At 39.1% G+C, this 41,887-nt stretch carries 37 protein-coding genes, 1 pseudogene and 1 other annotated feature; of the genes and pseudogenes, 20 read left to right on the top strand and 18 right to left on the bottom strand.

Going from position 1 to position 41,887, the window contains the following annotated elements:
- The 7 genes and pseudogenes from OOA_RS05185 to osmB all read left to right on the top strand — a co-directional run.
- Positions 1–448, top strand: a pseudogene (locus OOA_RS05185) (electron transport complex subunit RsxC); the annotation flags it as partial.
- 13 nt (positions 449–461) lie between these two features.
- Positions 462–1,547 (top strand): electron transport complex subunit RsxD, encoded by a 1,086-nt coding sequence (rsxD, locus tag OOA_RS05180; protein WP_008911078.1) that lies wholly within the window; start codon positions 462–464, stop codon positions 1,545–1,547.
- Positions 1,548–1,556: 9 nt separating this feature from the next.
- The gene (rsxG, locus tag OOA_RS05175; RefSeq protein ID WP_008911077.1) at positions 1,557–2,186 is read left to right on the top strand and encodes an electron transport complex subunit RsxG; all 630 of its coding nucleotides are present in this window, start codon (positions 1,557–1,559) and stop codon (positions 2,184–2,186) included.
- Between the two features lie 2 nt (positions 2,187–2,188).
- On the top strand, positions 2,189–2,905 hold the full coding sequence (locus tag OOA_RS05170; RefSeq protein ID WP_008911076.1) for an electron transport complex subunit E: 717 nt from the start codon (positions 2,189–2,191) through the stop codon (positions 2,903–2,905).
- A gap of 15 nt (positions 2,906–2,920) precedes the next feature.
- Entirely contained in the window at positions 2,921–3,562 is a 642-nt protein-coding gene (nth, locus tag OOA_RS05165) for an endonuclease III (protein WP_008911075.1), read from the top strand.
- A gap of 108 nt (positions 3,563–3,670) precedes the next feature.
- Entirely contained in the window at positions 3,671–5,614 is a 1,944-nt protein-coding gene (locus OOA_RS05160; protein WP_008911074.1) for an exoribonuclease II, read from the top strand.
- A 186-nt stretch (positions 5,615–5,800) separates the two neighbouring features.
- Positions 5,801–6,019: an osmotically-inducible lipoprotein OsmB gene (gene osmB / locus OOA_RS05155; RefSeq protein WP_008911073.1), complete on the top strand. Its 219-nt coding sequence runs from the start codon at positions 5,801–5,803 to the stop codon at positions 6,017–6,019.
- A 57-nt stretch (positions 6,020–6,076) separates the two neighbouring features.
- Here the strand turns inward: osmB and yciH are convergent, their stop codons facing one another.
- The 5 genes from yciH to pgpB form a co-directional block, all read right to left on the bottom strand.
- Positions 6,077–6,403, bottom strand: coding sequence for a stress response translation initiation inhibitor YciH (gene yciH, locus OOA_RS05150; RefSeq protein WP_008911072.1), 327 nt, complete (start codon positions 6,401–6,403; stop codon positions 6,077–6,079).
- On the bottom strand, positions 6,400–7,137 hold the full coding sequence (gene pyrF, locus OOA_RS05145) for an orotidine-5'-phosphate decarboxylase (protein WP_008911071.1): 738 nt from the start codon (positions 7,135–7,137) through the stop codon (positions 6,400–6,402). The genes yciH and pyrF overlap by 4 nt, the downstream gene beginning before the upstream one ends.
- 52 nt (positions 7,138–7,189) lie before the next feature.
- Positions 7,190–8,359, bottom strand: a complete 1,170-nt coding sequence (gene lapB / locus OOA_RS05140; RefSeq protein ID WP_008911070.1) for a lipopolysaccharide assembly protein LapB — start codon at positions 8,357–8,359, stop codon at positions 7,190–7,192.
- 6 nt (positions 8,360–8,365) lie between these two features.
- The gene (locus OOA_RS05135) at positions 8,366–8,683 is read right to left on the bottom strand and encodes a LapA family protein (protein ID WP_008911069.1); all 318 of its coding nucleotides are present in this window, start codon (positions 8,681–8,683) and stop codon (positions 8,366–8,368) included.
- Positions 8,684–8,821: 138 nt separating this feature from the next.
- Positions 8,822–9,544, bottom strand: a complete 723-nt coding sequence (gene pgpB, locus OOA_RS05130) for a phosphatidylglycerophosphatase B (RefSeq protein WP_008911068.1) — start codon at positions 9,542–9,544, stop codon at positions 8,822–8,824.
- 208 nt (positions 9,545–9,752) lie between these two features.
- Between pgpB and ribA the strand changes: the two genes are divergently transcribed.
- Together ribA and hemB are read left to right on the top strand one after the other, a co-directional pair.
- Positions 9,753–10,349, top strand: a complete 597-nt coding sequence (gene ribA / locus OOA_RS05125; protein WP_008911067.1) for a GTP cyclohydrolase II — start codon at positions 9,753–9,755, stop codon at positions 10,347–10,349.
- A gap of 192 nt (positions 10,350–10,541) precedes the next feature.
- Positions 10,542–11,528, top strand: a complete 987-nt coding sequence (gene hemB / locus OOA_RS05120; RefSeq protein WP_008911066.1) for a porphobilinogen synthase — start codon at positions 10,542–10,544, stop codon at positions 11,526–11,528.
- A 61-nt stretch (positions 11,529–11,589) separates the two neighbouring features.
- Here hemB and OOA_RS05115 read toward each other — a convergent pair whose 3' ends face one another.
- The 3 genes from OOA_RS05115 to cysB all read right to left on the bottom strand — a co-directional run bounded on the left by OOA_RS05115 (position 11,590) and on the right by cysB (position 16,596).
- Positions 11,590–12,045 carry a hypothetical protein gene (locus tag OOA_RS05115; protein ID WP_008911065.1) on the bottom strand — a complete coding sequence of 152 codons (456 nt, stop codon included), beginning with the start codon at positions 12,043–12,045 and terminating at the stop codon, positions 11,590–11,592.
- Positions 12,046–12,537: 492 nt separating this feature from the next.
- A complete protein-coding gene (acnA, locus tag OOA_RS05110; protein ID WP_008911064.1) occupies positions 12,538–15,210 on the bottom strand; it encodes an aconitate hydratase AcnA in 2,673 nt (890 codons plus the stop codon).
- Positions 15,211–15,621: 411 nt separating this feature from the next.
- Entirely contained in the window at positions 15,622–16,596 is a 975-nt protein-coding gene (cysB, locus tag OOA_RS05105) for an HTH-type transcriptional regulator CysB (protein ID WP_008911063.1), read from the bottom strand.
- Positions 16,597–17,052: 456 nt separating this feature from the next.
- On the opposite strand from cysB, the gene OOA_RS05100 reads away from it, so the two are divergent.
- Complete coding sequence (locus OOA_RS05100; protein WP_008911062.1) at positions 17,053–19,086, top strand: M13 family metallopeptidase; 2,034 nt, start codon at positions 17,053–17,055, stop codon at positions 19,084–19,086.
- A gap of 285 nt (positions 19,087–19,371) precedes the next feature.
- Here OOA_RS05100 and sodC read toward each other — a convergent pair whose 3' ends face one another.
- The 3 genes from sodC to topA form a co-directional block, all read right to left on the bottom strand.
- The gene (gene sodC, locus OOA_RS05095) at positions 19,372–19,896 is read right to left on the bottom strand and encodes a superoxide dismutase family protein (RefSeq protein ID WP_008911061.1); all 525 of its coding nucleotides are present in this window, start codon (positions 19,894–19,896) and stop codon (positions 19,372–19,374) included.
- 241 nt (positions 19,897–20,137) lie between these two features.
- A complete protein-coding gene (locus OOA_RS05090) occupies positions 20,138–21,814 on the bottom strand; it encodes a carboxylesterase family protein (protein WP_008911060.1) in 1,677 nt (558 codons plus the stop codon).
- Between the two features lie 584 nt (positions 21,815–22,398).
- Positions 22,399–24,993, bottom strand: coding sequence for a type I DNA topoisomerase (topA, locus tag OOA_RS05085; RefSeq protein ID WP_008911059.1), 2,595 nt, complete (start codon positions 24,991–24,993; stop codon positions 22,399–22,401).
- A gap of 288 nt (positions 24,994–25,281) precedes the next feature.
- On the opposite strand from topA, the gene OOA_RS05080 reads away from it, so the two are divergent.
- Positions 25,282–25,530 carry a DUF2498 family protein gene (locus OOA_RS05080; protein WP_008911058.1) on the top strand — a complete coding sequence of 83 codons (249 nt, stop codon included), beginning with the start codon at positions 25,282–25,284 and terminating at the stop codon, positions 25,528–25,530.
- A 91-nt stretch (positions 25,531–25,621) separates the two neighbouring features.
- On the opposite strand, the gene sohB is transcribed toward OOA_RS05080, so the two are convergent.
- A complete protein-coding gene (gene sohB, locus OOA_RS05075) occupies positions 25,622–26,668 on the bottom strand; it encodes a protease SohB (protein WP_008911057.1) in 1,047 nt (348 codons plus the stop codon).
- A 179-nt stretch (positions 26,669–26,847) separates the two neighbouring features.
- On the opposite strand from sohB, the gene OOA_RS05070 reads away from it, so the two are divergent.
- Together OOA_RS05070 and cobO are read left to right on the top strand one after the other, a co-directional pair.
- Positions 26,848–27,612, top strand: a complete 765-nt coding sequence (locus OOA_RS05070; protein ID WP_008911056.1) for a YciK family oxidoreductase — start codon at positions 26,848–26,850, stop codon at positions 27,610–27,612.
- Positions 27,613–27,617: 5 nt separating this feature from the next.
- Complete coding sequence (cobO, locus tag OOA_RS05065; RefSeq protein WP_008911055.1) at positions 27,618–28,208, top strand: cob(I)yrinic acid a,c-diamide adenosyltransferase; 591 nt, start codon at positions 27,618–27,620, stop codon at positions 28,206–28,208.
- A gap of 66 nt (positions 28,209–28,274) precedes the next feature.
- Here cobO and OOA_RS05060 read toward each other — a convergent pair whose 3' ends face one another.
- The 5 genes from OOA_RS05060 to rnm all read right to left on the bottom strand — a co-directional run bounded on the left by OOA_RS05060 (position 28,275) and on the right by rnm (position 33,120).
- On the bottom strand, positions 28,275–28,574 hold the full coding sequence (locus OOA_RS05060; protein WP_040690813.1) for a hypothetical protein: 300 nt from the start codon (positions 28,572–28,574) through the stop codon (positions 28,275–28,277).
- 74 nt (positions 28,575–28,648) lie between these two features.
- Positions 28,649–29,740: a hypothetical protein gene (locus OOA_RS05055; protein WP_008911053.1), complete on the bottom strand. Its 1,092-nt coding sequence runs from the start codon at positions 29,738–29,740 to the stop codon at positions 28,649–28,651.
- A gap of 675 nt (positions 29,741–30,415) precedes the next feature.
- Positions 30,416–31,333 carry a 23S rRNA pseudouridine(2605) synthase RluB gene (rluB, locus tag OOA_RS05050; protein ID WP_008911052.1) on the bottom strand — a complete coding sequence of 306 codons (918 nt, stop codon included), beginning with the start codon at positions 31,331–31,333 and terminating at the stop codon, positions 30,416–30,418.
- Positions 31,334–31,473: 140 nt separating this feature from the next.
- Positions 31,474–32,094, bottom strand: coding sequence for an L-threonylcarbamoyladenylate synthase (locus OOA_RS05045; RefSeq protein WP_008911051.1), 621 nt, complete (start codon positions 32,092–32,094; stop codon positions 31,474–31,476).
- A gap of 153 nt (positions 32,095–32,247) precedes the next feature.
- Positions 32,248–33,120: an RNase RNM gene (rnm, locus tag OOA_RS05040; RefSeq protein WP_008911050.1), complete on the bottom strand. Its 873-nt coding sequence runs from the start codon at positions 33,118–33,120 to the stop codon at positions 32,248–32,250.
- A 166-nt stretch (positions 33,121–33,286) separates the two neighbouring features.
- Positions 33,287–33,386 (top strand) — a sequence feature (Trp leader region).
- A 27-nt stretch (positions 33,387–33,413) separates the two neighbouring features.
- On the opposite strand from rnm, the gene OOA_RS05035 reads away from it, so the two are divergent.
- The 7 genes from OOA_RS05035 (at position 33,414) to OOA_RS05005 (ending at position 40,721) form a co-directional block, all read left to right on the top strand.
- Positions 33,414–34,988, top strand: coding sequence for an anthranilate synthase component 1 (locus OOA_RS05035; RefSeq protein ID WP_008911049.1), 1,575 nt, complete (start codon positions 33,414–33,416; stop codon positions 34,986–34,988).
- On the top strand, positions 34,988–35,596 hold the full coding sequence (locus OOA_RS20250) for a glutamine amidotransferase-related protein (RefSeq protein WP_008911048.1): 609 nt from the start codon (positions 34,988–34,990) through the stop codon (positions 35,594–35,596). The genes OOA_RS05035 and OOA_RS20250 overlap by 1 nt, the downstream gene beginning before the upstream one ends.
- A gap of 21 nt (positions 35,597–35,617) precedes the next feature.
- The gene (trpD, locus tag OOA_RS20245; protein WP_008911047.1) at positions 35,618–36,619 is read left to right on the top strand and encodes an anthranilate phosphoribosyltransferase; all 1,002 of its coding nucleotides are present in this window, start codon (positions 35,618–35,620) and stop codon (positions 36,617–36,619) included.
- A 1-nt stretch (position 36,620) separates the two neighbouring features.
- Positions 36,621–37,982 carry a bifunctional indole-3-glycerol-phosphate synthase TrpC/phosphoribosylanthranilate isomerase TrpF gene (gene trpCF, locus OOA_RS05020; RefSeq protein ID WP_008911046.1) on the top strand — a complete coding sequence of 454 codons (1,362 nt, stop codon included), beginning with the start codon at positions 36,621–36,623 and terminating at the stop codon, positions 37,980–37,982.
- A gap of 189 nt (positions 37,983–38,171) precedes the next feature.
- Positions 38,172–39,362 (top strand): tryptophan synthase subunit beta, encoded by a 1,191-nt coding sequence (gene trpB, locus OOA_RS05015; RefSeq protein ID WP_008911045.1) that lies wholly within the window; start codon positions 38,172–38,174, stop codon positions 39,360–39,362.
- Positions 39,362–40,168, top strand: a complete 807-nt coding sequence (trpA, locus tag OOA_RS05010; protein WP_008911044.1) for a tryptophan synthase subunit alpha — start codon at positions 39,362–39,364, stop codon at positions 40,166–40,168. The genes trpB and trpA overlap by 1 nt, the downstream gene beginning before the upstream one ends.
- A gap of 238 nt (positions 40,169–40,406) precedes the next feature.
- Entirely contained in the window at positions 40,407–40,721 is a 315-nt protein-coding gene (locus OOA_RS05005) for a BON domain-containing protein (protein ID WP_008911043.1), read from the top strand.
- A gap of 472 nt (positions 40,722–41,193) precedes the next feature.
- On the opposite strand, the gene ompW is transcribed toward OOA_RS05005, so the two are convergent.
- On the bottom strand, positions 41,194–41,832 hold the full coding sequence (gene ompW, locus OOA_RS05000; protein ID WP_008911042.1) for an outer membrane protein OmpW: 639 nt from the start codon (positions 41,830–41,832) through the stop codon (positions 41,194–41,196).
- Positions 41,833–41,887 lie beyond the last annotated feature (55 nt).

Genomic DNA, 41,887 nt, shown 5'->3' with positions numbered 1-41,887 from the left:
TATTGCAAGAGCTAAAGCCAAAAAAGCCGCTCAGCAAGTCGAGGCAACCACCGAAGCTAATGCACCTGTGGTGTCTGCTGAACCGGAAGATGTTGATCCGCGTAAAGCAGCCGTAGCGGCAGCTATTGCTCGCGCTAAAGCTAAAAAAGCAACTCAGCAAACTAACGTAACCGCTGAAGCTGATGCTCCTGAGATGATCGCATCAGAAGACGTTGACCCGCGTAAAGTAGCCGTAGCGGCAGCTATTGCTCGCGCTAAAGCGAAGAAAATTGCACAGGAAAAAGAACAGCTGTCTGCTCAGCTCAATGAAGAAGAAGCTTTTTCACCTGCGGCAGAACTTCCTATTGAAGAAGAGACTGATCCTCGCAAAATAGCAGTTGCGGCGGCGATAGCTCGCGTTAAAGCGAAACAGACTCAGAAACAAAATGAACAAACAACGACAGAGTAAGTGATTAAATACCATGAAATTTAGGCCTATTGATCCGAATAATCGCCGTTTAAAAATTGCAAGCGCGCCTTTTACACATAATAAACAAAGCACGAGTATTGTGATGTTTTGGGTTTTACTTGCTGCAATACCGGGTATTGCAGTCCAAATTCACTTTTTTGGTATTGGTACTCTCTATCAAATTATCTTAGCCATGCTGACCGCTCTGATAACTGAAGGGATTGCTATTCGCTTAAGAAAACAACCAGTTCTTAATGTATTAAAAGATAATTCAGCTATTGTTACTGCCTTACTTTTAGGTGTTAGTCTTCCTCCATTAGCCCCATGGTGGATGATAGTTTTAGGTACTGCTTTTGCTATTATCATCGCTAAACAATGCTATGGCGGCCTCGGCCAAAATCCATTTAATCCTGCAATGATTGGCTACGTTGTATTACTTATCTCATTCCCTGTGCAGATGACCAGTTGGTTACCACCACAAGAGCTTCAATCGCTAGATATTACCGCCTTAGATAGCCTCTCGGTAATCTTTACCGGCCATACACCTACAGGCAATACTCTTGATGCTCTGCGAATGGGGGTGGATGGAATGAGTCAAGCGACGCCTTTGGATAGTTTCAAAACAGGCTTGTTAACTCACTCTATTTCCGATGTTCTGCAACAACCTATATTACAAGGTTCACTTGCAGGGATTGGCTGGCAATGGGTAAATATTGCTTACCTTATAGGCGGATTAATCATGCTTAATCGCCGCATTATCAGTTGGCAAATCCCTGTTTCATTCCTTGCGACATTAGCATTCTGTGCAACACTCAGTTGGCTTATTGATGATGGACGGTATTCTCCGCCTCTAGTACAGCTGTTATCTGGTGCAACAATGTTAGGAGCGTTCTTTATCTTGACTGACCCAGTCACTGCATCAACGACGCCAAAAGGTCGGCTCATTTATGGCGTAATGGTTGGGTTGTTAGTATGGCTAATTCGTGTCTATGGCGGCTACCCTGATGCAGTCGCTTTCGCAGTGATACTGACCAATATCGCAGTACCACTAATTGACCATTATACGCAGCCTCGTGCATACGGGCATGGACACAAATAAGGAGCCTTTATGCTAAACACAATGCGTCGTCATGGTACTATTCTGGCTCTTTTTGCAGCTGGTACTACGGCATTAAGTGCTGCTGTGTATACATTAACTAAAGATACAATCGCTCAACAAGCAGCTATAGTTCAAAAACAATTATTGGATCAAGTAGTTCCTACCAGTTTGTATGATAATGAGTTTGGACAAGAGTGTTATCTCGTTGGTTCTGAAGCTGCACTTGGCAATAAAAAGCCTCATCGCTTATACATTGCTCGTAAAAATGGTGAACCTGTAGCAGCGGCTATTGAATCAACCGCAACTGATGGCTATTCCGGCGCAATACATCTATTAGTTGGTGCAGACTTTAAAGGCACCGTACTTGGTGTTAGGGTAACGGAACATCACGAAACACCGGGTCTCGGCGATAAAATAGAAACCCGTATTTCGGACTGGATCACGCGGCTGAGTGGCAAAAAAATAGAATCTGAAAATGACCCCAAATGGGCAGTCAAAAAAGATGGCGGTGAATTTGACCAATTTACAGGAGCCACAATAACGCCAAGAGCTGTGGTCAATGCAACAAAACGCACAGTGATTTTCATGCAACAAATACCAGAAAATCTATCAAACTACCCTATTTGCGGAGCTGAGTAATTATGAGCGAATCTAAAGAACTTTTTGCGCAGGGTTTATGGAAAAATAACTCAGCGTTGGTGCAACTTTTAGGGCTTTGCCCATTGCTTGCTGTATCATCAACGGCAACAAACGCACTAGGACTTGGTCTAGCGACAACGTTAGTTCTTGTTTGTACCAATGTTGCTGTTTCCGCATTTCGTCGTTGGGTGCCAGCTGAAATCCGTATTCCAATCTATGTAATGATCATCGCCTCTGTTGTTAGTGCTGTTCAAATGTTGATTAATGCTTATGCTTTTGGGTTGTATCAATCTTTAGGTATCTTTATCCCCCTAATCGTGACTAACTGTATTGTCATAGGCCGCGCCGAGGCCTATGCTGCGAAAAATACTGTACCGCTTTCAGCCATTGATGGACTTGCGATGGGCCTTGGTGCAACAGCTGCTCTCTTTGTACTTGGTGCGATGCGAGAAATTTTAGGCAATGGAACCTTGTTTGATGGTGCTGATCTGTTATTAGGCTCATGGGCGAAAGTATTAAGAATTGAAGTACTACATCTTGACTCACCATTTTTACTCGCTATGCTTCCACCGGGTGCTTTTATCGGCCTTGCTTTAATGCTTGCGGGTAAATATTTAATTGATGAAAAAATGAAAAAACGTGCCGCCCTAAAATCAGGTCAAGAACCTGCTCGTGAATACCAAAAAGAACAAGGGTGCGGCAGCCATATTTCTAGATAAGATTAATTGTGAGCTATGAATAAATCGAAACGCATTGAGATACTGACTCGTCTGCGTGATAACAACCCAAATCCAACGACTGAGTTACAATTTAACTCTCCTTTTGAATTGCTGATAGCCGTATTGCTATCAGCGCAAGCAACAGATGTTAGTGTTAATAAAGCCACTGCTAAGCTTTATCCTGTCGCAAATACTCCCGAAGCCATGTTGGCTTTAGGTGTCGATGGAATTAAAAGCTATATTAAAACTATCGGCCTATTTAACACTAAAGCTGAAAGTGTGTTTAAAACATGTAAAATTTTAATTGAAAAACATAACAGCCAAGTACCTGAGAATAGAGAAGCCTTAGAAGCCTTGCCTGGTGTAGGTCGTAAGACGGCGAATGTTGTACTGAATACTGCTTTTGGCTGGCCAACCATTGCCGTTGATACTCATATATTTAGAGTTTGTAATCGCACCAATTTTGCACCGGGTAAAAATGTCGTTGAAGTCGAAGATAAACTTATTAAGGTTGTCCCTGCTGAATTTAAAGTAGATTGCCATCATTGGCTTATTTTGCATGGACGATATACCTGCATAGCTCGTAAGCCACGCTGTGGCTCTTGTATTATTGAAGACTTATGCGAGTTCAAAGAAAAAGTATATCCAGAGAATTAACATAACACTGCTCCCAGATATTGTTCACAACGCAATTTTTTTCTTGCCCTAAGACTTTGTCTTACGTAACAATAGGAGCCAAACTCAACCTTCATAAAAACGGTAAGTATGTTTCAAGACAACCCATTGCTCGCGCAACTCAAACAGCAGCTACATTCCCAAACGCCTCGCGTTGAAGGTCTAGTTAAAGGTACCGAAAAAGGTTTCGGTTTTCTCGAAGTAGATGGTCAGAAAAGCTACTTTATTCCACCGCCACAAATGAAAAAAGTGATGCATGGTGATAGAGTTATTGCTGCCGTCCATACTGATAAAGACCGTGAATTCGCTGAGCCAGAAGAACTTGTAGAACCATTTCTCAGCCGTTTTGTCGGTAGAATTCAGAAAAAAGACAATGATAACCGTCTGTTTGTTATTCCAGACCATCCTCTCTTAAAAGATGCTATTTCTTGTCGCCCAATCAAAGAAGTGATTCACGAATTTGCTCAGGGTGATTGGGTAGTCGCAGAAATGCGCCGCCATCCATTAAAAGGTGATAAAGGGTTTTATGCTGATATTACTGAATATATCACTGATGGCGAAGACCACTTTGCACCTTGGTGGGTGACGTTACGCCGTCACCAACTCGATCGCGCAGAGCCCCAAATGGTTGACAATGAACGTGATGATGAAGGGATTGAGCGTATTGACCTCACTAACCTTCATTTTGTCACTATCGATAGTGCAAGTACTCAAGATATGGATGATGCACTGTATGTCGAAAAAACAACAGAAGGCAATTTAAAGCTTTATATTGCGATAGCAGATCCAACTAGCTACATCAAAGAAGATAGTGATTTAGATAAACTGGCATTAGCTCGTTCTTATACCAATTACTTGCCAGGCTTTAATATCCCAATGTTACCACGCGAGCTTTCAGACAATCTCTGCTCTTTACGTCCTAATGAGCGTCGCCCTGCTCTTATTTGCTCTACTACTATTTTAGACGATGGCACAATTGCTGATGATATTCAGTTTTTCAGTGGATGGGTCGAGTCTAAATCAAAATTAGTTTATGACGAAGTCTCTGATTGGTTAGAGCAATCAGGTGATTGGCAACCAGTAAATGATCTCGACAAGCAACAAATTGAATTACTTAAAGAGATGGCTGATAAACGCAATCAATGGCGTCAACACAATGCTCTCGTCTTTAAAGATCGTCCTGACTATCGTTTCATGTTGGATGATAAAGGCAATGTACTTGATATTATTGTAGAAAGTCGTCGTACAGCAAATCGTATTGTTGAAGAAGCGATGATTACGGCTAACTTATGTGCAGCAATTCAATTAAAAAATACATTAGGTTTTGGTGTATTTAATGTCCATATGGGCTTTGAACCATTACAAATTGAACAAGTTGTGCAAACGTTGAAAGATCATGGTATCGAAACCACTACGGACTCATTGTTATCATTAGAAGGTTTCCGTCAACTACGTCGTCAATTAGATTCACAACCTACTCAATTCTTAGATAGCCGCATTCGCCGATTCCAAACATTTGCTGAAGTCAAAGGTGAGCCGGGTCCACACTTCGGGTTAGGTTTTGACGCTTATGCAACTTGGACATCACCAATTCGTAAGTATACTGACATCGTTAACCACCGACTCTTGAAGTCTGTGATTGCAGGAAAACCCGCTACAGAGAAGCCAAGTGAAGAGCTTTCAATTAAATTAGCTGAACGACGTCGCGCAAATAGAATGGCCGAACGTGATGTTGGTGATTGGTTATATGCTCGTTTCTTGAAACCTTCTGAAGGAACAAATCAAATTTTCCCTGCTGAGATTATTGATATTACTCGGGGCGGTATTCGCGTCAGACTAACGGGCAATGGTGCAGTTGCATTTATTCCAGCGCCATTCCTGCATAGTGTTCGTGATGAAGTTCAATGCAGCCAAGAAACAGGCTGCGTACTAATAAAAGGCGAACCAGCCTACCAACTTAATGATATTATCGATGTTAACATTGCAGAAGTACGCATGGAAACTCGCAATATTATCGCTCGCCCCGCCGCGTAATCGTTTTTAGTGCTACACTTAATAGGCTACTGATAAATATCGGTGGCCTATTTTCTCTCATAGATCCTATTACTTTTCCTCCAATATATTTATGTTTTCCATATATATCATTTCCTGATTATTCTGATTTGTATAATTGCTTATTGTGATAATTTGGTATCGTTCTTTGAACTAGGAGTAACTAAGATGAACACAACAAGTAAACGTATTATGACGTTCGTTTTGACGGCTTTTGTCGCTGTCAGCCTTAGTGCATGTTCGAATATGTCAAAGCGAGATAAGAATACTGCTGTAGGTGCTGGTGTTGGTGCTGTAGGTGGCGCTATTCTTACTGGTGGTGGCGCACTTGGAACCGTTGGTGGTGCCGCGGTCGGTGGCATTATCGGTAATCAGGTAGGTAAATAAATTTATGGATAAGGGGATGGTAATTCCCTTATCCTGCTTCTGCTTCTGCTTTATAAACTAGCCACCAGCCAGTTTCACTTGATAGCCTTTTGCTTCAAGTAGAAGCTTAATTACATCTCGCTTATCTCCTTGAATTTCGATATCCCCATCTTTTACTGAACCACCGCAACCACATTTTTTCTTTAGTTCTGCGGCAAGTTTAGCCAATGTATCATCTTCTAGATCAAGCCCCGTCACGACACAAACCCCCTTACCTTTGCGCCCGGATGTTTCGCGACGAATTCTGACGATCCCATCGCCTTTAGTCCGCTGGATTTTAGGTTTTTCTTCTTCTATGCGGCCAATATCTGTACTGTAAACTAAACGATTATTTGAATCACTCATACCAGATCCTTGATAGACTGATTAATTTGCTGCAATGATAGCGTTGGGTTTTCATTACGTGTGATAGGACGGCCAATAACCATATAATCAACACCTACATTTAAAGCCTCTTGTGGTGTCATAATTCGACGCTGATCACCAACCTCACTACCAATTGGACGGATACCTGGAGTCACTAACTTGAAATCCACTCCACATAATGATTTTAACCTTGCAGCTTCGTGCGCTGAACAAACAACACCATCTAAGCCACACTGTTTAGTTAACAGTGCTAAACGCTCGGCATGTTCTGCTGGCGTTGCATTAATTCCTACACCAATAAGATCTGATTCATCCATACTGGTTAAAACAGTTACCGCAGTTAATAATGGAGCCTCGTTCCCATAAGGTTCAAGTGCTTTGCGTGCAGCCTCCATCATACGACTACCACCACAAGCATGAACGTTAACCATCCAAATACCCATCTCAGCAGCAGCAGCCACCGCTCTAGCAACTGTATTTGGAATATCATGGAATTTCAAATCCAGAAACACATCAAATCCACGCTCGTGAAGCGATTTAACAAATTGAGGACCATTGAAGGTAAACATCTCTTTACCGACTTTCAAACGACAATCACGCGGATCGATAAGGTCAACAAAGGCCAATGCAGCATTTGCATCATCATAGTCGAGCGCAACAATGACTGGCGAGTGAGTTGATACGCGAGCGCGGTTCTCAGTTGAAGAAATCATTTAGTAGTAGCCTTAATCGAGGTTGGTAAATTTCATTAATAACGTGACGCTGTCACTGACCATCAAGCCCTCTGATAGGTTTGATTGTGTCCCATGAACGGCAGGATGGACAATGCCAATATAAAGAGCGTGAAGTAAATCCGCATTTATGGCAACGATAATCAGGTTTAGTTCTAATTTGTTCACCTACCATTTTACGAAGTAAAATTAAGCTTTCTTTTGCTCGACCTTCTTCCGCTTCTTGTAGGTGATAATCCATTAAACGATAAAATAACCGCATCGTTGGATGACGTTGAATTTGGTCATTAATATAATTAGCAGCAGCTTCATGACTTTGTTTTTCGACAATAATATCTGCTAAGTATAACTCAGCTGCTGCGCCTGTATTTCCAGAAACACACTTACGCAGATATTCTTCCCAAGCACCAATATCATCAACATATTGATAACTATCATGAAGTAATGGCAATGTTTCGGAAACAAGCTCGCGATCTTGATCATAAACCTGTTTAAGCACATTAATCGCTTTGTCATAATGTTCTTGTTCGATGAAAATTCGCCCTTTCATAATCGAAACACGCGCACAGTTTTTATCTGCTTGCTCGGCTTTATTCAATAAATTTAAAGCGCCATCTAAATCATCACTACCAAGATGTTGAATCGCTAATTCACAATAAAAGTGAGCAATATTCTCACGAAGTTCTTCATTGCCTAATTTAACTAATTTACCAGCAGTATCTATCGCCTTAGTCCATTCGCTCGTGAGTTGAAAAATAGTAAGCAATGATTGTAATGCACTAAGTTTGAAATCAACTTCATCAGTCAGTTGTTGAAACATATTTTCGGCGCGATCATAAACACCTGCGGCCATATAATCTCGACCGAGTTGTTGGGTTGCTAATAGCCGTTGCTCAAATGAGAGAGAAGCACTTTCCACCAGCGATTGGTGAATACGAATGGCTCGTTCAACTTCACCTCGAGACCGAAATAAATTACCTAATGTTAAATGTGCTTCAAAAGCTGAGCTATCCTCTTTCAACATATCCAAAAAGAGGTCAACAGCTTTATCTTGTTGATTAGATAAAAGGAAGTTAACACCTGTCACATAATCTCGTGACAGGCGATTAGCATGTTGCTGCTTATCTTGTTGAGCACTTCTACGCCCCATGTACCAACCGTATGCAGCAGCGATAGGTAACAATAGAAACAGCAACTCAAACATACAGGTTTATTCCTTGCTCTTCGCTGTCACGAGTTCTGAAGATTCAGGGATAGTTTTATCACTGGCACTTAGTTGCGACTCAAGGCGTTTTATTTTACGACGTGCATTTTTCAAGCTGATCATTGCGCGCAGGTAAAAAACCCCTGCAACAAGCCACCCCAGCACAAAACCAACACCAAACAAAGAAGCTAAAAGTGAAGAAACTGAGAAATCCCCTTGCGCAATCAGGTAGTTAAATGTAATAACCTGATTATTGCTTGAGCCTAGCGTAATTGAAATGATAAAAATAACGACAGCTAGTAATAAAATCAGAAAATATTTCACATTCTTTCCCGTTATTAGTTCTTATGAAAACAAATTATCTACCTGATAAGGTAGCATTTCTGGGGCATTCAGACAAAGTAATTTATCTTATAGGCCTGCTTAGTTAAGTCTACTAAAGATCCTCACTTCTTGTTCTAGTTACGCTTGCTTCGTAATGCGAACCTTATTTTGCAATAACCTACAGGCAGCAATTGCTAAAATCGCACTTATTGTAATCGAAACGATCACATCTACAGGCCAATGCATTCCTAATAATATTCGGCTAAACACGATACACTCTGACCAAATGACCATAATCACCACTAGTGCATATTGTCGTCGTTGCCAAAACAGGCCTATCAATAACAATGCCCATCCAGCAGCAAATAAAACATGACCGGAGGGGAAGGAATAACCCGTTTCCGCCTGCCAATGTTTTCTCTGCCAAGGAGGAATTTGGTCGCTGTGTTTAACCGTATTTTTAATTAATTCAACACGTTCTTTTCTGTTCAAATCATAAAAATCTAAATTAGCTATACCATATTCTTTTTCAAGCCACACAACATAAGGACGAGGTTCTTTGACACTATTTTTAATAATTCCCTTTAATCCTTGCCCCACAAGAATACAACAAATAATAATGACAACCCATTTGACAATTATTTTTGTTTCAGGACGACAAACATAAAGAGTTATCCCTAGTAAGATAACTGAAGTGATGATGCTATAAGGTAATCCAGCGGTTTCTGTTAGCCAAAATAGCCATTTAATTGACTGAACATCTTGAGAGGGGCTCCAATTCCAACCAGTAGTAAGCAGAATTACTGGCGGTAGCATTAATAAAATGGCACAAGATAAGATGACGTAAATTGTTTTATTCATTTTATGCTATCCATGTCAGTTAGGGGATTCAGGTGAATAAAATTAAGTTCACAATAGATTAACTCTGTTATATTAATAAGATCACTAGCCGTGTACAAACAAATATCAACCTCCATATGCAAGACGTCATTTAGCATCGATAAATGATTCTTTATGTCAATTAATGTTACTAATTAAGCAAGAGTTATCTCATCTAATGAAAGAAAATATGCAGCTAAAACGCGTTGCCGAAGCTAAATTACCAACCCCTTTCGGCGAATTCTTAATGGTAGGGTTTGAAGAAATTGCAACAGGTCGTGACCATGTTGCACTCATTTTTGGCGATATTTCAGGAACAGAGCCTGTACTTAGTCGAATTCATTCAGAATGTTTAACTGGGGATGCTTTATTCAGTTTACGCTGTGATTGTGGCTTCCAATTAGAAGCTGCCCTTTCTCAGATTAGCAAGCAAGGCCGTGGTGTTCTTCTTTATCATCGTCAAGAAGGCCGTAATATTGGCTTACTTAATAAAATTCGCGCTTATGCTTTGCAAGATCAGGGGTTAGACACCGTTGAGGCCAACCTTAAGTTAGGCTTTAAGGCGGATGAACGTGATTTTACACTGTGTTCTGACATGTATAAGTTATTAGGTATCAATGAAGTTCGCCTATTAACTAATAACCCTAAAAAAATTGAAATCATGCGTGAAGCTGGTATCAATGTGATTGAACGTGTTCCTCTTATTGTCGGTCGTAATCCAAGCAATGCTCATTATTTGGATGTTAAAGCTGAAAAGATGGGCCATCTGTTATTCAAACATCAATAATACCGCCTAAAGGGAAGACGGTCTAATAGCGCTTCCCTTACCCACTTTAAGATAATATCGATTGGTTATAAGACATTTGCCGACTGATATATTCACTTTCATTTTATAAGGTTTATACTGTCCACCAATATAATGACCTTGATAAATAAGCTTATAAAATTAAGTTTATTTTTCTGATTGCAAGGAGATATTGTGAATAATCTGCATTCTATCCAGCGCATGCGAAGATTGCGTAAAACCGAAAAATTTCGTGATTTATTTCAAGAAACCCATCTTTCAATTAATGACTTATGTCTTCCTATCTTCGTCGAAGAAGGTCTTGACGATTATAAACAAATTGATAGTATGCCGGGTGTCGTGCGTATCCCTGAGAAACGGTTAGCTTATGAAATTGAGCGTATTGCCAAAGCAGGTATTAAATCAGTCATGACCTTCGGCGTGTCCCACCATCTTGATGAAACTGGAAGTGATGCATGGCATGAGAATGGTCTTGTCTCACGGATGTCACGCATCTGCAAAGACACAGTTCCTGAAATGATCGTTATGTCGGATACCTGCTTTTGTGAATACACTTCACATGGGCATTGTGGCGTGATGCATGGTGATGTTGTTGATAACGATGCCACTATTCATAATTTGGGATTACAAGCAGTTGCTGCTGCCCAAGCTGGAGCAGACTTTATTGCCCCTTCAGCCGCGATGGATGGTCAAGTTGCCGCTATTCGCCAAGCTCTAGATGCTGCTGGCTTTACTGATACCGCAATTATGTCCTACTCCACCAAATTTGCTTCTGCACTATACGGCCCATTTAGAGATGCTGCGGGTTCATGCTTAAAAGGCGACCGTAAAACTTATCAAATGAACCCAATGAATCGCCGCGAAGCTATTCATGAATCTCTAATTGATGTTCAAGAAGGTGCGGATGCATTGATGGTAAAACCAGCAGGTGCTTATCTCGACATTATCCGTGATTTACGCGAACGTACTGAATTACCGATTGGTGCTTATCAAGTGAGTGGTGAGTATGCGCAAATTAAATTTGCTGCTATGGCAGGTGCAATTGATGAAACACGCGTCACACTTGAAACATTAGGTTCAATTAAACGTGCTGGTGCAGATATCATCTTTACTTACTTTGCACTGCAACTTGCTGAAGATAAAATTTTGTCTCTGAAATAATCTTATTGATACCAAAAGTGCCCGCCGATGTTCTCATTCGCGGGCATTTTCTATACTAAGTTTAGCCTTTTTGTACCGCTAGCTGCTCAGTAAACCGTTGAGCATAATCTGCAGCGATACTTGGTTCATAGAGGCCGGTAATAAGTAACTTTTGTTTTCCATCCGTTGTGTTCGCAACAACTCCCCAAGATGTTATATCATCCCTTACTTTATACATTTCATCCGGATCTGTAGACTTTTCAGGCATCGCAACGATAATATCGGTATCCGTTAATGGGGCAATATCAAATGAGATATAGTCTGCATATCTCCCCAATGGAAATTCTTTATCAACAAATAAACGAAGGTCAAAAACTTCAGTTTCAGGTGTCTGCATTACAATTGAATAGAGATTCGGAATATGTTCAAGAATATCTCTGACTTCATCTTGATATCGATGGCTTGCTGAAGTACTCACTAAAATATCTGCAGCCCAAAGTGCCCCTTTGTAAAAATCAGTCGCGTTAATATCTGCCATGTATTCTTCCTTCACATTGATATTTCATTGATCTGCCTATCTTGATAGCCATAAGCAAAACCGCATTTTTATACCTTAAATAATTCAACCTGCATGTGGATAACAAACTCAACTGTCCAGATAAATACGACTTGAGCTGCTAAGCGTTATCAACTTCCCAGATAACTTGAAATATAACGGGTATATTCGCTTCCTTAAAAACAAGCAATTGTCACTTAGCTCGTTTAATATCTCTTTATAAAGTTAAACACATCTCATTCTAGTGTCGAAATTTTTAAGCCCAATTTTCATAAAAAATGAAATTACTTTTCCTTTCACCATCCATCACATATTAAAAATAGCGTATTTCTAATTATTAACATAAGCAAACAAATAAAATATGAACTTCATGACCTCATCATAACGTGAAATTAATGCTCAAATATTGAGAAATAACAATAAAAAATGCCCATAGTGCATACACATACAGGCATTTTTATTAATTGGTTAAAATTAATGCAACATTTGTCGGATCACATAATGTAAGATGCCGCCGTGACGGTAATACTCCATCTCTGTTGCTGTATCAATACGACAACGAGTAGATATTTCTTGCACACGTCCATCACCATACGTAATTTTCACCACGAGATGTTGACCAGGTTCGAGCATCTGCAAATACTCAACATCTATACGCTCATCACCGTTAAGACCTAATGTTTTACGGGTTGTTCCTTGTGGGAATTCTAGAGGTATTACCCCCATACCAATTAAGTTAGAACGGTGAATACGCTCATAAGACTCAGCAATAACGACTCGCACCCCCAGTAAATTCGTTCCTTTTGCCGCCCAATCACGACTAGAACCTGAGCCGTACTCTTTACCAGCAATAATCGCAAGTGGCCGATTTTCTTCTTGGTATAGCATTGCAGCATCGTAGATCGCCATCAATTTACCGGTTGGAATATGTTTTGTATAACCGCCTTCCACTCCCGGAACCATTTCGTTACGAATACGGATATTAGCAAAGGTACCCCGCATCATAACCTCATGGTTTCCTCGACGAGAACCATAAGAGTTAAAATCAACCTCAGCCACACCATGTTCTTGCAAATAACGCCCCGCTGGGCTATCCGCCTTGATATTACCAGCAGGGGAAATATGGTCAGTTGTCACTGAGTCACCCAATATAGCCAAAATATTGGCTCCATGGATATTTTGCACGACTTCAGGTTCAGCTTTCATTCCTTCAAAAAATGGTGGGTGACGGATATAGGTTGAATCGTTTTGCCAGTTGTAAGTTGAAGAACTTTCGACTTGCAGTGCACGCCAAGTTTCATCTCCCTCAAAGACCGCACTATATTCTTTGCGGAACATCTCTGTTTTCACTTTTTCGACCGCATTTGCTATTTCAATATCTGATGGCCAAAGATCTTTTAAATATACATCATTGCCATAAATATCTTTACCAAGTGAGTCGGTTTTAACGTTGATATTCATGTTGCCAGCTAGCGCATAAGCAACCACTAATGGCGGTGATGCTAACCAGTTTGTTTTGACCAACGGATGGATACGACCTTCAAAATTTCGATTACCAGAAAGCACGGCCCCCACGGTTAAATCAGCCAATTTGATAGCTTCTTCAATTGGTGCTGGTAATGGTCCCGAATTACCAATACACGTCGTACAGCCGTAACCAACAAGGTTGAAGCCAAGTTTATCTAAATAAGGAGTTAAACCGGCTAGTGCTAAGTAATCAGTCACGACTTTTGATCCCGGTGCTAATGATGTTTTGACCCATGGCTGACGTGATAATCCTTTTTCAACGGCTTTTTTCGCTAATAACCCTGCGGCCATTAATACACTTGGATTTGAAGTGTTAGTACAAGATGTGATAGCTGCAATCACTACCGCACCGTCTAACATTTCAAATGTTTTCCCCTGATAATCGACAACAGACGGCTCCAAATTAATATTTTTATTAATTTCTAGCTCAATAGCAGATTGAAAAGCTTTTGGAACTTGGCTCAGTTCAACACGGTCCTGCGGTCGTTTTGGCCCTGCTAGACTTGATTCAACTGTCGACATATCCAATTCTAATGTACTAGTAAAAATAGGCTCATCACCTTCATGTCGCCATAAACCTTGTTCTTTACTATATGCTTCCACCAGCGCAATTTCATCCTCACTGCGCCCTGTCAGCTTCATGTATCCTAAAGTGATATCATCAATTGGGAAGAAACCACATGTTGCACCGTATTCAGGAGACATATTAGCAATGGTCGCTCTATCAGCCAGTGGTAAATACGCTAAGCCATCACCATAGAACTCAACAAATTTGCCAACAACACCATGCTTACGTAGCATTTGAGTTACTGTTAATACAAGGTCTGTCGCAGTAATACCTTCAGGTAATTTTGCTGTTAATTTAAAACCAACAACATCTGGGATCAGCATTGAAACGGGTTGGCCTAGCATCGCGGCTTCGGCTTCTATTCCACCAACTCCCCAGCCTAATACACCTAGACCATTGATCATTGTGGTATGAGAATCTGTGCCTACCAAGGTATCTGGATAAGCATACAATTCCCCCTCTATTTCTTCATACCAGACTGCTTTACCAAGATACTCGAGGTTAACTTGATGGCAAATACCTGTACCTGGTGGCACAACCCTAAAGCGATTAAAACCTTTTTGCCCCCAACGTAGAAAAAGATAGCGCTCATGATTTCGCTTCATTTCGATTTCAACGTTTTCACCGAATGCTCTGTCAGTAGCGAATTCATCAACCATCACCGAGTGGTCAATAACCAAATCAACCGGGGAGAGAGGATTGACCTGATTCACATTCCCGCCCAATGATTTAACAGCTTCACGCATTGCAGCTAAATCAACAACCGCGGGTACACCTGTAAAATCTTGCATCAGTACACGCGCAGGTCGATAAGCAATTTCTCTATTTGCATGTCCGGTTTGCTGCCAATCGACGATAGCTTGAAGATCTGCCTCTACAACCGTTTTATCATCGATGTTTCGCAGTAAATTTTCGAGCAGAATTTTGAGGGATTTAGGTAGTTTAGCAACATCACCGAGTTGTTTAGTGGCAATTGGCAAACTGAAATAATGATAGAGCTTACTTCCAATATTGAGTGTTGCTGCACTTTGTTTTTTTAGGTTCAACGACATAACTCCTCCTTGGTATTTTATGATGATTATTTGGTCATCTTATTTACCTATTTACCCAGTAAATAGCATAGGATTTGTTTCTTGCTTGTAATTATAGATGCTAGAAATATTTACTTTATGGATTTTGTGTCAATTCCTTAAATTTAATGTGCTTATCATCAAATTTAGATAAATAGAGAAATAGAGAAATAGAGAAATAGAGAAATAGAGAAATAGAGAAATAGAGAAATATTTTACTCAGTGAGAAGAGTTAAAACCAAGAAAACTAAGAAATAACATCATCAGCGCTAAGTACTCAGGGCATTTAGAATCGTAAGTATAAATAAGCAAAGCCCTAGAAGTACACATCAGTATGCAACTAGGGCTTGCGAGTGCAGCCAACAACGCAGCGGTTCGAAAAGCGAAGAATATTTAGATGATTGGAAGGGATATGTCCTTAAACATTATCTCTATATCCTCATTATTGCGTAACGCAATCGCCCTATCCACGACATCACGCGTCAGATGCGGTGCAAAACGCCAAATAAAATCATACATATAGCTACGCAAGAAACTAGTTCGCTTAAATCCAATTTTGGTTGTGCTATAGCTAAACTTATCGCGCATATCGATAAATACAAGATCGCTATCTAGTTCTGGATTTGCAGCCATACTAGCAATAATGCCAATCCCTAACCCTAGTCTAACATAGGTTTTTATGACATCTGCATCGGTTGCCGTAAAGATGATTTTAGGTTCTAGATTCGCTTTTTGAAATGCGACATCAAGCTCTGATCGCCCAGTAAAACCATGGGTATATGTCACAATTGGATATTGTGCAACATCCTCTATTGTCACATTTTTCTTTTCTGCTAATGGATGCCCTTTTTGAACAACAACACAACGGTTCCAATGGTAGCAAGGTAGCATGATCAAATCGCTATAAAGGTGTAATGCTTCGGTCGCTATCGCAAAATCACTATTCCCCTTGCAAACTTCTTCAGCAATTTGTGTCGGCGAGCCTTGCTGCATATGTAGTGATACATGAGGATAACGCTCAATAAACCCTTTTATGACAGGAGGTAAAGCATAGCGAGCTTGTGTATGCGTAGTTGCAATATTCAGTGTCCCTCTATCGGGATAGGTATGCTCTCCAGCAACAGAGCGTATTGCTTCAATTTTTGATAACACTTCACGAGAAATACGGATCACTTCTTCACCAGCAGGTGTAACATGAGTTAGGTGTTTGCCACTACGAGCAAAAATTTGAATACCTAATTCATCTTCAAGCATACGCACTTGCTTACTGATCCCGGGCTGAGAGGTAAATAACCCTTCTGCAGTTGAAGAGACATTTAGGTCATGATTAACCACCTCAACAATATAACGCAATTGCTGTAATTTCATATTTAGGTACACCTCTACAGAGCAGCAAGGAATTTTCTATAGCTAAAAATTATTACTTATAATTAAAAGCCATATACATACGATTTAATATAACCAATATATCATCTTATTATTGAAAATGTATAGCAAGATGAAAAAATTTCACCTAAGTTATTTTATATTGAAATTATTACATTGATTAACTAGTAAGGAATTGCAAAGTCACAACAAAAAACTCTCAGACTATGCTTGAATAGATGTTATGTAGTTCTCAGGATTGATTTGCTAGTTTTAACCTTAAACAATGGATATATACAAAAAATAATTTGAGTTACATACCAATATTGAGTAAAGCTATTTCTGTAATGAAAGCTTGATGTGTGTAGATATAATCAAGTAATTAAGGTAGCTGAACGAGGATAAAGTATAACTTGAAATATGACGGTATAATGATTCTCAACGAAGAGAGGATGTTACATGCAGAAAAAAATTTTGGCGCTTATCATCAGTATGTCAACTATCGCGATGGCTCCTAGTCTATACGCTAAAGAAGTTTCTTATGGAAACCAAAAGATCGTTTTATCCGATAACATCAGGTCTGGTGATGATTTTTATCGCTATGTAAATCAGGATTGGATTAGCAAAGCACAGATTCCCGTAGGAATGCCCCGCATCAATTCCTTTGTCGAGTTGTATCTAAATACAGAAAAACAACTTCAAACTATCGTAGATCAGCTTCAAAGCGCACAAGAAAGTACACTCGACCATAATCAGCGTAATATTCGCAATTTATATTTGAGCTACTTAAATGAAGATGCAATTGAAAAAACGGGGATAACTCCTCTCCAAAACGATCTCAATGCGATTTCGAATGCTAAAACACACAATGATATAAGCCAGCTAATGGCTTTGCCTGCTTATACTCCATTTATTTCATATTGGGTCGATCTTGATGCTAAAAAGCCAGATACCTATGCGCTATACCTTGGGCAAGGTGGACTTGGCTTACCGAATCGTAATTACTATCTCGATGACACGCCGCAAATGCAGGAAATTCGCAAAAATTATATTACCTATATTGCTACTGTGTTGAAACTTGCAGGCGAAAAAGATGTTGATAAAAAAGCTCAACAGATTTTTGACCTTGAAAAATCAATGGCTCAAGCCCATTGGAGTCCTGAAGCTCGTCGTGACACCATCAAAAACTATCACCCGATGACACTTGTTGAAATGAAAAATTTCACTAAAGGTTTTGAGTGGGATAATTTCTTTAAGCAATGGCATATTTCAGACAAACAGCTAGACAAAGTGATTGTCGAAAATGATACCGCAGTACAACAACTGGCTAAAATCTATGCTGACACTCCTATATCTACGCTACAAAATTACCTGCGTTTCCATTATTTAAGTGACCAATCTCCTTATTTAAATCGTGATTTTGCTGATGCTAGGTTCGATTTTTATTCACGTAAACTTAACGGGATCGAAAAACAGCGAACACGCAAAGAACGAGCCCTTCAAACGGTTAACCAATTACAAGGTGAGCCTATGGGACAAATTTATGTTGAGAAATATTTCAATCCTGAATCAAAAGCTAAAATTAAAGATTTAATCAGTTATGTTAGAGGAACATTTAATTCACGCCTAAAAGATAATGATTGGATGGATGAGCCCACTCGCCAAGAAGCACTAAAAAAATTAGAGCAATTTACAGTTAAGGTTGGCTACCCTGACAAGTGGAATGATTTTAGTAGCATCAATTTGCAACCTGATAATCTGTTAGGTAACTACCAACAGGTTTTAAATTGGTCCTATAACGATAATATGAGCAAGATAGGTAAACCAGTACGTAAATGGGAATGGGGAATGACGCCTCAAACTATCAATGCTTACTTTAACCCTGTACAAAATGAAATTGTTTTCCCTGCGGCTATACTACAAGCGCCATTTTTTGACCCAAATGTCGATCCTGCCTATAACTATGGTGCTATTGGTGCCGTGATTGGCCATGAAATGGGGCACGGTTTCGATGATCAGGGCAGCTTATATGATGGAACTGGGCAATTGCGTAACTGGTGGAGTGATACTGCAAAGGCGCATTTTAAAGAAAATACGAATAAACTTGTTGAGCAATTCAATAGCTTTTCCGTCGATGGTCAGAAAGTCAATGGTGAACTCACACTTGGCGAAAATATAGGTGACTTAGGCGGGTTAAATATTGCGCTTAGTGCTTATAAACAATTTGTCAAAGAGCATTACCCGAATGGAGAAGCTCCGATTATTGATGGTACTACTGGCTTACAGCGTTTCTTTATTTCTTGGGCTCGAACTTGGCAGGAGCTCTCTAATAAAGAATCTGAACGTAATAAAATTCTAACGGATCCACACAGCCCTAACCAATTCCGTGCCAATGGTGTCGTTCGTAATATGGATGAATGGTATGAAACCTTTGGTGTTGATAAAAATAACAAATTATATCTTGAACCTGATCAGCGTATTCGTATTTGGTAATGAAACTAAAAGGCGCTGAAAATCAGCGCCTTTTCATTCACTCAATGTTCATCAATGATAAAACACTAAAAACCTACCTTGTATTTTTTCATAGATACCCAAAGTGTTACCACAGCAAAATACTGTATAAACAAACAGTACAAATGCTAATTGCTATTTTTTCGACCAAAAAAACAAATGTCTCATATTTTCAATTGGTTATGATTTTTCATTATTTTGATACATAGCTGATAAATGACAATTTAGTATGTCCCACACAAACAACTGTATAAATACACAGTTGCTCTATTTAATTACACCACATGCCATACGGGCTCCACCGCCACCCAGTACCTCTGGATTATCGGAGTAATTATCACCACCAACATGCACCATCAATGCGTGATTTTTAACATCGTTTAGCGTTTTGAAGCGAGGAGCTAAAACGGCATAATCCGCATTACCTTTAGCATCAGCAACAAGACCTGGTAAATCACCTAGGTGCCCTGTCTTATCATATGGCCCTTTATGGGCAGCCGTTTTTTGTGGATCTAAATGGCCACCCGCTTTTAATGCTGGTACTGTTTTACCATCTTTCTCTCCGGGTTCACAACTTGGATTTTCGTGGATATGGAACCCATGAACACCCGCTTCTAAGCCAGTTAATTTTGGAGAAAAAAGTAAGCCATATTCGGTTTCAGAAATAACAACCTCACCTACCGTTTTGCCTTCGCCTTGAAGCGTTGCTTCTTTTAATACCACCGTTGTTTCAGCTGCATTTGCAGCAAAGACTGTCAGCAATCCAGCCAGTAAACACATCTTGAATTTCATTCTACCTCCAGTTGCAATTATATTTTTTAGCGTCCTATCAGCCATTTATTGGTATTGGCTCCATTATTAGAATAGCAAAATAGAGTTATATTGCTTTGAACTCAACCACACAAAGTAATGCTTAACTTAAATAACGAAGTTTTTAAGATATATCCAGAGAGTAATAACAACGGAGTTTGAACGAAAAAGAATAGATATGATGGCGCATTTATAAAGCATACGCCATCATTGTTAAAGCAACTTATTTTTTTGTAACTGTATTAAAGTGTTTATCTAATGGCTCACTGAACCAACGACCATTTAACACTTGTGATAATAATTCTTTTTTCTCTTCTGGTGTGACTCTATTATCTTTTTCGATTGCAGCAATAACATCATCATACTGATAGGATTTATTGCTCATATAAGCAATCGACTTCGCTTTGTTTGCATCAAGAACTAATAAGGACTCACCCGCTTTTTCATTTTCTGGCGTCCATGGTTTCCATTCCACTTGACCTTTACTTACAGGAATTCCATCTTTGAGGAACCCATTAATATAGCTATCGAATTTTTGAGTAAAGTCTTTTGTTCCCTCTAATGCGAGCAGTTCTGTATTGAAATTAGCGAATTTTTCTTTATCCCATAGAGCTAAGAAAATACCATGGAAAGATCCTACTGGCGCTAATTGATGCCCTGTTATTAATGGGTCGGAGCCTAGAACAAATTCCACACCATATATTGGTGCTTTATAATGTGGATACATTTTTTGTGCCGATTGAGTAACATTGAATAAACTATAAAGTAACCCACCATATTGGTTCACAAAATGATATTGATTCAATAGATTAGTATTCGTTTCTAATGTGTTATCAGTAATAGCGGGTGCAAAGCGTTTATCGCCACGTGCAAATAAAGAAAACTCACCTTGCCCTGTGATCATTACAATAGGCACTGAATGATATTTATCAGTTTCAAAACCATTCTTTGGTAATACAACACCATCACGATAAAGATGTGGGAACTGAGACATTCTGATCCCGGCATCACCAAATAATGAAGCTAAATCATCGGCTGAAAGTTGATAAAGATAAGCTTTAACATCTGGTGAAGCATCTAATAACCATTTTTTAGCAGAATCTAAGTCAGATTTTTTATTATCTCTCACGGCTAAAGCTGCAAACCGTTGTGCAAATATTTGTTCAGCTTCCGCTTTATCCGAGGTTGTCATTCCTCCGCTAAAAACTAACGCTTTATTAAAGGTATTTTCAAAAAGTGGCGAAATCAGCATGGCCATAACATCACGCCCACCAGCCGAAAAACCTGATATGGTTATATTGTTAGGATTACCACCAAACTGAGCAATATTATTTTTTACCCAATCAAGCGATAATTTAATATCTAATAACGCAAAATTCCCAGAATCTTGTAATTTATCGCCTGTATTTAAAGCGGACAGCGGATTAAAACCTAAAGCACCTAAACGGTGATTAACAGTAACAATAACCGCATTAAGAGAAATCGCTGCTGATTGAGGATTAAATTCAGCAGAGGTTCCCATCTGATTATTACCACCATGTATATAGTATAAGACTGGAAGGTTTGTCTGATCATTATTAGGTCGATAAATATTTAAATTTAAGCAATCCTCAACACCAATCGGGCCTGACTTTGATGGTTGAATGCAATTTGCAGCAGGCTGTGTTGCATCAAAAACGCCATTCCAAACTTCAACTAATTGCGGTTTTTGCCAGCGAAGTTCCCCTATAGGTGCTTTTCCATAAGGGATCCCCGTCCAGACAGCTAGGGCTTCTTGTGTTTGACCTTTTACTTTACCAGCAGAGGTCTCCACTGTGAGCGGTAATGCTTGAGCTGATGATGTCGATAAAAATAGAAAAAATAAAGCTATTGGTGTTATTTTGCGTTTATGTAACGACATTTTTATCCCCTGAATTTGTCAAATAATAAAATAATGGCTGCCCGAAATTTCGCATAGGTAATTACCTATCAAACAGCTTATTTAATTAAATGAATCAAAACCATCGGATATTGCGATTGTGATAATTATTCATTCATTGCTTATCACTATTGACGATATTAAAACCACTCTAATTCAAATATAATTTAGAATTATAAATTGTCTATTTAAGCCTTAAGTTTGTTAAAACGCAATTATTGGGATTACCACGTTATAGATAAAATAATTTTAACCATATTCCTATTGCTTGTTTTGGGAATAACATATGTTGTAAATGAATAATTGAAATTATTTTAGTCATCTATAAATGATGACGGTATTCGGTTTAAAAAATAAGAACATCAATCAAAATGAAGTTATTAGCGATATAAACTGGGTTATCGTTATCGGTGATATGAACATTTACTGTTCTACTAATTTATAACGGCACATTGAAGTTTTATGAAAACTAAAAGGCGATAGATATAAATCCATCGCCTTTAAATAAAAATACTCATTGTTACTAGCTAAAACATTTCAGATTGAAGCTAAACCGCTTAAATAGGTTACTTTTCTTTAGCAACCCATTTGCCATCTATATAAAATGCACTCCAACCGGTTGCTTTACCATTTTTCTCCGAAGAAACATATTGCTGCTTTGTTTTACGGCTAAAACGAACAACGGTCTTATTGCCTTCTGGATCTTGTTCAGGCGCTTCTGCTAAATAAGCCAATTTTTCAGGCAGCCTATCTTTAAAGCGTTGTAACTCTTCCACTAAAGGAGCTCGAGTTTCTCTCGATTTAGGGAATGTATTTGCTGCAAGGAATACTCCCGCAGCACCATCACGCAATACAAAATAAGCATCTGATTTTTCACACGGCAATTCTGGCAATGGAACCGGATCTTCTTTTGGTGGTGCAATTTCACCGCTTCTTAAGATCTTACGTGTGTTTTTACACTCGTCATTGGTACACCCCATGTACTTACCAAAACGCCCCATTTTTAGGTGCATTTCAGAACCACATTTGTCACACTCAATAACAGGCCCATCATAACCTTTAATGCGGAACTCACCCTCTTCAATTTCATAGCCTTCACAAGCAGGGTTATTACCACATACATGCAGCTTACGTTGATTATCAATCAAGTAGCTATCCATCGCCGTACCACATTTTGGACAACGACGTTTTGCACGTAAGGCATTAGTTTCCGCATCATCACCTTCGAGAATATTAAGTAATTCATCTTCAGGAATGAGATTGATAGTTTTTTTACAGCGTTCTTTAGGCGGCAATGCATAACCGGAACAACCGAGGAATACCCCTGTTGAAGCAGTACGAATTCCCATATGACGCTCACAATCAGGACAAGTAATTGATGTGATCACCATTGGATTAGTACGCATTCCTCCTTCTTCAGGATCTTTCTCTGCAACATCCAATTGCTTACTAAAATCAGAGAAAAACTCATCCAAAACAGCTTTCCATTCTGCTTCATGGTTAGCAACATGGTCGAGCTGATTTTCCATACGTGCTGTAAAATCATAGTTCATTAGATCGTTGAAGTTTTCTTCCAACCTATCTGTAACGATTTCACCCATTTTTTCAGCGTAGAAGCGGCGATTTTCAACTTTAACGTAGCCTCTATCTTGAATAGTTGAAATAATTGCTGCATAAGTTGAGGGACGACCAATACCGCGTTTTTCCAATTCTTTAACCAATGATGCTTCACTAAAACGAGCTGGTGGCTTGGTAAAATGCTGACTTGGTAATAGTTCAACTAATGACAATTCACTACCAACTTGAATTGGTGGTAATGTTTTATCTTCATCATTTTTACGCAATGCTGCCATGACGCGAGTCCAACCATCAAAGCGTAATGTACGTCCTTTCGCTTTAAGATCAAAATCGCCAGCCTTGACTGTAAGCGTTGTTGAATCATATTTTGCTGGCGTCATTTGGCAAGCCACAAATTGATTCCAAATCAGCTGATACAGCCTTTTAGCATCCGACTCCATATCTTTCAATGTGTCGGGTAATACATCAACACTTGAAGGGCGAATAGCTTCGTGCGCTTCTTGTGAGTTATCTTTGCTGCTATATACATTGACATCTTTTGGAAGATACTTAGCACCAAAGTTATCATTGATATAATCGCGTACCATCGTTAATGCATCTTGACTCAAGTTTGTTGAGTCTGTACGCATATAGGTGATGTAACCGGCTTCATAAAGACGCTGCGCCATCATCATCGTTTTTTTCACGCCAAAACCAAGGCGAGTACTTGCCGCTTGTTGGAGTGTTGATGTGATGAAAGGTGCACTCGGCTTACTTGAGGTTGGCCTGTCTTCACGGTCAGTAACCTGAAAACGTGCGTTCTCAAGTAAACTAACTGCTGCATCAGTCTGCGCTTTAGTAACTGGCTTGAACGGTTTGCCTAATTGATGAGTAACTTCCATACGCAATGCAGCAACACTTTTATCTGCAAGGTCCGCATGAAGTTCCCAATACTCTTCTGGCACAAACGCTTTAATTTCACGTTCGCGTTCAACAATTAGACGAACAGCAACTGATTGTACTCGCCCTGCAGATAAACCACGTGCGACTTTTTTCCATAACAAAGGCGATACCATATAACCAACAACACGATCCATAAAACGACGTGCTTGTTGTGCATTCACCCGATCAATATTTAATTCACCTGGTTTTTCAAATGCTTGAGTAATCGCATTCTTAGTAATTTCGTTAAATACTACGCGGCTAAAGCGGGAGTCATCACCACCAATCACCTCTCGTAAGTGCCATGCAATAGCTTCCCCTTCGCGGTCGAGATCCGTCGCAAGATAGATATGATCTGCATCTGCCGCCAAAGCTTGTAATTCTGAAACAACTTTTTCCTTACCCGGCAAAATTTGATAATTTGCCTTCCAACCATGGTAAGGATCAATCCCCATACGTTTAACTAATGCAGTTTGGGGATCTTTCTTAACCTTTTTAGTTTTTTCGGTAGATGAGCCGGTGCTCTTTTGTGAGCCGGATCCACTTTTCGGCAGATCACGAATGTGGCCGACGCTGCTTTTAACCACGTAGCCACTGCCAAGATACTTATTGATCGTTTTGGCTTTTGCCGGGGACTCCACGATAACAAGAGCTTTGCCCATATTTACCTTTACCTAAATTTCTACAATGGCGCATTTCTACATTAAAATGCGCAAAATTAAAATCTCTTTTTTATATTGAGACACAATCGCAATATATCAATATATTTTCTCAAAATAGTTTGCGCTTGAACAAAACTTACAAAGCTAATCACGCTATTCTAAAAAGAACACATAATGTTCTAGCTGACTGATTTAAGCCGTATAATACCTAAATATTGCAAACGAAAAGCACACTCTACCTGATAAAAAGCTAGACGCAACCAATTATTTTTTCGAAGGAGTTAACTTATGCAGGACAATATCCAATATATAACAAAAGATAAACTTATCGAAAAAGCGAATAAAATCATACAGGAACATGATGATTTTATTCATGGCATGTTTGTTGATTCTGTAGAGCAACATCGAGACACATTAGTTTTCAAAGGTGAATTCTTTTTAGATGCTAATGGTATTCCGACAACAAAAAGTACTGCTGCTTTTAATATGTACAAACATCTTTCACATATACTTTCGGCGCAATTCCATCTTAAATAGTCTTTCTTACTTAAAAAATTACCGGCTATTAGCCGGTAATTAATAATAGTAAACAAATATCTTTACTGCGAGAAACTAATTTTAAATTACGTTACATAAATGGTTTTTGACCACGCTGCCACCAACGCAGTAACAATTTATCAACATTTTCAGAAACATTACTGGTGAAACGTTCAAGCATTTTTTTACTTTGAGCATAACGGATACCAACAATTTCTTTTGTATCCACTGCCGCAATAATAATATCATCGCTCACACCAATTTGGTCTACCAAGCCTTTCTCTAATGCTTGGCTTCCATACCAATATTCGCCAGTAGCGACAGCATTTATATCCAACGCTGGGCGATTTTGATGGACAAACTGTTTAAACAATTCATGCGTTTCATTGAGATTCTCAACAAATTTTTGACGACCTTGTTCTGTATTTTCACCTAACATAGTCAAGGTTCGTTTATATTCACCCGCCGTATGCAGCTCAACATCGACATCATGTTTTTTCAATAAACGATGAATGTTTGGAACTTGTGCAACAACACCAATTGAACCAATAATAGCAAACGGTGCTGCAACAATTTTTGTCGCAATACAAGCCATCATATAACCACCACTCGCGGCGACTTTATCAACAGCAACCGTCAGCGGAATATTTTTGTCTTTTAAACGAGTAAGCTGAGAAGCAGCAAGACCATAGCCATGCACTACACCGCCAGGGCTCTCAAGGCGTAATAGAACTTCATCTTGTTGATCTGCAACAGCAAGAATGGCGCTGATTTCTTCCCTTAAAGACCCAACTTCACGAGCATCCATGCTTCCTTTAAAGTCTAAGACATATAAACATGGCTTTTTAACACTTGTTTGCCCGGTTTTAGCCCCTGCTTTCTCAGTTTTTACTTTTACCTTTTGCTGTTTTTTAAACGCTTTCAACCAAGCTTTATGCTCAGAATCGTTCATTTTAACTTGTTGCATTTGGCGTTGACGATCACGGTAATTCTCACCTAAATCCGTAATTTTCAATTCACCTCGTCCACCTTGGCGACGCATACCGGCACCAAAAACAAAAACGGCAAGCACAACAATAGCAAGCACTATTGTCACTACTTTTGCCAAAAATAGGCCGTACAGAGAGAAATACTCCACAAAATCATCCTTCTCATATTTATCTTAATAAAAATAGTCTCACGATTGCAGTTAAACAACCAGTAAAATTAATCAGCTTTTATCGTAATCTTACTTTAACTTGTACCCTACATTAGCCAATGACATCAATCAATGCGATGATATCCAAATATATTAATAAATAAGATAGGAAAAAAATCATGCTCCACTATCAACCTAAACATGACCTTTTAAGTAACAAAACTTTACTCGTTACTGGCGCTGGTGATGGAATTGGCCGTGAGGCGGCATTAAGCTACGCTCGCTTCGGTGCATCCTTAATACTCGTTGGTAGAACAAAACATAAACTTGAGCTGGTTAATCAAGAAATTAAGAGCTTAACAGGTAAGACAGCCGACATTTATGTATTAGACTTACTTACAGCCACCAATAAACAATGCCTTGAGCTTGCTAATAACATTAATAAAAATCACACATGTCTTAATGGCGTATTACATAATGCTGGGCTGTTAGGTGTTATTGCGCCAATTACAGAACAACCTTCTGATCTTTGGCATGATGTCATGCAAGTTAATGTTAATGCTACATTTATGTTAACTCAAGCGCTACTTCCTTTATTACTTAACGCACCACACGCATCCCTCGTCTTTACCAGTTCGGGAGTCGGTAAAAAAGGTCGTGCAGATTGGGGGGCTTATTCTGTTTCTAAGTTTGCAACTGAAGGCCTAATGCAAGTTCTTTCCGATGAATACAAAAACAGCAATCTGCGCGTGAATTGCATTAACCCAGGCGGTACACGTACAACTATGCGAGCTAGCGCATTTCCTCAAGAAGATGCGATGAAACTCAAAACACCCGCCGATATTATGCCTATTTATCTTTATGTCATGAGTGACGATAGCATATGTAAGACAGGTATCAGCTTTGATGCTCAACCAGATCGTAAACCGGGTACAGCGGAGTAATTTATATGCCACAAAGCCGACATGAAGAACGACAGCAACGTTTAAAAGAAAAAATCGATGCGCGAATCGAATCAGCACAAATCGAACGTGGCATCTTACTTATCTTTACCGGTAATGGAAAAGGTAAAACAACAGCAGCTTTTGGTACTGTTTGTCGCTCCATTGGACATGGCAAAAAAGCAGCAGTCGTTCAATTTATCAAAGGTAGTTGGGATAATGGCGAGCGTGAGCTATTAGAACCACATGGCGTACCATTTTATGTGATGTCTACTGGCTTTACATGGGAAACTCAAGATAAAGAAGCCGATACCCTAGCTTGCCTTGATACATGGCACCACGCTCGCAAGTTACTTACTGATCCACAGGTAGATCTAGTGGTATTGGATGAAATCACTTATATGATTAGCTATAGCTATCTCCCCCTAGAAGAAGTGATAGATGCACTGACCCATCGCCCAGAAAATCAATCTGTGATTATTACAGGACGAGGATGTCATCGTGATTTGTTGAATTTAGCAGATACTGTGACAGAAATGCGGCCTATCAAACATGCCTTTGATGCCGGAATAAAAGCCCAAAAAGGAATTGATTGGTAAGTGCTTGTATTCGTGCCGATAGCACCTTAGATTATTGGTGCTATCGACATTCGATTGAAATACGCTCTATCCTGCAATTTCCTCTTTAGCTTTTTCCTCTGCCTTAAGGACGATATCTATTGATGGATTATGGTCAGGTACATTCGGTAATTCAGATAATAGACTATTTAGAGTATCCGGCTTTGTATCATTGCTCGTTGATATCGAATTATCTAACTTGCTAGGAATACCAGATATTAGATTATCGTATTCTCCCTGTTTTACAAATAGCTCTTTCCACAATACTTCTACTTCTTTGTGCAAGTTAGCATTATGATCCCTTAGCTTGCGACCAACTACATTGCCTATTACTAGTGTTTGTTCCACTTGATTCAATAATTGCAGATGTTTACTGTTATCATTAGTTTCTATTGCGGTTTCTTTGACGTCATTTAATTTTTCTAATTTAATGTTAGCTTTTTTATTTGTTTAGGTGCGTCATTAGATTCCTGATGTTGTTTTTTATGATTGTCCAAAATATTGCTTAAAACATTAATTAATTGCTTAACCTCCTTACTTTGCTTACCATTTTTATCTATATTTGGTAATTTAATAAAATTTATTGCTGCAGAAATTTCATTATTGTAGACCATACTTTTAGCTTCATTTAATGTGTTATTTAATTCGGAAAGTTTATTTTCTTCTTTTTCTATTTCATTCAACACAGAAGCTATCAATGTTTCATTACTTACAGCTTTACCTCTCTTACTAAAAATATCAGATGGTAGTAATCTATCTACCTCTTCCTTATCAAATGGTTTTATTCCTTTATCTTTAAAAATTGTATCGATTTCTGGCTGTGTAAGCAAAAATTCAACTAAGTCTTTGCTAAAGCTTTTTTCAAAAAAAATTCCGGAATTTTCAATGAATTCTTTCTTTTTTTCTGTAGATGCGAATTTAAATTTATCTGTGTCAGAATCATTAATCAAACGTAATATAAAGCTTTTTTTAACAAAAATTAGCAAGTCACTTAGTCGAGATAGTTCTTTAATATTTGGTTTAATCGTATTTATATTTTCATTTATTTTTTTAGGCAATTGTAAATCAACGTTATTTTCCCTCGCATGTGCAGAAACAAACAAGCGAAAACGTGTATTTTCCTTATCTACCTTGTTATCCGATAGTACTTTAGTCGTATATTTCCTTATCATCAGTCCAGCGTTATTATCAATTTCAGTAGTATTTTTATTTTTATTTTTATAGTTGGAGATATCATTTTCAACTATTGCTATTCCCTTATTTAAAATACTAATAGCCTTAGATGAATGAATGTCTGCTAATGTGAATTTTATTGTTTCTGCAAGTCCTTTGTTTCTTGTTGATTCTGCTTTTTTTGTTAGTGCAGTGATTATTCCTTTGGGTATCTCTCTTCCTCCATTTGCTATATTTTTTATTTTATCAAGTAAACCTTTTGCAGTGGCCGTTGATATATTGCCGCCAATAGAGTTATGTATAGATACAACAAATTTATCTGAAAAATTAATACTTGGCATTTTAAAATTTACTCTCTGGTTTTTATACAAAAAAATCAAATCACATGTCGATATCAAAAGCCTAGATAACCCTAGAATTGCGATAAATTAAGCGCTTCAGCTAAGCTAGTAATAAGAATATTCATGCTATCTAAAATAGATATTTTAATATTAACTCGCTTAATAAAAAGCAAGAGTGATCACAAGGAAAACTTGATATATCATTTTCCTTATCGAGGATATAAATAAAAGCAAAAAAACACAGTGAATTTTTATGAAATACTATTAACACCAATAACTAGCTGAATTTAAAATGATTTAGTAACATAGCCAATTGACATTTCAGTTACACAGAATAATTTAAAAGATAAGTTCATTAAAATAAATACAATAGAAATTAATTTTCTTTTTAAGTAATATATTTATTATTATTATGAATTTGAAACTACGTCATCTAAAATTTCATTTTCATAACTAAATTAAATAATGAGGCTTAATAAAAATGAAAATGATTTACTTAGATTGTATAATTAAACAATTTATATTGATAGTCAAAGATAAGGGAATACTATGAAAGATATTAATCAATATATTTCATGAATTAATCAAATGATTTTTTTAGCGAATGATTTAGAGCTGCTAATTAGAATAGAGTAATGGATATCTCCACAACCCTATTCTATCGAGTATTTATAACTAAATACGTGTACGGCGCTTTGCTGTTGGTCTTGATGACTGACGCTTAGTTGCAGGCCTACCCGCAGATTGCGAATGACGTTTAACAGCACGACGAATTTGATTTGCTTTAAGACGACGCTGGTCACGTTCAACGGCCACTTTAGATTCAGTTTCCGCAGTAAGACCAACTAATTCTCTCAAGTAGTTTGTTTGCTCTAGACCCAGTTCAGTCCAACCACCACGAGGAAGCCCCTTAGGCAGGTCAATGTCACCATACCTAACACGGATCAAGCGGCTCACTTGAACACCAACCGCTTCCCATAGACGACGAACTTCACGGTTACGCCCTTCTGTTAAGGTAACATTATACCATTGGTTCATACCTTCACCACCTCGATAAGACACGGTTTTAAAGGATGCAGGGCCATCTTCAAGCTGTACGCCCTTGGTGAGTTGGCTGATTTTAGCTTCATTAATTTCACCAAAAACGCGTACAGCGTATTCACGCTCAACTTCACGACTTGGATGCATTAAACGGTTTGCGAGTTCACCATCTGTTGTAAATAGCAGCAGCCCACTGGTATTTACATCAAGACGCCCAACAGCAATCCAACGAGCACCGATCAGCTTAGGTAAACGGTTAAATACTGTCGGACGACCTTCTGGGTCATGGCGAGTACATAACTCCCCTTCAGGCTTGTAATAAGCCATAACACGACAGATCTCTTTTTCTGGTTCTTTTATCGCTAATAATTGCCCATCTAATCTAATTTTAACAGATGGTTTAACCTCAATACGGTCGCCCAGCGTGGCTTTTTTGCCATCAACACTGATACGGCCTTCTTTTAAAAAGGTTTCAATTTCACGGCGGGAACCATGCCCTGAGCGGGCGAGAATTTTTTGTAATTTTTCAGTTTGTTGCGGTTTAACGCTCATATAACCCTCAGCTGTCGCCTTCACAGGCGTCAAATACTTTTTCGTGACATGTCACGAAAAGCAGCGAATTGGAAAACCTGCGCATTATACACAGGTTTATGGTGAACCCCTATTATTAATCTATAAGCTTATATTATTGCTTATTCGAATGGGGATGGGTCGCCAGTACCAACACGAACAACAACGGAGCCATCTCCCGTTAAGTCAATAACCGTCGTCGGTTTTTGACCAATATCACCACCATGGATCACCAAATCAACTTGTTTTCCGAGTAAGTCTCGGATAGCTTCGGGATCAGATTGCGTAAAGTCATCGCCAGGTAAAATAAGGCTGGTAGACATTAATGGCTCACCAACCTCTTCGAGCAAATCACGGGCAATTGGATTTGAAGGTACTCTCAGGCCAATGGTTTTGCGTTTATCATTCATCAAACGGCGAGGCACTTCTTTTGTTCCACGTAGAATAAACGTGTAGTTGCCCGGTGTATTATTTTTGATTAAACGAAATGCTGTGTTATCGACATGTGCATAGTTAGATAATTCAGAAAGATCGCGGCACATTAAGGTAAAATTGTGGTTCGCATCGATTTGGCGGATACGACAAATGCGTTGTAATGCGTCTTTATCTTCTAATCGGCAACCTATGGCATACCCAGAATCTGTTGGGTATACAATCACGCCACCTTTATTTAAAATCTCAACACTCTGACTTATCAGTCGTGCTTGTGGGTTATCCGGATGGATATAAAAAAACTGACTCATACAAACCTCTAATCTTTGGTATCGACAGCATCATCCGGTAAAAACCTGAAAATGGCACTATCTACTCACAAAACGAAAATGCGCCTACAAAAGGCAAGACTTTTCGTCTTTCATTTATTTTATTCTACACCGCATTGACGATACATCAACGTCTTATGCTGTTTTCACTTCATCCCATAACGTCCAAACAGCCTGCTCGTCATTAGGCAGCCATAAGTTGCGGCCTAATTCAATCCAAGAGCAAGGACGATGAAAATCAGAACCAACTGACGTTTTTAAATTCGCTAGCTGGGCAAGTTCTGATAAATATTGTTTTTCATTAGGTGGTTGCTGGCAATGAGAAACTTCCATTGCGTCACCGTGACAATCTTTAAAATATGCTACTAATCTTTTTAGCCATTTATTAGATAATTGATATTTTGATGGATGTGCTAAAACAGCAATTCCACCAGCAAGATGAATAGCCTCGATGGCTTCATCAATCGTGCACCACTTCGCGGGAACATAACCAGTCTTGCCTTTTGCAAGGTAACGTTTAAAGACATTATTGATATTTTTTTCTTTACCAATTTTGAGCAGGTATTGAGCAAAGTGCGCCCTTGTTACTTGCCCGCCTCCTGAGATTTGCGACGCATTTTCCCATGCATCAGGAATACCCGCTTTTTGTAACCGCCTACCAATTTCAATTCCTCGCTCTAAGCGCAACTCAGACTGTTGTGCTAACAACTGAACCATTGAATTCGCTGAAGGAGAAAAGTTTAACCCTACAATATGAATCTCAATATTTTCCCACAACGTAGAAATTTCGACGCCATTAATCAGCGTAAGTGATTGTTGAGTTTGGGCCAGATATTCCCGAGCCTGAATGACACCCTCACAAGTATCATGATCAGTAATCGACAACACATGAACACCCATTTCAATTGCACGGTCAACCACATCCGCTGGAGATAACTCGCCATCAGAGGCACTGGTATGGCAGTGTAAATCATAGCGTGTCAGCAATGGACTTGAAAATTGTGACATAACTCGTTTCCCTCTTTTTGCTCGTTTCTGGATATTTTCCATGAAAAATTAACAAACAGCTTGACATAAGCAAGGCGATCCAGTTAACTAGTACGCAGGACGGCTTGCTAGCCGAAATTAATTTGATTATCCAGTGAGGCACTGTATGACTTCTATTCACCTATCAAATCGTTGGTGGCGTAACTTCCCAAATTGGGCGGAAAACGCACATGCATAAATTGATATGCCTCAGTGCCGAACCCGCCTCTATCTGCGGGTTTTTTTATGTCTAAAAATAGCTTAAAGGCAACAAAATGAATAACCAAAACACAACATTAGCACATTTTAATTATCTGGATAGCCCAATTAATTACCAGCAAGACCCAACGTTATTGTTTAATCACCTATGCCACAATACCCCAGCGACTATGCTGCTGGAATCTGCAGAAATTACCAGTAAAGCCAATCTACAAAGTCTATTGATTGTAGATAGTGCCTTGCGTATCCGTGCTTTTGGTCAGCGTGTTGAAATTGAAGCACTGACTGAAAATGGTCGCCTATTACTGGTTGTAATGGCCGAGCAACTGGCTCATAAAGCACAACATTGTGAATTATCATCACAACAACTCACATTGACATTTAATCAACCAAATAATGAACTGGATGAAGATAGCCGCTTAAAAAGTGCTTCTTGTTTAGATGTATTACGTTTATTACCAGAACTCGCACAAACTTATTCAGATAAACCAGAAAATTTCTTCGTTGGCGGCTTATTTGCATATGATTTAATTGCGAGCTTTGAATCACTTCCTGAAGTTAAAACTATCAATAATTGCCCTGATTACTGCTTCTTTGTCGCAGAACATTATTTAGTGATTGACCATCAAAACCAAGCTGCACGCTTAAAAAGTTGCTTATTTTCAACAGATACTAACCATATTGAAGCGATAACTCAGCGCCATAATGAAATTATTGCCGAATGCCGCCCATTTTTATCACCACTTTCGCTAGGAACCGCCTCTGAGTTTACGGTTAAAACGAATAAAAATGATGAGCAATATCGGGAAGTTGTCAATTCAATGAAAGAAGCTATCTATCGTGGTGACATTTTTCAAGTTGTGCCATCACGAAAATTTTCGATGCCTTGCCCTTACCCATTAATTGCATATCAAAAGCTAAAAGCTCAAAACCCAAGCCCTTATATGTTCTTTATGCAAGATAATGATTTTTCACTGTTTGGTGCTTCTCCTGAGAGTGCATTGAAATACAGTGCCAGTAATCGCAAGGTTGAAATATATCCTATTGCGGGGACCCGACCACGTGGACGTGATGCTTCTGGTGCAATAGACCTTGATCTTGATAGCCGAATTGAACTCTCAATGCGTACGGATCAAAAAGAGCTAGCCGAGCATTTAATGTTAGTCGATTTAGCCCGTAATGACCTTGCACGCATTTGTGAAGCTGGTAGCCGCTATGTTGCAAATTTAACGAAAGTAGATCGCTACTCGTTCGTTATGCATTTAGTCTCACAAGTTGTCGGTACACTTCGTTCAGATCTTGATATCTTCCACGCTTATCAAGCCTCTATGAATATGGGCACTTTAACTGGCGCGCCTAAAGTTAGAGCAATGCAGTTGATCGCTGAATATGAGCAAGAGCGGCGCGGTTCTTACGGTGGTGCAGTCGGCTATTTCAATGGTAAAGGTGATTTTGATACCTGTATTGTTATTCGTTCTGCCTATGTTGAAAATGGTATCGCTACTGTACAAGCAGGAGGAGGTGTCGTATTAGATTCTTCACCACAAGGCGAAGCCGATGAAACCCGAAACAAAGCTCGCGCAGTGATCCGCGCAATTGCCCAAGCACATCAAGCAGAGGAGTTATTCTAATGGCTAACATACTATTACTCGATAATGTTGACTCCTTTACCTATAACTTAGTTGACCAATTACGTTCCGGTGGCCATAACGTCATCATTTATCGAAACACAGTTAGTGCAACACATATTTTATCTGTTCTAAATAATATGGAATCCCCTCTACTGGTATTATCACCAGGCCCGGGTAAACCTAGTGACGCTGGCTCTATGCCTGAAGTTCTGACTCATGTTATCGGTAAAATTCCGGTTATTGGTATCTGTTTAGGGCATCAAGCAATTATTGAAGCTTATGGCGGGCATGTTTCTGCTGCGGGTGAAATTTTACATGGTAAATCATCCATGGCGACACATGACCAACAAGCCATGTTTGATGGTCTTGAAAATCCAATTTCCGTTGCGCGTTATCACTCACTCGTTGGTAGTCAAATTCCTGAAAAACTGATTATTTGTGCGCAATCAAACGGCATGGTAATGGCTGTACGTAATGATAATGATCGCATTTGTGGTTTTCAATTCCATCCTGAATCGATTCTAACGGCTCAAGGTGCAATTTTACTGGAAAAAACCGTGGCATGGGCGCTTTCGACCCCAACCAATACAACAACACCATCGTTTTAACCAGGGAAGAGAGAACCTATTATGCAAACTATTTTCAATAAATTATTTCGCGCTCAAACACTAACTCAATCAGAAAGCCAAATTTTATTTAATGCAATAATTCGCGGTGAGCTAACTGAAGCACAATTAGCTGGTGTTTTGATTAGCATGAAAATGCGTGGCGAACAGCCAGAAGAAATTGCGGGTGCAGCCATGGCTTGCTTAGAAAACGCGCAACCTTTCCCACGCCCTGATTATCAATTCAGTGATATTGTTGGAACAGGTGGTGATGGCGCAAATAGCATCAATATTTCAACAGCAAGTGCATTTGTTGCCGCAGAATGTGGTATTAAAGTTGCCAAGCATGGTAACCGCAGTGTTTCTAGTCGCTCAGGTTCTTCCGATCTGCTGGCAGCTTTTGGTATTTCCCTCGATTTAAGCGCACAAAGCGCACGTGATGCTTTAGATGAATTAGGAGTATGCTTTTTATTTGCACCGCAATATCACAGTGGGTTTCGTCATGCTGCACCCGTTCGTACACAATTAAAAACACGTACTCTATTTAATGTTTTGGGACCACTGATCAACCCAGCTCGCCCGCCAATTTCACTGATTGGTGTCTACCAAGAGTCACTCGTGGAGCCTGTCGCGAAAACATTACAAATGCTTGGTTTTACACGTGCAGCTGTGGTACACAGTGGAGGAATGGATGAAGTTTCACTGCATGCCACCACACAGGTTGCAGAACTTAACCAAGGACAATTGTCCTTCTACCAACTTGGTGCTGCTGATTTTGGATTAGAACCTTATCAATTGTCTGACTTAGAAGGCGGCACACCTGATGAAAATCGAGTGTTACTCACTAACTTGTTACAGGGGCACGGAAAGCCCGCTCATGAAGCTGCCGTTGCAGCTAACGTGGCACTGTTGATGCGCCTCAATGGCTATGAAAATTTAAAAGAAAATAGCGAGCACGCCTTAAATATTATTCGTAGTGGACGCGCGTTTGCTCGAGTCACTGCACTTGCTTCAAGGAAACAGTAAAATGAAAGCAACTGTATTACAGAAAATTGTTGATGATAAACTTATCTATCTTGTTGAACGTAAAACAAAACAACCATTAGACAGTTTCATTGAAGAAGTTAAGCCATCGAACCGCAGCTTTTATGAAGCACTGTCGGCAAAGCGTCCGGTATTTATTCTTGAATGTAAAAAGGCATCCCCCTCTAAAGGTTTGATCAGAGAAGATTTCGATCCTGCTGTTATTGCTAATATTTATGCCCCCTATGCATCTGCCATTTCGGTGCTCACCGATGAAAAATATTTTCAAGGTGATATGGAATATCTAACAATCGTTAGCAATACTGTTAAACAACCAGTTTTGTGTAAGGACTTTATTGTCGACGCCTATCAAATCTATCTTGCAAGATATTATCAAGCCGATGCAATTTTATTGATGCTCTCTGTTCTGAATGACGAAGAATATGTTTCACTCGCTGCGGTTGCGCATCAATTGAATATGGGTGTGTTAACTGAAGTAAGTAATGAAGAAGAGCTTGAACGTGCAATTAAGCTAAAAGCCCGCGTTGTTGGCATTAATAATCGTGATTTACGCGATCTTTCAATAGATTTAAATCGAACCAGAGTATTAGCGACTAAATTGCCCGCAGGAACAATTATAATTAGCGAATCAGGAATTCATCGCCACCAGCATATCCAATCGCTAAGTAAATATGCCAATGGTTTTCTTATCGGCAGCGCTTTAATGGAACAAACCAATATTGATAAAGCAATACAAAAATTGTTAATTGGTGAGCATAAAGTGTGTGGCTTAACGCGTGTACAAGATGCCAATGCTGCCTTTGCAGCAGGAGCGACATATGGTGGCCTTATTTTTGCAGATAATTCCCCACGCAAAGTGACAGTGTCACAAGCAAGGCAAATTATCCATGCCGTACCATTGCAATATGTTGGTGTATTTCGTGATCAATCTGTGGATTTTGTAGCGCATATGGTAGAACAACTCGCTTTGTCCGCAGTACAGCTGCATGGCAGTGAAGATGGTAACTACGTCCAAGATTTACGCACAATACTACCTAAACATTGCGAAATATGGAAAGCCGTCAATATGTCACAACCTAATTTAGCGCAATTTGATGACCAACCTATCGATTTATTATTACTCGATAATGGCCATGGTGGTACCGGCCAATCATTTGATTGGGCATTGGTTCCAACGAATAGCAAGTTTCGCGTAATGGTGGCTGGTGGCTTGAATGCAGATAATTGCCATCAAGCTGCGAAACTGTTGTGCAATGGATTAGATTTTAATTCAGGCGTTGAAATTGAACCTGGAATCAAAAGCGAACAAAAAATAAACCAAGTTTTCAGTTTATTAGCATCTTAATCGTCAATAATTTGACTCTGGCATTTGAAATATATCCTAAATAATTCAATATACCGATAGCTAATCAAGGTTAGTAATCCAAAAAAAATATCGATAATACTGTAGCCAAATAGCTTGGTGTATTACGGGATGACAACCTCCAAACTGAACAATGACACAAAAATATTACTTTAATAGATGGAAAATAAAATGAGCAAATTAGATCCCTATTTCGGTGAATTTGGTGGACAATATGTCCCGGAAATTTTAATCCCAGCACTTAATCAACTCGAAGATGCTTTTATTGAAGCGCAGAGTGATCCTGCATTTTTAAATGAATTTCACGATCTGCTAAAAAATTATGCGGGTCGTCCGACTGCATTAACCTTATGTCGCAATTTGACTGAAGGAACAAAAACCAAGCTTTATTTAAAACGTGAAGACCTTCTCCATGGTGGAGCACATAAAACAAACCAAGTTTTAGGCCAAGCCTTACTTGCCAAACGAATGGGTAAAACTGAAATCATCGCTGAAACGGGTGCGGGGCAACATGGTGTTGCAACTGCTCTAGCTTGTGCACTCCTCAATATGAAGTGCCGAATTTACATGGGTGCGAAAGATGTTGAACGTCAATCACCTAATGTGTTTCGCATGAAATTAATGGGCGCTGAAGTGATCCCTGTGCATAGTGGTTCAGCCACCTTGAAAGATGCTTGTAATGAGGCGCTAAGAGACTGGTCTGGAAGCTATGATAAAGCCCACTATTTACTCGGAACCGCAGCTGGCCCTCATCCATATCCAACTATTGTTCGTGATTTTCAACGGATGATTGGTGATGAAGCAAAACAACAAATTTTAGAAAAAGAAGGTCGCCTTCCAGATGCTGTTATTGCTTGTATTGGCGGCGGCTCTAATGCAATTGGTATGTTTGCTTCTTTTATCCCAGAAGAAGATGTTCGTCTGATAGGTGTTGAACCCGCAGGGTTAGGTATTGAGACAGGGCAACATGGTGCACCACTAAAACATGGCCGTGTAGGTATCTACTTTGGTATGAAATCCCCTATGATGCAAACCAATGAAGGGCAAATTGAGGAATCTTACTCAATTTCGGCAGGCCTAGATTTTCCTTCCGTAGGGCCTCAGCATGCACATTTAAATAGTATTGGTCGTGCAGACTATGTTTCCATCACTGATGATGAAGCATTAACAGCATTCAAATTATTGTCTCGTAAAGAAGGCATAATTCCTGCTCTAGAGTCTTCGCATGCTCTTGCCTATGCACTGAAATTAGCAGAACAAGAACCCAACAAAGAGCAGCTATTAATTGTTAACCTTTCAGGGCGCGGCGATAAAGATATCTTTACCGTGCACGATATTTTGACAAGCAAGGGAGAAATCTAATGGAACGTTATACTCAACTGTTTGATCGTTTAAACCGAGTAAACCAAGGTGCTTTCGTTCCATTCGTTACGTTAGGTGACCCTGATGCAGAGCTTTCACTTAAAATAATTGATGCATTGATTGCCGGTGGTGCTGATGCCTTAGAAATTGGTATCCCATTTTCTGACCCATTAGCAGATGGGCCAACAATTCAAAATGCCAACTTGCGTGCGTTTAAAAGTGATATTACGCCAACAGTGTGCTTTGAGCTCTTAGGACGCATCAGACAAACTCATCCTGATATGCCAATTGGGTTATTAGTTTATGCAAATCTGGTCTTTAGTAATGGTATTGACCATTTTTATTCACGTTGCCAACAAGCTGGGGTAGATTCCGTATTGGTTGCTGATGTTCCCATGTGTGAATCTAAACCATTCCGTGAATCTGCATTGGCTCATGGTATTGCTCCTATTTTTATTTGCCCACCAAATGGTGATGATGCATTACTAAAAGAAATTGGTGAACAGAGCCATGGGTACACTTATTTATTATCTCGTGCGGGTGTCACGGGAACAGAAAAACGTGCAGCAACACCACTTACCGATCTAATTAATAAGCTAAATAAATATCGGGCTGCTCCAGCATTGCAAGGCTTTGGGATCTCTGAACCTGCTCAAGTTGCTGAGTCCATTGCAAATGGCGCCGCGGGTGCGATTTCAGGTTCTGCTGTAGTAAAAATTATCGAAACTAATCTTCAACGCCCTGACATAATGTTAAAGGAGCTCACACAGTTTGTTTCTAGAATGAAGGCTGCTACACAGAAATAATCGAATTAAATATTCTTAGTCGTCATGTCTAATCAGTGTGGCGACTTTTCCAATTTTCCGATCTAATAACAATTTATTTCAATTTTAACGTTGAATTTTTTCCTATTCCTACTGATACTAAAATTGTCAGTCGTGATTAGTCGCGTCAATTAGCCTGTTTTCATCTGACGTACTTATTTCTTTTTTGATTACTTAACAATCAACGTACTTTGCAATCTGAAATATTAGGAGAAAAAGGATGAAATTGTTCAAAACTATTAGTGTACTTTTTATGGCTATGTTTATGGCCTTATCTCTGGCTGCCTGCTCACCAACATCTAAAACAGAAGGAACAGGTGGCTATATTGATGACTCAGTAATTACAACTAAGGTAAAATCTGCTCTACTGGGTGAAAAGAATTTAAAATCGACACAAATAAGCGTTGAAACCTTCAAAGGTCGAGTTCAATTAAGTGGTTTCGTTAACTCTCGAGCAGATGCTAATAAAGCGATTGAAGCCACCAGAAAAGTTCAAGGTGTCCAATCCGTTATTGACTCTATGAAAATTCGCTAACATCTAATCAGCTCTCATTATAAATATCAGCTCATTATGGGCTGATATTTATATCCTAATTCTGACTAAATCCACGCTAATATATTTATATGTCACTCTAGACACTACATGCCATGATAAAAATATCACCATAATTATAATCAGTATTCTTGAAATATTTTATTATGAAATTAGTATTTTTATTTGAAATGGTCATGTTGATGTAGCCTTTCACAAATAATTAAAACATAACACGCTTTGTTAATTATTAAATACCATTTATCTAATTAAATTACCGCAACCAAAAAAAACAAACAAAATATTAACATAACATGCAACATCAAGACAATTTAGTTAATAAAAACACAACATCATTTAAAGTATATTTATCACCAACAAAAAAATCCAAGAATATATATTCTCGGATTTCCTACTGCTATTCCAATCCACCTAGCGTCAGGTATAAACCTGTTATGCATCCTGCAAAAATCGATTAGAAACGGTAACCAACACCAAACATAAATACGAATGGGTCGAGGCGTGTCTCCACTTTATGTTGCTCGCCACCGGCTTTAAATTTAACGTCAGTATTAATATCCATCCACCATAAAGAGGCGTTCAACATCCAGTTTTCAGTCAGCATATAGTCCATACCAGCTTGTGCTGCAAAGCCCCATGAACTTGATAAGTCTAAATCACTTAAACCAGAATTTTTGCCTGTATTATTGAATTTTTCATCAAAGAAGAAAGTGTAGTTAACACCTGCGCCTAAATAAGGGCGTAATTTGTCTTCTTTACTTCCAAAATAATATTGTGCCATCAATGTTGGTGGTAAATGTTTAACTGTCGCAATATTACCTGTACCTGGAGTTCCAACTTTATGTTCAAACGGAGTTGCGGCTAATAATTCCACACCAATATTATCTGTGACCATATAGCTAAATGTCAGACCTAACTGGGTATTATTATTAACATCAAAAGAGCCAGTACCAGGCAATACTTCGCTTGATCCTGCATTTGGGCGAACGGTTGCAGTACCTGCACGGAAAATAAAGTCGCCAGCTTCATGAGCAATTGCAGCAGCTGGCGCTAGAGTCGCAGCTGCTAAGACAAGCGCAGTGAGTTTTTTCATTATTAATCCCATTCCTGTATTTTATTTTGCATAAAATATACTGTTTAATTTTATT

The organism is Providencia burhodogranariea DSM 19968 (genome assembly GCF_000314855.2).
GTDB classification, from domain to species: Bacteria; Pseudomonadota; Gammaproteobacteria; order Enterobacterales; family Enterobacteriaceae; genus Providencia; species Providencia burhodogranariea.
This window is presented reverse-complemented; position numbering and strand designations above follow the sequence as displayed.

Excerpts from the sequence above, each read along its gene's own strand:
- OOA_RS05090 (WP_008911060.1), bottom strand. The coding sequence starts at position 21,814 with ATGTCGTTACATAAACGCAAAATAACACCAATAGCTTTATTTTTTCTA.
- trpB (WP_008911045.1), top strand. The coding sequence starts at position 38,172 with ATGAGCAAATTAGATCCCTATTTCGGTGAATTTGGTGGACAATATGTC.
- acnA (WP_008911064.1), bottom strand. The coding sequence starts at position 15,210 with ATGTCGTTGAACCTAAAAAAACAAAGTGCAGCAACACTCAATATTGGA.
- nth (WP_008911075.1), top strand. The coding sequence starts at position 2,921 with ATGAATAAATCGAAACGCATTGAGATACTGACTCGTCTGCGTGATAAC.
- ribA (WP_008911067.1), top strand. The coding sequence starts at position 9,753 with ATGCAGCTAAAACGCGTTGCCGAAGCTAAATTACCAACCCCTTTCGGC.
- rsxD (WP_008911078.1), top strand. The coding sequence starts at position 462 with ATGAAATTTAGGCCTATTGATCCGAATAATCGCCGTTTAAAAATTGCA.
- OOA_RS05080 (WP_008911058.1), top strand. The coding sequence starts at position 25,282 with ATGCAGGACAATATCCAATATATAACAAAAGATAAACTTATCGAAAAA.
- OOA_RS05070 (WP_008911056.1), top strand. The coding sequence starts at position 26,848 with ATGCTCCACTATCAACCTAAACATGACCTTTTAAGTAACAAAACTTTA.
- trpCF (WP_008911046.1), top strand. The coding sequence starts at position 36,621 with ATGAAAGCAACTGTATTACAGAAAATTGTTGATGATAAACTTATCTAT.
- topA (WP_008911059.1), bottom strand. The coding sequence starts at position 24,993 with ATGGGCAAAGCTCTTGTTATCGTGGAGTCCCCGGCAAAAGCCAAAACG.
- cobO (WP_008911055.1), top strand. The coding sequence starts at position 27,618 with ATGCCACAAAGCCGACATGAAGAACGACAGCAACGTTTAAAAGAAAAA.
- OOA_RS05035 (WP_008911049.1), top strand. The coding sequence starts at position 33,414 with ATGAATAACCAAAACACAACATTAGCACATTTTAATTATCTGGATAGC.
- rsxG (WP_008911077.1), top strand. The coding sequence starts at position 1,557 with ATGCTAAACACAATGCGTCGTCATGGTACTATTCTGGCTCTTTTTGCA.
- lapB (WP_008911070.1), bottom strand. The coding sequence starts at position 8,359 with ATGTTTGAGTTGCTGTTTCTATTGTTACCTATCGCTGCTGCATACGGT.
- OOA_RS05005 (WP_008911043.1), top strand. The coding sequence starts at position 40,407 with ATGAAATTGTTCAAAACTATTAGTGTACTTTTTATGGCTATGTTTATG.
- cysB (WP_008911063.1), bottom strand. The coding sequence starts at position 16,596 with ATGAAATTACAGCAATTGCGTTATATTGTTGAGGTGGTTAATCATGAC.
- OOA_RS05055 (WP_008911053.1), bottom strand. The coding sequence starts at position 29,740 with ATGCCAAGTATTAATTTTTCAGATAAATTTGTTGTATCTATACATAAC.
- OOA_RS05170 (WP_008911076.1), top strand. The coding sequence starts at position 2,189 with ATGAGCGAATCTAAAGAACTTTTTGCGCAGGGTTTATGGAAAAATAAC.
- rnm (WP_008911050.1), bottom strand. The coding sequence starts at position 33,120 with ATGTCACAATTTTCAAGTCCATTGCTGACACGCTATGATTTACACTGC.
- sodC (WP_008911061.1), bottom strand. The coding sequence starts at position 19,896 with ATGAAATTCAAGATGTGTTTACTGGCTGGATTGCTGACAGTCTTTGCT.
- pyrF (WP_008911071.1), bottom strand. The coding sequence starts at position 7,137 with ATGATTTCTTCAACTGAGAACCGCGCTCGCGTATCAACTCACTCGCCA.
- OOA_RS05160 (WP_008911074.1), top strand. The coding sequence starts at position 3,671 with ATGTTTCAAGACAACCCATTGCTCGCGCAACTCAAACAGCAGCTACAT.
- trpD (WP_008911047.1), top strand. The coding sequence starts at position 35,618 with ATGCAAACTATTTTCAATAAATTATTTCGCGCTCAAACACTAACTCAA.
- ompW (WP_008911042.1), bottom strand. The coding sequence starts at position 41,832 with ATGAAAAAACTCACTGCGCTTGTCTTAGCAGCTGCGACTCTAGCGCCA.
- yciH (WP_008911072.1), bottom strand. The coding sequence starts at position 6,403 with ATGAGTGATTCAAATAATCGTTTAGTTTACAGTACAGATATTGGCCGC.
- OOA_RS05045 (WP_008911051.1), bottom strand. The coding sequence starts at position 32,094 with ATGAGTCAGTTTTTTTATATCCATCCGGATAACCCACAAGCACGACTG.
- rluB (WP_008911052.1), bottom strand. The coding sequence starts at position 31,333 with ATGAGCGTTAAACCGCAACAAACTGAAAAATTACAAAAAATTCTCGCC.
- pgpB (WP_008911068.1), bottom strand. The coding sequence starts at position 9,544 with ATGAATAAAACAATTTACGTCATCTTATCTTGTGCCATTTTATTAATG.
- OOA_RS05115 (WP_008911065.1), bottom strand. The coding sequence starts at position 12,045 with ATGGCAGATATTAACGCGACTGATTTTTACAAAGGGGCACTTTGGGCT.
- OOA_RS05100 (WP_008911062.1), top strand. The coding sequence starts at position 17,053 with ATGCAGAAAAAAATTTTGGCGCTTATCATCAGTATGTCAACTATCGCG.
- OOA_RS20250 (WP_008911048.1), top strand. The coding sequence starts at position 34,988 with ATGGCTAACATACTATTACTCGATAATGTTGACTCCTTTACCTATAAC.
- trpA (WP_008911044.1), top strand. The coding sequence starts at position 39,362 with ATGGAACGTTATACTCAACTGTTTGATCGTTTAAACCGAGTAAACCAA.
- osmB (WP_008911073.1), top strand. The coding sequence starts at position 5,801 with ATGAACACAACAAGTAAACGTATTATGACGTTCGTTTTGACGGCTTTT.